Source organism: Streptomyces pacificus (genome assembly GCF_011766325.1).
Classification (GTDB): domain Bacteria; phylum Actinomycetota; class Actinomycetes; order Streptomycetales; family Streptomycetaceae; genus Streptomyces; species Streptomyces pacificus.
In genome coordinates this window covers 1-57,465 of sequence record NZ_BLLG01000015.1, presented here as the reverse complement: position 1 = coordinate 57,465, position 57,465 = coordinate 1, and the positions used below count along the sequence as shown (strand labels likewise).

Annotated in this window: 46 protein-coding genes and 1 pseudogene (1 of these 47 only partly in view); 22 read left to right on the top strand and 25 right to left on the bottom strand. The window is 73.6% G+C overall.

Annotated features, from left to right (window positions below; genetic code table 11):
* From SCWH03_RS21415 to SCWH03_RS21390, 6 genes are all read right to left on the bottom strand, one after another.
* On the bottom strand, positions 1-1,442 hold the 5' portion of the coding sequence (locus tag SCWH03_RS21415; RefSeq protein ID WP_173265923.1) for an aldehyde dehydrogenase family protein. 115 nt of this gene lie to the left of the window's left edge; the window shows 1,442 of its 1,557 coding nt (coding positions 1-1,442); it begins with the start codon at positions 1,440-1,442; its stop codon lies off the left edge, out of view.
* A gap of 42 nt (positions 1,443-1,484) precedes the next feature.
* The gene (locus SCWH03_RS21410) at positions 1,485-2,312 is read right to left on the bottom strand and encodes a 4'-phosphopantetheinyl transferase family protein (protein WP_173265922.1); all 828 of its coding nucleotides are present in this window, start codon (positions 2,310-2,312) and stop codon (positions 1,485-1,487) included.
* A 5-nt stretch (positions 2,313-2,317) separates the two neighbouring features.
* Complete coding sequence (locus SCWH03_RS21405) at positions 2,318-3,523, bottom strand: cytochrome P450 (protein ID WP_173265921.1); 1,206 nt, start codon at positions 3,521-3,523, stop codon at positions 2,318-2,320.
* Positions 3,520-4,962 (bottom strand): hypothetical protein, encoded by a 1,443-nt coding sequence (locus SCWH03_RS21400; RefSeq protein ID WP_173265920.1) that lies wholly within the window; start codon positions 4,960-4,962, stop codon positions 3,520-3,522. The genes SCWH03_RS21405 and SCWH03_RS21400 overlap by 4 nt, the downstream gene beginning before the upstream one ends.
* Positions 4,959-5,312 (bottom strand): hypothetical protein, encoded by a 354-nt coding sequence (locus SCWH03_RS21395; RefSeq protein WP_173265919.1) that lies wholly within the window; start codon positions 5,310-5,312, stop codon positions 4,959-4,961. Before SCWH03_RS21395 ends, SCWH03_RS21400 begins: the two co-directional genes overlap by 4 nt.
* A 140-nt stretch (positions 5,313-5,452) precedes the next feature.
* Positions 5,453-6,793: an alkaline phosphatase family protein gene (locus tag SCWH03_RS21390; RefSeq protein ID WP_173265918.1), complete on the bottom strand. Its 1,341-nt coding sequence runs from the start codon at positions 6,791-6,793 to the stop codon at positions 5,453-5,455.
* Positions 6,794-7,518: 725 nt separating this feature from the next.
* On the opposite strand from SCWH03_RS21390, the gene SCWH03_RS21385 reads away from it, so the two are divergent.
* From SCWH03_RS21385 to SCWH03_RS21355, 7 genes are all read left to right on the top strand, one after another.
* Positions 7,519-9,159 carry a carbamoyltransferase family protein gene (locus SCWH03_RS21385; protein WP_173265917.1) on the top strand — a complete coding sequence of 547 codons (1,641 nt, stop codon included), beginning with the start codon at positions 7,519-7,521 and terminating at the stop codon, positions 9,157-9,159.
* Between the two features lie 17 nt (positions 9,160-9,176).
* Positions 9,177-10,841 (top strand): FAD-dependent oxidoreductase, encoded by a 1,665-nt coding sequence (locus SCWH03_RS21380; RefSeq protein WP_173265916.1) that lies wholly within the window; start codon positions 9,177-9,179, stop codon positions 10,839-10,841.
* Positions 10,838-11,401 carry an adenylyl-sulfate kinase gene (gene cysC / locus SCWH03_RS21375; RefSeq protein ID WP_173265915.1) on the top strand — a complete coding sequence of 188 codons (564 nt, stop codon included), beginning with the start codon at positions 10,838-10,840 and terminating at the stop codon, positions 11,399-11,401. The genes SCWH03_RS21380 and cysC overlap by 4 nt, the downstream gene beginning before the upstream one ends.
* Positions 11,398-12,285 (top strand): sulfate adenylyltransferase subunit CysD, encoded by an 888-nt coding sequence (gene cysD / locus SCWH03_RS21370; RefSeq protein WP_173265914.1) that lies wholly within the window; start codon positions 11,398-11,400, stop codon positions 12,283-12,285. The genes cysC and cysD overlap by 4 nt, the downstream gene beginning before the upstream one ends.
* A gap of 8 nt (positions 12,286-12,293) precedes the next feature.
* Positions 12,294-13,694: a sulfate adenylyltransferase subunit 1 gene (locus SCWH03_RS21365; protein WP_371872742.1), complete on the top strand. Its 1,401-nt coding sequence runs from the start codon at positions 12,294-12,296 to the stop codon at positions 13,692-13,694.
* The gene (locus tag SCWH03_RS21360) at positions 13,691-15,121 is read left to right on the top strand and encodes an FAD-binding oxidoreductase (RefSeq protein WP_173265913.1); all 1,431 of its coding nucleotides are present in this window, start codon (positions 13,691-13,693) and stop codon (positions 15,119-15,121) included. Before SCWH03_RS21365 ends, SCWH03_RS21360 begins: the two co-directional genes overlap by 4 nt.
* 189 nt (positions 15,122-15,310) lie before the next feature.
* Positions 15,311-16,339, top strand: coding sequence for a methyltransferase (locus tag SCWH03_RS21355; protein WP_173265912.1), 1,029 nt, complete (start codon positions 15,311-15,313; stop codon positions 16,337-16,339).
* 56 nt (positions 16,340-16,395) lie between these two features.
* Here SCWH03_RS21355 and SCWH03_RS21350 read toward each other — a convergent pair whose 3' ends face one another.
* From SCWH03_RS21350 to SCWH03_RS21340, 3 genes are all read right to left on the bottom strand, one after another.
* On the bottom strand, positions 16,396-17,445 hold the full coding sequence (locus SCWH03_RS21350) for an aldo/keto reductase (RefSeq protein ID WP_173265911.1): 1,050 nt from the start codon (positions 17,443-17,445) through the stop codon (positions 16,396-16,398).
* A 47-nt stretch (positions 17,446-17,492) separates the two neighbouring features.
* Entirely contained in the window at positions 17,493-18,539 is a 1,047-nt protein-coding gene (locus SCWH03_RS21345; protein ID WP_173265910.1) for a 3-dehydroquinate synthase family protein, read from the bottom strand.
* Positions 18,540-18,603: 64 nt separating this feature from the next.
* Positions 18,604-19,356, bottom strand: coding sequence for a siderophore-interacting protein (locus SCWH03_RS21340; protein WP_173265909.1), 753 nt, complete (start codon positions 19,354-19,356; stop codon positions 18,604-18,606).
* A gap of 178 nt (positions 19,357-19,534) precedes the next feature.
* Here SCWH03_RS21340 and SCWH03_RS21335 point away from each other — a divergent pair, with 178 nt between their 5' ends.
* Entirely contained in the window at positions 19,535-20,344 is an 810-nt protein-coding gene (locus tag SCWH03_RS21335; RefSeq protein WP_173265908.1) for a shikimate dehydrogenase family protein, read from the top strand.
* Positions 20,345-20,453: 109 nt separating this feature from the next.
* Here the strand turns inward: SCWH03_RS21335 and SCWH03_RS21330 are convergent.
* Positions 20,454-20,744: pseudogene (locus SCWH03_RS21330) on the bottom strand (histidine phosphatase family protein); the annotation flags it as partial.
* A gap of 371 nt (positions 20,745-21,115) precedes the next feature.
* Between SCWH03_RS21330 and SCWH03_RS21325 the strand changes: the two are divergent.
* Entirely contained in the window at positions 21,116-21,724 is a 609-nt protein-coding gene (locus tag SCWH03_RS21325; RefSeq protein WP_173265907.1) for a hypothetical protein, read from the top strand.
* A gap of 133 nt (positions 21,725-21,857) precedes the next feature.
* On the opposite strand, the gene SCWH03_RS21320 is transcribed toward SCWH03_RS21325, so the two are convergent.
* A complete protein-coding gene (locus SCWH03_RS21320) occupies positions 21,858-22,688 on the bottom strand; it encodes a TIGR03619 family F420-dependent LLM class oxidoreductase (protein WP_173265906.1) in 831 nt (276 codons plus the stop codon).
* A 164-nt stretch (positions 22,689-22,852) separates the two neighbouring features.
* On the opposite strand from SCWH03_RS21320, the gene SCWH03_RS21315 reads away from it, so the two are divergent.
* Positions 22,853-24,337, top strand: coding sequence for a CehA/McbA family metallohydrolase (locus tag SCWH03_RS21315; protein WP_371872738.1), 1,485 nt, complete (start codon positions 22,853-22,855; stop codon positions 24,335-24,337).
* Positions 24,338-24,676: 339 nt separating this feature from the next.
* Here SCWH03_RS21315 and SCWH03_RS21310 read toward each other — a convergent pair whose 3' ends face one another.
* Positions 24,677-25,528 (bottom strand): SDR family NAD(P)-dependent oxidoreductase, encoded by an 852-nt coding sequence (locus SCWH03_RS21310; protein WP_173265905.1) that lies wholly within the window; start codon positions 25,526-25,528, stop codon positions 24,677-24,679.
* A gap of 109 nt (positions 25,529-25,637) precedes the next feature.
* Here SCWH03_RS21310 and SCWH03_RS21305 point away from each other — a divergent pair, with 109 nt between their 5' ends.
* On the top strand, positions 25,638-26,099 hold the full coding sequence (locus SCWH03_RS21305; RefSeq protein ID WP_173265904.1) for a MarR family winged helix-turn-helix transcriptional regulator: 462 nt from the start codon (positions 25,638-25,640) through the stop codon (positions 26,097-26,099).
* A 376-nt stretch (positions 26,100-26,475) separates the two neighbouring features.
* Positions 26,476-27,489 (top strand): alpha/beta fold hydrolase, encoded by a 1,014-nt coding sequence (locus tag SCWH03_RS21300; RefSeq protein WP_173265903.1) that lies wholly within the window; start codon positions 26,476-26,478, stop codon positions 27,487-27,489.
* A gap of 312 nt (positions 27,490-27,801) precedes the next feature.
* Here the strand turns inward: SCWH03_RS21300 and SCWH03_RS21295 are convergent, their stop codons facing one another.
* From SCWH03_RS21295 to SCWH03_RS21270, 6 genes are all read right to left on the bottom strand, one after another.
* The gene (locus SCWH03_RS21295) at positions 27,802-29,247 is read right to left on the bottom strand and encodes an aldehyde dehydrogenase family protein (RefSeq protein ID WP_173265982.1); all 1,446 of its coding nucleotides are present in this window, start codon (positions 29,245-29,247) and stop codon (positions 27,802-27,804) included.
* 113 nt (positions 29,248-29,360) lie between these two features.
* Positions 29,361-31,100 (bottom strand): N-acyl-D-amino-acid deacylase family protein, encoded by a 1,740-nt coding sequence (locus SCWH03_RS21290; protein WP_173265902.1) that lies wholly within the window; start codon positions 31,098-31,100, stop codon positions 29,361-29,363.
* A 610-nt stretch (positions 31,101-31,710) separates the two neighbouring features.
* Positions 31,711-32,829 carry an LLM class flavin-dependent oxidoreductase gene (locus SCWH03_RS21285; protein ID WP_173265901.1) on the bottom strand — a complete coding sequence of 373 codons (1,119 nt, stop codon included), beginning with the start codon at positions 32,827-32,829 and terminating at the stop codon, positions 31,711-31,713.
* A 114-nt stretch (positions 32,830-32,943) separates the two neighbouring features.
* Positions 32,944-33,696 carry an SDR family NAD(P)-dependent oxidoreductase gene (locus SCWH03_RS21280; RefSeq protein WP_173265900.1) on the bottom strand — a complete coding sequence of 251 codons (753 nt, stop codon included), beginning with the start codon at positions 33,694-33,696 and terminating at the stop codon, positions 32,944-32,946.
* A gap of 2 nt (positions 33,697-33,698) precedes the next feature.
* Positions 33,699-34,628, bottom strand: coding sequence for an LLM class F420-dependent oxidoreductase (locus SCWH03_RS21275; protein ID WP_173265899.1), 930 nt, complete (start codon positions 34,626-34,628; stop codon positions 33,699-33,701).
* 424 nt (positions 34,629-35,052) lie between these two features.
* Positions 35,053-36,273: an amidohydrolase family protein gene (locus tag SCWH03_RS21270; protein ID WP_173265898.1), complete on the bottom strand. Its 1,221-nt coding sequence runs from the start codon at positions 36,271-36,273 to the stop codon at positions 35,053-35,055.
* Between the two features lie 199 nt (positions 36,274-36,472).
* Here SCWH03_RS21270 and afsR point away from each other — a divergent pair, with 199 nt between their 5' ends.
* Positions 36,473-39,436 carry an SARP-family global regulator AfsR gene (gene afsR / locus SCWH03_RS21265; RefSeq protein ID WP_173265897.1) on the top strand — a complete coding sequence of 988 codons (2,964 nt, stop codon included), beginning with the start codon at positions 36,473-36,475 and terminating at the stop codon, positions 39,434-39,436.
* 245 nt (positions 39,437-39,681) lie between these two features.
* Positions 39,682-39,852, top strand: a complete 171-nt coding sequence (locus tag SCWH03_RS21260; protein ID WP_173265896.1) for a sigma-like protein — start codon at positions 39,682-39,684, stop codon at positions 39,850-39,852.
* Between the two features lie 62 nt (positions 39,853-39,914).
* Here the strand turns inward: SCWH03_RS21260 and SCWH03_RS21255 are convergent, their stop codons facing one another.
* Complete coding sequence (locus tag SCWH03_RS21255) at positions 39,915-41,492, bottom strand: FadD3 family acyl-CoA ligase (RefSeq protein WP_173265895.1); 1,578 nt, start codon at positions 41,490-41,492, stop codon at positions 39,915-39,917.
* A gap of 125 nt (positions 41,493-41,617) precedes the next feature.
* Between SCWH03_RS21255 and SCWH03_RS21250 the strand changes: the two genes are divergently transcribed.
* The 4 genes from SCWH03_RS21250 to SCWH03_RS21235 all read left to right on the top strand — a co-directional run bounded on the left by SCWH03_RS21250 (position 41,618) and on the right by SCWH03_RS21235 (position 44,940).
* Entirely contained in the window at positions 41,618-42,766 is a 1,149-nt protein-coding gene (locus tag SCWH03_RS21250) for a lipid-transfer protein (RefSeq protein WP_173265894.1), read from the top strand.
* An 8-nt stretch (positions 42,767-42,774) separates the two neighbouring features.
* Positions 42,775-43,221, top strand: coding sequence for a Zn-ribbon domain-containing OB-fold protein (locus tag SCWH03_RS21245; protein WP_173265893.1), 447 nt, complete (start codon positions 42,775-42,777; stop codon positions 43,219-43,221).
* Complete coding sequence (locus SCWH03_RS21240; RefSeq protein WP_173265892.1) at positions 43,221-44,000, top strand: enoyl-CoA hydratase/isomerase family protein; 780 nt, start codon at positions 43,221-43,223, stop codon at positions 43,998-44,000. Before SCWH03_RS21245 ends, SCWH03_RS21240 begins: the two co-directional genes overlap by 1 nt.
* Before the next feature lie 244 nt (positions 44,001-44,244).
* Positions 44,245-44,940, top strand: a complete 696-nt coding sequence (locus tag SCWH03_RS21235) for a hypothetical protein (RefSeq protein WP_173265891.1) — start codon at positions 44,245-44,247, stop codon at positions 44,938-44,940.
* 299 nt (positions 44,941-45,239) lie between these two features.
* Here the strand turns inward: SCWH03_RS21235 and afsK are convergent, their stop codons facing one another.
* Together afsK and kbpA are read right to left on the bottom strand one after the other, a co-directional pair.
* On the bottom strand, positions 45,240-47,627 hold the full coding sequence (gene afsK / locus SCWH03_RS21230; protein ID WP_173265890.1) for a protein serine/threonine kinase AfsK: 2,388 nt from the start codon (positions 47,625-47,627) through the stop codon (positions 45,240-45,242).
* Between the two features lie 523 nt (positions 47,628-48,150).
* Positions 48,151-48,969: an AfsK-binding protein KbpA gene (gene kbpA, locus SCWH03_RS21225; RefSeq protein WP_173265889.1), complete on the bottom strand. Its 819-nt coding sequence runs from the start codon at positions 48,967-48,969 to the stop codon at positions 48,151-48,153.
* A gap of 501 nt (positions 48,970-49,470) precedes the next feature.
* Between kbpA and SCWH03_RS21220 the strand changes: the two genes are divergently transcribed.
* Positions 49,471-50,118 carry a TetR/AcrR family transcriptional regulator gene (locus SCWH03_RS21220; protein ID WP_173265888.1) on the top strand — a complete coding sequence of 216 codons (648 nt, stop codon included), beginning with the start codon at positions 49,471-49,473 and terminating at the stop codon, positions 50,116-50,118.
* Positions 50,119-50,484: 366 nt separating this feature from the next.
* Here SCWH03_RS21220 and SCWH03_RS21215 read toward each other — a convergent pair whose 3' ends face one another.
* Together SCWH03_RS21215 and SCWH03_RS21210 are read right to left on the bottom strand one after the other, a co-directional pair.
* Positions 50,485-50,973 carry a nitroreductase/quinone reductase family protein gene (locus SCWH03_RS21215; protein WP_173265887.1) on the bottom strand — a complete coding sequence of 163 codons (489 nt, stop codon included), beginning with the start codon at positions 50,971-50,973 and terminating at the stop codon, positions 50,485-50,487.
* Positions 50,973-52,400, bottom strand: coding sequence for an acyl-CoA dehydrogenase family protein (locus SCWH03_RS21210; protein ID WP_173265886.1), 1,428 nt, complete (start codon positions 52,398-52,400; stop codon positions 50,973-50,975). Before SCWH03_RS21210 ends, SCWH03_RS21215 begins: the two co-directional genes overlap by 1 nt.
* Before the next feature lie 171 nt (positions 52,401-52,571).
* Between SCWH03_RS21210 and SCWH03_RS21205 the strand changes: the two genes are divergently transcribed.
* From SCWH03_RS21205 to SCWH03_RS21195, 3 genes are all read left to right on the top strand, one after another.
* A complete protein-coding gene (locus SCWH03_RS21205; protein ID WP_173265885.1) occupies positions 52,572-53,747 on the top strand; it encodes a thiolase C-terminal domain-containing protein in 1,176 nt (391 codons plus the stop codon).
* A 298-nt stretch (positions 53,748-54,045) separates the two neighbouring features.
* Complete coding sequence (locus SCWH03_RS21200) at positions 54,046-54,474, top strand: pyridoxamine 5'-phosphate oxidase family protein (RefSeq protein WP_173265884.1); 429 nt, start codon at positions 54,046-54,048, stop codon at positions 54,472-54,474.
* Between the two features lie 10 nt (positions 54,475-54,484).
* A complete protein-coding gene (locus SCWH03_RS21195) occupies positions 54,485-55,174 on the top strand; it encodes a pyridoxine/pyridoxamine 5'-phosphate oxidase (RefSeq protein WP_173265883.1) in 690 nt (229 codons plus the stop codon).
* A gap of 244 nt (positions 55,175-55,418) precedes the next feature.
* Here SCWH03_RS21195 and SCWH03_RS21190 read toward each other — a convergent pair whose 3' ends face one another.
* A complete protein-coding gene (locus SCWH03_RS21190) occupies positions 55,419-56,294 on the bottom strand; it encodes an ETX/MTX2 family pore-forming toxin (RefSeq protein ID WP_173265882.1) in 876 nt (291 codons plus the stop codon).
* A 670-nt stretch (positions 56,295-56,964) separates the two neighbouring features.
* Positions 56,965-57,393 carry an MSCRAMM family protein gene (locus SCWH03_RS21185; RefSeq protein ID WP_173265881.1) on the bottom strand — a complete coding sequence of 143 codons (429 nt, stop codon included), beginning with the start codon at positions 57,391-57,393 and terminating at the stop codon, positions 56,965-56,967.
* Between the last annotated feature and the right edge of the window lie 72 nt (positions 57,394-57,465).

Sequence of the window (57,465 nt, the reverse complement as noted above, 5' to 3'; positions counted from 1 at the left end):
CGCCGGTAGGCGTCGAGTTCGTTGGTCACCCGGTCCCAGGCGGTCCCGGCCGGGCCGCTCACCTGCGGCGGATGATCGAGGTCGACCAGCCGGTAGTCGTTGACCCATACCCGTTCGGCGTGCAGGGCCTCGGCCACCGTACGCGCGTGCTCGGCGTCCGCCGACCAGACGCCGGCGCTCAGCCCGTACCGGGAGGCGTTGGCGACCCGGACGGCGTCGGCGTCGTCGGTGACTCGCAGGACGGACAGCACGGGGCCGAAGATCTCCTCCTGAGCCACGGTGTCCCCGGGCGACACGTCCGCGAGCACCGTCGGCAGGAAGTAGGCGCCCGGGTCCAGGCCGCCGGGCAGCTCCCCGGGCTCGGGCATCCGGCCGCCGCACACCAGCCGCGCGCCCTGAGCGAGACCGCGCTCGGTGAAGTGCCGGGCGGTGCGGGCCTGGTTGCGGGAGACCAGGGGGCCCAGGTCGGTGTCCGGGTCCAGCGGGTTGCCGAGCCGCAGGGCGCCGGCCCGCTCCCGTACCCGGTCGAGGAACTCGTCGTACACGGCGGTGTGCACCACCGCCCGGGAACCGGCCATGCAGACCTGCCCGTTGTGCAGAAAGATGCTCCAGGCCACGCCGTCGGCGGCCCGGTCGAGGTCGGCATCGCCGAGGACCACGTTCGGCGACTTGCCGCCGAGGTCCAGCCGGGTGCTCACCCCGGCTGCCGCGGCGCCGCTGCGCACGCTCTCCCCCACGGCGTCGGAGCCGGTGAACGCCACCAGGTCGACCCCGGGAGCGCGTACCAGGCTGTCCCCTGCGGTGCCGCCCGGGCCGGTGACGACGTTGACGACGCCGGGGGGCAGCCCGCACTCGTGCATCACCCGGACCAGTTCCAGCGCCGTGAGCGAGGTGAACGACGCCGGTTTGACCACGCAGGTGTTGCCCGCCGCGATGGCCGGAGCGATGCGCCAGGCCGCCAGCAGGAGCGGCAGGTTCCAGGGAACGATCGCGGCGACCACGCCGCGGGGATGCCAGCGCAGATAGTGCGCCGACCGGTCCTCGGCGGTGCCGGGCCTGCTGAGCCGCGCGGGCAGCCGCTCGGCCCACCAGGCGCTCCAGGCGAACGCGGCGCGCGCTCCCGGCACGTCGGCACCGAGGGCCTTGCGCAGGGTGGTGCCGTTGTCACGGGCCTCCAGCTCGGCGAGGCGGCCGGACTCCTCGGTGATCCGCTCGGCGACCCGGCGCAGCACCCCGGCCCGTTCGCCGGGCGCCATCCGGGGCCACGGGCCCTGGTCGAAGGCGCGGCGGGCCGCCGCCACCGCCGTCTCGACGTCCGCGGGGCCGCACCGTGGCACGTCGGCGAGGTGGCGGCGTGCGGCCGGCTCGAACGTGCGATAGGTGGCTCCGTCCCGGGCCGGGGCCGGACCGCCGTCCACATACCTGGGGAATTGCTCTGCCATCTGCCTCCTCCTCGTCGGAACTGGGCCCCTTGTCCGGGCCGGTCAGGGCGCGTTCAGGGTGCAGCGCCGGCCCCCTCCGCCGGTCGGATCCCCCTCCAGCAGCTCGGCGACGCTTTTTTGACGAATCGTCACATATGGGGGGCGGGCCTCCCGGGGGAGGGCGACCGCGGCGCGGTAGGGGGCGGCCGCACACGCCAGGTCCCGCACCCGCCACAGCCGGCCCCCCGGGCCCTGCACGGTCGCCGGGCCGGGGACGGCCAGGTGGACCGGGGTCCGCAGGCCCTCCCGCAGCCGGCCGCCCCAGACCTTCACACACGCCTCCTTGCGCACCCACAGCCTGAAGAACCGGTCCCAGGCCTCATGGCCGGACCGGGCCGCGACGGCGGCGGCCTCGTCGGCGGGGAAGTAGCGGGCGGCGATCCGCGCGGCGGCGACCTGCCGTACCCGTTCGACGTCGATGCCGACCGGTCCGCCCCAGGTCACTGCCAGCAGGGTCAACCCCGCCGTGTGCGAGAGGCTGAAGGCCAGGCCCGAGCCCTGCCCCGCACCGGCCACCTCGGGCTTGCCGTTGTCCCGCCGGGTGAACCGCAGCTCCGCGGGGGCCTCGCCGGTGAGGGCGCCCAGGCACCGGCGCAGCACGGCCCGACTGAGGGCGAACGCGTCCTGGTCCGTCCGGTACCTGAGCCGGGCCATCCGCTCCCGGTCGGCCGCGGGCAGCAGAAGGCGCGCGGCGCGCACCACCCGGTCGGGGGCCCGGGTGGAGACGCACCACAGCAGCACGGGCGCGGACGCGAGCACGGACTCGGGCACGGACTCGGGCACGGGCACAGACGCGGACTCGGGCACGGGCACAGACGCGGGCACGGGCACGGGGTTCACGGTGCCGTGTCGAGCCGTACCGGGAGTGCCGCCACCCCGAGCGGCAGCAGCCGGGAGGTGTGCGCCACGTCACCGGGCGGGACCGCGAGTCCGATACGGGGATACGCGGCGAGCAACGCGGCGATTCCGGCGGTGTGCTGGACGAGCACCAGGTCGGTGGCGGGACAGCGATGGGGTCCGGCCCCGAAGGAGAGCGCGGGTGTCCCGGGCCGCTCGATGTCGAGTTCGCCGGGCCGGTCGAGTACGCGCGGGTCCCGGCAGGCGGCCGAGATCAGGGGCAGCACGGCGGCGCCGGCCGGGATGCGCACCCCGGAGAGCACCACGTCCTCGGTGGCCGTCCGCAGCAGACCGTCGTTGCTGGACGGGTAGAACCGCAGCAGCTCGGCCACGGCTCCCGGGATCAGCTCCGGCAGCCGCACCAGCCTGTCCCGGACACCGGGGTCGGCCAGCACACCGTAAAGATGCCGGGCAAGCAGGTCGCGGACTCCGACGAAGCCGGAGATGACCAGCCCGTGGAGCAGGACGACCCGCTCCTCGTCGGTCAGTCTCCCGCCCTCGGCCCAGGGCTCGTCCCGCCCCAGCAGGACTCCCGCGACATCGTCGCCCTCGCGCGAGCGGCGCTCGTCGAGGAGGCCGGTGAAGGCCTTCGCCAGCCGGGTCCGGCAGGCCTCCTGCTCCGGTCCTGCGGCATCGGGCGTCAGCAGGGTCTCGACGTCGCCGGTGATCTCCCGCCACCGGTCGCCGTCGAACCCCAGCAGCTCGCAGATGACCCGGCCGGCGAACGGGGCGGTGTAGCAGCCCACCAGGTCGACGGGCTCCGCGGTCTGCCCGAGGGACGCGGCCAGGTGCCCGGCGATCTCCTCGATTCGGGCCCGCCACCGGGCCGTGCGCTCGGCGGAGAAGGCAGCGGCGACCGGGGTGCGGAAGGCGGTGTGCCGGGGCGGATCGAGGTCCACGATCCCCGTGCCCTGGCTCCGCCCGAAGCCGGTGCCCGGCAGGGCGGCGGCCCGAGCCCGGCTGAACACCGGGTCGGTCAGGACGGCCCGGACGTCGGCATCGCGGGTGACGAGCCAGATGGCACTGCCGTCGGCTAGCCGCACCGGGGAGACCGGTTCCTCGGCGAGCAGCCGTGCGTACCGCGGTGGAACGGTGCCGCCGGGACCCGCGGGATAGGGGAAGACCTCGTCCTCGGCCGTGCTCATCGGGCCGTCCCCAGCGGGTAGGCGGGCACGGCGCGCGGTACGGTCGGTTCCACGGGCGTGAAGGGGAAGTCCTGGGCCAGCACCTGGTTGTCCAGCTGGTGTTCCACCACGATGGTGCCTGCCCCGTAGTCCTCCGAGATCTGCTCGACGTCCTCCGCCGTGACCAGCCCGTCCGGCCGGCCCAGCAGCTCGGCCACGCCCTGGGCGGGCGCGAGCAGTTCGAGGGCGAAGCCGCGGGCCAGGTGCTGGCGCTGGGTGTGCGCGGCGACGATGAGGAAGTCCGGGTCGTTGTCGCAGATGAAGTGGCTGATGGCGCGGGCCTGGAGGAATCGGCGTGGACGCTCGGTGTAGCGGCGGCCGGAGACCAGCACCGGCCCCTGGGCGCCGTCGCGGCGGCCGAAGGCGACCAGTCCCCGGTCGACGTACTGCGTCTGCTCGGTGACGTAGCTGAGCAGCGCGTCGGTCTCGAACCGCTCGGTGTCCCCCACGCCCGCCCAGGAGCGGACCCGGCGGGCGAGTTCGTAGCCGAGGTGCCAGGCGTTGTCGAGGCGGCCCGGGGCGAAGAACGTCTCCCGGATGTCGGCGCACACCTCGCGGAGCTCGGCGACGGCGGGGTCGGCCGGCCGGCCGACCGGTGCGGTGCCCGCCACCTCACGAGCGCGTTCGAGCCAGGCGAGCTGGTCGGTGATGCGCTCGGGGCGGACGCCGTTGAGGAAGTCGAAGGCGTGCGACTCGGGCAGCTCCCGTACCACCCGCTGGATGACGTCGGCGTACGGTTCGGCCTCCGTGTAGGGGTCCAGGCCGAGCCGGGCCGCAGCGCGGCAGAAGGCGGCCTCGTCCTCGCCGGTGGCGCGCAGCGCGGTCCACTCCTCCTGGAGCGGGGTGTCGCTGATGCCCCACTCGGTCAGCCTGGCGACGACGGCGTCCACGAGGCCGCGCAGGGTCTCGGTGAGCGCCTCGGACCCGACGACGACGTTGCCGCGCGCGAGATAGCGGGGGCCGGGCCGGGTGTCGGGGCCGTCGTCCGGCATCCACACGATCCGGGTCTGCCGTCCCTCGGGGACGAACAGGACGTCCGGCCAGCGGAATCCGTCGCAGGCTGCGCGCATGATGTGCCGCCGTGACCGCTGCCACCAGGAGCCGCGCTGGTCGCCTACGCCGTTCTTGTAGGCGAAGCGGAGCTGGGATATCTGGGTGCCGGGGCGGGCGTCGGCCACCAGCGACCACCAGTTGAAGGCGATCCACTCGGCGAGCGGGTACAGCGAACCGGTCGTGTACGGCCGTACCGTGCCGGTGGCCGGGTCCTCCACGGTGGTCAGCGGGGTGTGGGTGCCGATGCTCATCTCGACGTCGGCCCAGGTCACGGTCCGTTCGTCCCGGACATCCGCGGGGGGGTCCCCCCATTTCCAGACGAGCGAGAACTCGGGCGGTGTGCTCATACGAGTCCCTCCGGCCATTCGCTCGGGTGCAGGGTGTAGCCGGTGTAGCGGCCGGGATCCGTGCCGGCCAGCCGGAACTCCTGGACGATGTCGCTGGTGCGGTGCCAGGCGTAACGCGGGAACTCGCGCTCCCAGGGCCCTGAGAGCGCCCCCTCGGCGAGCGCGGCGCGCAGCAGCTCCTCCGGGGTCCGGTCGGTCGGCACGGCCCGGGGGAGGGTGTCGGCCGAGTGCGGTTCCCACGCGGCGTACGTCGCCTTGCGGGCCAGCGCGTCCCGGTCGATGCCGGCCGGCGGCTCGGTCACGGTCCGGCGCCGTTCGCGCCGCCGTACGGGTGGGCGTATGTCCCGCATGCGCGGACCTCCAGGGGAAGGGGAAGGGGGAGAAGGGGAACGGGAAGGCGGGAGCGGCAGATAGCGGGGGAAGGAACGGCAAGGAACGGCAAGGGACTGCAAGGGGGACCACACGGATGGGGCGGCGGCGGCCCCGGCGTTCAGGCGGGGGCGCCCAGCGGGCGGCCCGGCCAGTCGGCCGGGACCGGGCGGCCGTGGAGGGTGGCAAGGGTGGCCGGGATGTCGACCGGGGCGGCGGGGGTGCCGTCGGTGTGCGCCGGGGCGAAGCCGGGGCCGAGGCCGGCCCAGTAGGACTCTCTGCGGTGCCAGCCGCTCTGCCAGGTCCGGTGGACGTGGCCGGCCCACTGCGGGTCGCCGAGCGGGAGGTAGCGCCAGTCGGCGGGCTCCAGGATCAGGTCGGGCGCCCCCGCGGTCGCCGTCCCGGGGTAGACGTCCTCGCGGGTCCGGACGTCGGCGAAGTACGGGCGCCCGGTGCGGGGGTTGACCGTGTCCAGCAGCAGGGCGCGCACCTCGCCGGCGACCTTCTCGTACTCGGCCCGGCCGACCGTGCCGCTCTTGTACCGGTCGCGGACGTTGATGTTGATTCCGTGGGTGCCCTGGACGGCCTCGAAGGCGCGGGTGCCCGACCAGTCGATGCGGCCTTCCGCTCCGGTGGCGAGGAGACCGGCCTCGGCCAGGTGGTCGTTGATCGAGCAGTAGGCGCGCAGCGGTCCGAAGCCGATCTCGGAGAAGGCCATCACGTCGGTGTGGTCGTCGGCGACGGCGAGGGCGTCCTGGATCACCTGGTCGCAGGTGCGGTAGGCGGCGAACACCGCGCTCTCATGGTCGTGTTCCGGGCCGTGGTCCAGTTCCTGCCAGTAGATGTGCGAGGTGCGGTCGATGCTGGTCAGATTGACGATGACGATGTCGGACTCGGGCAGCAGCGCGAGGGCGGCCCTGCCCCGCTGGCGGTCGGCCTCCAGCAGACGGGGCAGGAGGTGCTCGCGCGGCTGGCCGGTCCAGAAGACGGAGACGTCGTGCACGGGCCGGATGCCCTGTCTCGCCAGTCGGCGCTGCAGGTCGCGCGGGTGGCAGGCGTGCAGGGTGGCGTGCATCGGATAGCTGATCAGCGCCCCCTCCATCGGCTCGACCGGGTGGGTGCCGAACACCCCGATGCCGGCGAACCGGAGCCCGGCGAACGTCCGGTGCTGCCAGAGCAGGGGGTGCCGGCGGTCCTTGGAGCCGAGGACCTGCGGGGAGTACTCGGGGTCGTGGCAGGTCCAGTACGAGAAGAAGCCGTGGTCGGCTGCCCGCCTGCCGGTGAGCACGCTGAGCAGGCCGGGCGGTTCGTAGGGGGTGCCCTCGGCGGAGAGAGGACCGTGCCCGCCCTCGCGGCGCAACCGGGCGAAGCCGGGGAGGGCGCCCGCCTCGCACCAGCGGTCCAGCAGGGCGGGAGCTGCCCCCTCCGTGATGATCACTATCGTTCGGTGCTGCTTCGTCACCCGGTACTCCCTCGTCAAGCCGTGCAGGGGATCGCACTTGCAGAGTGGGAACGGTGGTGCACTGCGCTTCGGGCGCCTGGAGCCGCATCACAGCCGGCGCTCGCCACGCCACGACGCCCGCCACGGCCGCCCGGCGCATCGCCGCGCCGTGTCCGCGCCGCGCCCCTCCCGGACGAGGAGACCTGCCTGACGCGGCACCGGCAGAGGAGGAGTGGCGTGCCACACGTCCAGATGCCATGCCGACAGCACTGCACGGTACATGCAGATCCGTGCGGCGTATGCCCCAGGGATGATGATGGCCGAAAGGAACGCACCCCATCGCGGGTACGGGGCGGTGACCGGGCGGCGGGAGCACCGGTGCGGCCTTCGCACCGACCGCTGGTGAGGGTATTTGAGTCAACTACGGAGGGCGGTGCGGACGAGTCCTTGACAGTGCTCGCCACAGCTTGACTACAGTGCGGCTGTCCGTTCGGCTTCCCGTTCTCCCTCTCGCCGCCGTTCCCACGGGGCTTTTCTCCCGCCGTCCCCAGGCCGTCTGCACGTCGCTCACGTCACTGCGCGTCCTCGGCGGGTCCGGTGCGCGCGTCGCTCACCGGCCGCACGTCGGCCCTCCTCTGCGCCAGGCCGGCCCGTTCGACCCATCCGGCATCCACGGCGGTTCCCCGGCCCGGGCGCCGGGCGTCGTCTGTCCCGATCGATGTCCCTCACCCGGAAAGGACCATGAGATGACCGTGTTGGGCCTAGGTGGATCCGGGCACGACTGGGCCTCCTGCGCCACCGACGGCAGCCGGATCGTCGCGGTGGACGAGGAACGGCTCGTGCGCAGCAAGTACGGCCTGGGTGCGGATCTGCTGGCGGGCGCGAGCCGGCAGGCGTGCCTGGGACAGCTGGGCACCACCGCGGTCGAGGTGGAGCACGTGGTCGCCTGCGAGTTGGTGCCCCGGCCCTTCTACCACTCCTTCCGGCGGCGGGCGACGGTGATCAACCATCATCTCGCGCACGCCTACAGCGCGTTCGGCGCATCCGGCATGGCGCGGGCCGCGGTGCTGGTGTGCGACAACTCCGGCAGTCTCACCGCCGGCGACAAGCAGGGGTCCGCCGCCCGGGAGGCGGAGACCATCAGCTCCTTCGTCGCCGACGAGCAGGGCATACGGCTGCTCGACCGGGTCAGCGGGGCGCATGCGGTGGACGTCGGCTCGGAGACCGCCTACTACCAGCCCGGTGAGACCGACAACTCGCTCGGCCATCTGTATCGCGCCGCGAGCCTCGCCATCGGGCTCGCCTACACCGGGCCGAAAACCCGTTTCCCGGTCAGCGAGGACGGCAAGACCATGGGCCTCGCGCCGTACGGCGACGAGCGGTTCGTGGACGACCTGGCGGACCTGGTCACCCTGCTGCCCGGGGGCGGTGTCGCCATCTCCGCCGGCAAGGCCTCCCATCTGCTGGGACGGCTGGCCGACGGGGCCGACTTCGACACCCGGGCGGCCATCGCCCGCGCCACCCAGGAAGTGCTGGAGAGCGCCCTGGTGCACTGCGCCCGCGCGCTGCACGAGCGGACCGGGCTGACCGACCTGTGCATCGCGGGCGGTGTCGGCCTCAACAGCGTCGCCAACGGCCGCATCCTTGCGCAGACCCCGTTCGAGCGGCTCTTCGTGGTGCCCGCCGCCGGGGACAACGGCATCAGCCTCGGCTGCGCCTACTACGGGCTGCACGAGCTCCAGGGCGTGCCGATGGCGGAGCTGCCCGCCCTGCAGAACGCCTACCTGGGTCCCCGGTACCCGCGCTCCCGGGCCCGTGCGGCCGTCGCCGCCTCGGGGCTGCCCGCCCGCACCCCCGAGGACCTGCCGGGGGAGGTGGCCGCGCTGCTGGCCGAGGGCCGGATCGTGGGCTGGTGGGACGGGCGCAGCGAGTTCGGTCCGCGGGCGCTCGGGCACCGCAGCATCCTCGCCGCCCCGTTCCCGGCGTCCGTGCGCGACCACCTGAACGAGAACGTCAAGTTCCGGGAGTGGTTCCGACCGTACGCGCCGATCACCCGCGCCGAGCGCAGCGACGAGTACTTCGACCTCGGGCAGCCCTCGCCGTACATGCTGATCGTCACGAAGGTCACCCGTCCCGATGCCATCCCGGCGGCGGCCCATGTGGACGGCACGGCACGGCACCAGACTCTGGAGGAGGCACAGAACCCGGCGGTGTACCGGCTGCTGGGCGAGTTCGACCGGCTGACCGGCTGCCCGGTACTGCTCAACACCTCGTTCAACGTGGCGGGTCAGCCCATCGTGGAGACCCCGGAGGAGGCCGTCGAGGCCTTCGCCGCCATGAACCTGGACCATCTCGTCGTCGGCGATCAGCTGGTGAGCAAGGCCTGAGCGGAGGAGCTGCGGCCATGACCGTACTGGTCGTCGGGGGCGGGCCGTCGGGGCTGGCGACCGCGCTCTTCCTGGCCCGCGCCGGGGTCGCGGTGCGGCTCGTGGAGCGCAGGCCAGGCACCTCCACCCTGCCGCGGGCCACCCATGTCACCCGCCGAACGATGGAGTTGCTGCGCGAGGCCGGGCTTCAGGAGGCGATGGCCAAGGCCGGGTTCGAGGTGGTCGCCGGCAGCGATCCGCGCGCGCTCACCGATCCGGACCGGGTGCTGCCCCGCACGGTGGTCGGCGTCTCCTCGCTGTCCGCTCTCGACGGCGCCGAGGTGCTGGAGACCGGGGAGGAGGAACTCGCCGTACCGGGGCCGTGCCCGCCGTTCTGGTGCGGGCAGCACCGCACGGAACCGCTGCTGCGCGAGGCCGCCGCACGGGCGGGCGCGGACATCCGGTTCGGTGAGGCGCTGACCGGGCTGTCGGTGCGCGACGACGGTGTCGTGGCGCGGACACGGGCCGGGGACGGCCGTACGAGGACCGTGACCGCACGGTATCTGATCGCCGCGGACGGGGCGCACGGGTGGATACCCGAGGCCGCCGGGATCGCCCGTGACGGCCTGGGGACGATCGCGCGCCGCACCAGCATCCTGTTCCGGGCCGACCTCACCCCGCTGCTGAAGGGCCGCCGGTTCTTCATGAGCATGATCGAGAACCCGGGGTTCTCGGGCGCGGTCATGGAACTGGACACCGACCACCGGTGGGCGGCCGCCGTGGAGAGCGAGGCCGTCGGCGGCCCCGCCGGGGAACCCGACCCCGGGCGCTGCCTCGAACTGGTGCGAGCCGCGCTCGGAACCGGCGGCATCCCGGTGGAGCTGACGGCGACCTTCCACTGGCAGGCCCGGCACCGGGTCGCGGAGCGCTATCGCGAGGGACCCGTCTTCCTCGTCGGTGACGCCGCCCATCTGCATCCGCCCGCCGGCGGCTACGGCTCCAACGCGGGCATCCAGGACGCGCACAACCTGGCCTGGAAACTCGCCGCGGTGCTGCACGGCTGGGCCGGCCCCGCGCTGCTCGACAGCTACGACGCCGAACGCCGCCCGATCGGCATCGCGACCGCCGAGCAGGCCCTGCTGCTCGACGGCATCCCGGCCGAGCGGCTCGGCGCCGAGGTGTCCGATCCGCGCACCATCGCCATGGGCTACCGCTACCGCTCCGCCGCGGTGATCGGCGGCCCGGCAGGACCGGGCGCTCCCTTTCCCGACACCTTCGAGCTGTCCGGCGCGCCGGGTACCCGGCTGCCGCACATACCGCTCCCGCCCGGGCCGGACGGCCGGTCCGGGCAGGGCTCCACCCTCGATCTGTGTGCGCCGGGCGCCGCCGGCCACCGGCTCCTCCTGCTCGGCTGCGACGACGGATGGCGGCGGACCGCGGCCGAGGTCGCCGGGGAGCTGGCGGTCCCGCTCACCGCCAGGATCCTGCACCCCCCGGTGCCGCTGGCCCGGACCTGCGGCACCGGCCCGGGCGGCGCCCTGCTGGTGCGGCCGGACGGCTTCGTGGCCTGGCGCTGCACCGCCGCCGCGCTCCCGACCGGGGCCCGGCGGCACCAGGTGCTGGCCGCGTCCGTGCGGAGGATCCTCCGCACGGACGCGGCCGGCACCGGCACCCATCCCCTGACGTTGCGGAGTGGCCGATGACACGCCCAAGCCCCCACTGCACCTGCCGGCCCGGCGCGACCGTGTGGCTCACCGGGCTGCCGAGTGCCGGCAAGTCGACCCTTGCCAGGGAGCTGGCCCGCCGGCTGACGCCTCAGGGCCGCAGGGTGGAGGTCCTCGACGGCGACGAGAACCGGGCCCTGCTCACCGCCGACCTGGGCTTCAGCCGTGAGGACCGATGTGCCAACGTCGCACGCATCGGCCTGATCGCCGAGGTCCTGGCCCGCAACGGCGTCCTCGCCCTGGTCCCGGTGATCGCCCCCTACGCCGATGCCCGGGAGGCCGTCCGCAAGCGCCATGAGCGGTCCGGCACCCCCTATCTGGAGATCCATGTCGCCACCCCGGTCCAGGTGTGCGCCGAGCGGGATGTGAAGGGGCTGTACGCGCGCCAGGCGGCGGGCGACCTGGTGGGGCTGACCGGCGTCGACGACCCGTACGAGGCGCCGTGCCCGCCCGACCTCGCCGTCCCGGCCCACCGGCAGTGCCCGGAGGAGTCGGCCGCCCTGCTGCTCGGCTTTCTGCAGGAGCGGGGGCTCGCGTGAACCACACGGCCCAACTGGAGTCGGAGTCCGTCCACATCATCCGGGAGGCGGCCGGCGAGTGCCCGCGGGCGGTGCTGCTGTTCTCCGGCGGCAAGGACTCCGCCGTCGTCCTGCATCTCGCGCTGAAGGCCTTCGCCCCCGCGCCGCTGCCGTTTCCCCTCCTGCACGTGGACACCGGGCACAACTTCCCCGAGGTGATCTCCTACCGCGACCGGACCGTGGCCCGGTACGGGCTGCGGCTGCACGTGGCCTCGGTGCAGGAGCGCATCGACAGCGGCGAGCTGGCGGAACGCCCGGACGGCAGCCGCAACGCCCTGCAGAGCCCGGTCCTGCTGCGCGCCATCGAGGCCCACCGCTTCGACGCGGTGTTCGGCGGCGCCCGGCGCGACGAGGAGAAGTCCCGGGCGAAGGAACGGGTGTTCAGCCTCCGCGACGAGTGGGGCGTCTGGGATCCCCGGAGGCAGCGCCCCGAGCTGTGGGAGCTGTACAACAGCCGGCACGCCCCGGGCGAGCACGTCCGGGTGTTCCCGCTGTCCAACTGGACGGAGCTCGATGTCTGGCAGTACATCGGCGACGAGCGCATCGCGCTGCCGGACATCTACTTCGCCCACCGCCGGGAGGTCTTCCGGCGCGACGGGATGTGGCTCACCGCGGGCGACTGGGGCGGGCCCCATCCCGGCGAGCGCGTGGAGAAGCGGCAGGTGCGCTACCGCACGGTCGGCGACATGTCGTGCACCGGAGCCGTGGAGTCGGCGGCGACCAGGGTGGCGGAGGTCATCCGGGAGATCGCCGCCTCCCCCCTGACCGAGCGCGGCGCATCCCGCGCCGACGACAAGGTCTCCGAGGCCGCCATGGAGGACCGCAAACGGGAGGGGTACTTCTAGCCGTGCCGATCACGACGCCGCCCACCGGCGCGGAGCCTTGCCCCGGTCAGACCACACTGCTGCGGTTCGCCCTCGCCGGCAGCGTGGACGACGGCAAGTCCACCCTCGCCGGGCGCCTGCTGTACGACTCCGCGAACGTCCTCGCCGACCAGCTGACGGCGATCGGCAGGCCTGCCGGTGCCACCGGCCCGGACCTGTCGCTGCTGACCGACGGGCTGAGGGCCGAGCGGGAGCAGGGCATCACCATCGACGTGGCGCACCGCTACTTCGCCACCCCCCGGCGCCGGTTCGCCATGGCCGACACCCCGGGGCATGTGCAGTACACCCGCAACACGGTCACCGGGGCGTCCACCGCCGACCTCATGGTGATCCTCGTCGACGTCCGCAACGGCGTCGTGGAGCAGACCCGCCGGCATGCCGCCGTGGCCGCGCTGCTACGGGTCCCGCACGTCGTCCTCGCCGTCAACAAGATGGACCTCGTGGACTACGGGCGGCGGGAGTTCACCGCGGTCTCGGCGGAGTTCACCGGCCTGGCGCGCGGGCTGGGCATCCCGGAGACGACCGCGATCCCGCTGTCGGCGCTCCTCGGCGACCAGGTCGTCACCCCCTCCGCGCGACTCTCCTGGTACGGCGGCCCCTCCTTGCTGCACCATCTGGAGACCGTGCCGCCGGCCGGCGAACCGGCGGGGGCGGGCGCCCGGTTCCCGGTCCAGTACGTCATCCGGCCGCGCACCGCCGCACACCCCGACTACCGGGGCTTCGCGGGCCGGATCGCCGCCGGCACGTTCCGCGTCGGCGACCGGGTGACCGTCCTGCCGTCCGGGTCCGCCACCACCATCAGCGGTATCGACGCCCTCGGCCTACCGGTGGACCGTGCCTCGGCTCCGCAGTCGGTCACCCTGCTGCTCGCCGACAGCGTCGACGTGGCGCGCGGCGACCTGATCGTGCCCGCGGGCCAGGAGCCGCCGCTCACCCGCACCGTCGAGGCCACCGTCTGCCATCTGCACGAACGCCCGCTGCGCCGGGGCGACCGGGTCCTGGTCAAGCACACCACGAGAACGGTGCGCGCCCTGGTCGCCGACATCCCCGCACGGCTCGGCCCGAGCCTGCTCGGCGAGGAGCCGGCCCCGGACCGGCTCGGTGCGGGCGGCCTCGGGCGCGTGGTGCTGCACACGGCCGAACCCCTCGCTCCGGACGCCTACCGGGACTCCCGGCGCACTGGCTCGTTACTGCTCATCGACCCCGACGACGGCAGTACGCTCGCCGCCTGCATGGCGGGCCCCGGGCCGGTGTACCGCACAGGCGCCGCCGGCACCCGCACAGCGCCGAACGACAAGAACAACAAGAACAACAAGAACGACAAGAACGACAAGAACGACAAGAACGACAAGGATGAGGATAGCCAGTGAGCGAGTGGAACCCGGCGAGTGGAACGGCCCCGGCCCCGCCCCCGGAAAGCGTCCGGCGACTCGGCGAGGACGTCAAGGGCCCCGTGTTCCTGCCGGACGAGCCCGGCTTCGCCGAGCACATCAGCGGCTTCGACCGGGCCGTCGAGCACCGGCCCGCGCTGGTCGTGGCCGTGGCGGACGCCGAGGACGTGGTGACCTCGGTCCGCTTCGCCCGCGACCACGCCATGGGCGTCGCCGTCCAGGCCACCGGGCACGGCGCCTGCCTGCCCGCCGACGACCACGCGGTTTTCCTGTCCACGCGTGCCATGAACGGGATCCGGGTGGACCCGGAGCGGCGCACCGCGCGACTGGAGGCCGGTGCGCTGTGGCAGGACGTCATCCCCCTCACCGCCGAGCACGGCCTCGCCCCGCTGAACGGCTCCGCCCCCTTCGTCGGTGCCGTCTCCTATGTGCTGGGCGGCGGCATCGGCGTCCTCTCCCGGCGCTACGGCTACGCGGCCGACCACGTCCGGCGCATCGAGGTGGTCACCGCCGACGGCGAACTCCGCTTCGCCGACCGGGAAGAGAACCCGGACCTGTTCTGGGCGCTGCGCGGCGGCAAGGGCAACTTCGGTGTGGTGACCGCGCTCGAGGTCGGGCTGGTGGAGGTCGCCCGGCTGTACGCCGGCGGTCTGTGGTACCCGGCCGAGTCGGTGCGGGACGCACTGCACCTGTACCGCACCTGGGTCGCCGGGATGCCGGAGGAGATGGCCTCGTCCTTCTTCATGCTGGACTGGCCGGACGTCGACGGCGTACCCGAGGAGCTGCGCGGACGCTTCGCCCTGCACCTGCGGCTGAGCTACCTCGGCGACCCCGCGGAGGGCGAGCGGCTGGTCCGGCCGCTGCGGGAGGTGGCGCCGATCCTGCTCGACACCGTCACCGACATTCCCTACACACAGGTCGGCACCATCCACAACGACCCCCCGGTCGCCGGCTCGTACCACATCAACAACTTCCAGCTCGGCACCCTGGACGAGGACACGGTCGAGACGATCCTGGGGCTGGTGGGACCCGGCACGAAGAGCGCGGTCAGCCTGGAGGTCCGCCACCTCGGCGGCGCCCTGGCCCGCCCGCCGCAGGTGCCCAACGCGGTCGCGCACTTCCCCGAGGCGCGGTTCCAGGTGTACTCGGCGGGAGTCCTCGGCATCGGCGAGGACGAGGCGGTGTACGAGGGCCACGACCGGGTCGTGGCGGCGTTTGCGCCGTGGGCCACCGGTACCCGCATGCTCAACTTCATGGCGGGCGTCGCCCACACCTCCCCCCCGTACGTGCGCGAGGCGTACGAGCCCGAGGCGTACGAGCGCCTGGTGGACCTGAAGACGGTCTGGGACGCGGGCAACATGTTCCGCTACAACCACAACATCCCACCGCGGGCGGCCGTTCAGTAGTGCCGCGTCAGGGGAGGTCCGCCTCGACGCGACGCCCGGCGCGGGGCACCGCGGTGCCCCGCGCCGCTCCGGGCACCGCTCGCTGGCGGACGAGCCCCGCCTGGCGCGGCACCAGGCCCTCACCGCCCGGCGCCACCGCGCGCCCCACTCTGCCGGCCGATCCCCCGACGAGCGATTGCGGAGATTCCCATGACTGAGCACGTCAAGACTCTGGACCAGGGCGTCAACCGGCAGATGGTGGAGCTGCTGCAAGGGGCCTGGCGGGCGCGGGCCGTCCACGTCGCCGCCGAACTGGGCATCCCCGACCTGCTGGCCGAGGGCGACCGGACCGTGGCCGACCTGGCCGAGCGCACCGGCACGCACGCACCGACCCTGGGCCGGCTGCTGCGCGTGCTGAGCACGTTCGGGGTGTTCCTGCGGCTGCCGGACGGGGAGACCTACGCCCAGACGCCGCTGTCGGCGGTGCTGATGGCCGAACCGGGCAGCCCGGAGTCGACCGACGCCCGGTTCATGGCGGCGAACTGGCACTGGGCCGCGTGGGGCGACCTGCTGCACACGGTGCGCACCGGCGAGTCGTCCTTCGAGAAGGCGAACGGGATCTCCTTCTGGGAGCTGACCAAGAGCGACCCGGACGCCAAGCGCCGGTTCAACGCGGCGATGAGCACCGTCTCTGAGGCGGAGAGCGCCGGAATAGCCCGCGCCTACGACTTCCCGGACGCGGGGCACGTGGTCGACGTCGCCGGCGGGCTCGGCAGTCTGCTGGCCGCGATCCTCACCGAGCATCGCACGGTCCGCGGCACGGTCCTGGAGCGGCCGGAGATCGTGCCGCTGGCCGAGGAACTCCTCGCGAAGGCGGGCGTCGACGGGCGGTACGAGACGGTCGCCGGGGACTTCTTCGAGGAGATACCGGCGGGCGCGGACCTGTACACGATCAAGCGCGCGCTGCACGACTGGGACGACGACACCATCGTGCGCATCCTGGCCCGGATCCGGACGTCCATGCGCCCCGGCGTACCGCTGCTGATCATGGAGAGCATGGTGGACGGGAACTCCGACCAGGAGGCACTGTTCCGGGGGCTGCTGCTGACGGTGCTGGTCGGCGGCCAGGACCGGCCCGAGTCGGACTACCGGCGACTGGCCGAGCGGGCGGGCCTCAGGGTGCGGCGGAGCATCCCGGTCGGCGGTGACCTGCGGATCCTGGAGACGGTCCGGGCCTGAGCGCCCGGGTGGGGGAGCCCCGCGCCCGTCCCCGCGACCCTGCGGGGCTTGCCCGTTCAGCGGCGGGCCGTCCCCCGTGCGCCCCGGACCGGCCCCGGCCGCCGGCGGCGCGCCGGGTCGGCGAGCAGCCGGCGGACGGCGTGGTTGTCGGCGGGGTTGAGGTCGCTGCCGGGCGGCACGATCCCGTCGATCCGGTCGAGGATCCCGTCGTCCAGGACTCTCCCGGCACCGGCCAGCAGGTCGGTGAGCTGGTCCGCGGTCCGGGGCCCGATGATCACTGAGGTCACGGCCGGGTGCGCCTGGACGAAGCCCAGGGCGAGATGGGTGAGCGGCATCCCGGCCTCGGCCGCAAGTTCCCGCAGCCGGCTCACCGCCCGCGCCTTGGCCGCGTTCGCCGGCACGGTGAGGTCGAACCGCTGCGGTTCCAGGACCGTACGGCCCTTCCCCGGCGTGGCGTCGCGCGCGGAGAGCCAGCCCGCGCTCAGCGGACCCCAGGCGAGGACGCCCATGCCGTGCCGCTGCGCGGTCGGCAGCACGTGCATCTCCACACTCCGGCTGAGGAGGGAGTACGCGGGCTGCTCGGAGCGGAAGTGCACGTGTCCACGGCGCTCGGCGGTCCAGCGGGCCTCGACCAGCTGGTCGGCGGGGAAGTTGGAGGTGCCGATCGCCCGGACCTTGCCCGCCCGCACCAGGTCCGACAGCGCGGAGAGCGTCTCGTCGATGTCGGTGTCGGGATCCACTCCGTGGACCTGGTAGAGGTCGATGCGGTCGGTGCCGAGCCGGCGCAGGCTGTCCTCGACGGCCCGCATGATCCAACGGCGGGAGTTTCCCCGGTGGTTCGGGTCCCGGCCCATGGGGCCGTGGAACTTGGTGGCGAGCACCACGTCGTCGCGCCGGCCCCTGAGCGCTTCTCCGACGATCTCCTCGGTGCCGCCCTCACCGTAGATGTCGGCGGTGTCGACCAGGTTGATCCCGGCATCGAGGGCCATGCCGATGACCGTGTGCGCCGCCCGCCGGTCGGGGCTGCCCCAGGAACCGAACATCATGGTGCCCAGGGCCAGTTCGCTCACCGACATCCCGGTTCCACCGAGGATGCGTCGCTCCATGCGTCCTTCGCCTCCGGTCGTCCCGACTGCTGATCAGGTCCTGCTCGCTACAGCCGCCCGGTTCGGGGCATGCCGGCGAGTGTGCGGGCCACCTCGGCCTCCGGTACGTCCTGCACCAGTTCCGCACCGCCCGGCCCGTCGAGCACGAACCCCAGGCCGCGCGTCGCCTTCTTGTCGAGCCGCATCAGCGGGATCAGGGCCGCGTCGTCGACATCGGCAGGCAGCGCGCCGGGCAGCCCGTAGGAGCGTACGACCTCCTCGTGCTCCGCGACCCGGTCGGGCCCGATCCGCCCGAGGGTACCGGCGAGGCGTCCCGCGAACACGGTACCGATCGCCACGCACTCACCGTGCCGCAACGCGTAGCCGGTGGCGCGTTCCAGGGCATGGCCCAGTGTGTGGCCGTAGTTGAGCGTGTGCCGCAGGCCCTCGTCGCGTTCGTCCGCGGCCACCACGGAGGCCTTCAGCCGTACGCTCGCGGCGATCTGCTCGGCGACCGGCAGCCCGCGCAGTTCGCCGGCGCCGATGAAGTGGCAGCGGGCGATCTCGCCGTAGCCGTTGCGCCACTCGCGCTCCGGCAGGGTCCGCAGATAGCCGGTGTCACAGAGCACCGCGGCGGGTTGCCAGTAGGCGCCGACGAGGTTCTTGCCCTGGGCGAGGTTCACCGCCGTCTTGCCGCCGACGCTCGCGTCGACCTGGGCGAGCAGGGTGGTGGGCATATGGATCACGGGAACGCCTCGGTGGTACAGGGCGGCCGCGAGGCCCACCGTGTCGGTGGTGGTCCCGCCGCCGCAGGAGACCACGACATCGGTGCGGGTGAGCCCGAAGTCGGCGAACGCGCCGCACAGCCGCTCCACCGCGGCCGGTGTCTTGTTCTCCTCGCCGTCGGGCAGCGGCAGCCGCAGGGCCGGAACGCCCGGATCGGGCGCCTCGACGGGAGGCGGGGCGGTGACGACGGCGGCCCGGCGCGCCCCGAGGTCCCGGACGATCCCGGCCAGCAGGGTGCGGGCTCCGGGGCCGATATGCACGGCGTAGGAGCGCGCCCCCAGTGACACGTCGATGCGCCGCACCTCAGCTGCATGCCGTGTACGCGTCATGTGCTCTTTATAGCGCGCGCCGTCCGCCCCGCGCGAGAGCGCCTCCAGGCACCGCCGACCCTGCTCACAGGATGCCGGTCCGGCCCGCGGCCCAGTGGACCTGGGTCTTCACCGCGTAGCGCGGCCAGGCCCGCTCACCGCACAGATGGCGCACCACGGCCCGGCAGGTCGCCGCCTCACCCGCGACATAGGCGATGCCCGGCTCGGGCGGCAACTGCAACCGCCGCACGGCCGCCAGCAGCACCCTCGACCCCACGGGGGAGGCGCGGCCCCGGTGCACCCAGGGAAGGCGGTGCGGACCGTGCGGAGCTGAGAACTCACCGTCCGGCCCGGCCGTCTCCAGCACGCCGCAGACCGCCGCCTCTGCGGGCAGCGCGGCCAGCATGGCCAGCAGCGGCACGGCGCCGGTCTCCTCGCCGATGAAGACGTGGTAGCGAGCCCGGGGCTCCAGCGTGATCCGATTGCGCGGCACACCCACCCGGGTCCGATCCCCCATCACCGCGGACCCCGCCCACCGGCTGCCCGGACCCCCCGGCCGGTGCAGCGCGATCCGCAGCGCCAGGGTGGCGCGCGACGGACTGTGCGTCCACACCGAGTACGTGCGCAGACGCGGCGCTCCGTCCCCGTCCGGCACCTCAAGCGGCAGGTGCGCGCCCGGTCTGCCGCGCAGGACCGCGAGCGCGGGCCCCGTGAGGACCAGCTCCCGCATACCCGGGGTGACGTCGCGCACCGCGGCGACCCTCACCTCCAGCATCCGGGCGTCAGGGAACCGCCGGCCCTGCCCCGCGCCGCGCCGCGGCACGTCAGAGACACCCACCCGCTCCGCCTCCTCGGCCTCCTCGGCCAGTCGGACCTCCGCCGCCGTTCAGTATGCCCGGGCACGGGGCCCCGCGCGCCCGGGCACCGGGCCCCGTTGATCCCCTGGCGGCTCACGGTTAGGGTTCCCGGGATTCGGGACGCACCGGGGCCTGGCCAAGGATGTCGGAGGGTTCGGTATGACATCGGAACAGCGGCTCATCACCGGAAGTACCAGGTTGTTCGCCGTGATCGGCGATCCGGTCGAGCAGGTGCAGGCACCCTCGATGATGAACGCGCTGTTCGCCCGGCACGGCATCGACGCCGTACTGGTGCCGGCGCACGCCACACCAGCACGACTCGCCACCGTGGTCCGGGGGCTGCAGAGCACCGGAAACGTCGACGGGCTCCTTGTCACCGTGCCGCACAAGAGAGCCGCCCTGGACCTGGCCGACGTGGTGGCTCCCGCGGCGGCGCTCAGCAACGGCGCGAACGCGATGCGCCGTGCCCCGGACGGCCGGTGGGAGGCCGGCAACTTCGATGGCGAGGGCTTCGTGCGGGGGTTGCGCGCGGCCGGACACGAACCGGCGGGCAGGCACGTCTGGCTCGTCGGCGCGGGCGGGGCGGGGAGCGCCATCGCCGTCTCCCTGCTGTCGGCCGGTGCCGAACTCACGATCACCGACCTCGACGGGCACCGGGCGCACACGCTCACCGAACGGCTCTCACCGCATTTCCGGGGCCGCCTGCACCGTGCCGCAGGCCCCGTGGCGGCGGATCTGGCGGTGAACGCCACTCCCCTGGGCATGCGCCCCGAGGATCCGCTGCCCTTCGATCCCGCGCTCCTTCCCCGCAGCACGGTGGTGGTCGACATCGTCATGAAGCCCCGGCGCACCGCACTGCTGCGCACAGCGGAGAGGCACGGCCTCCTGGTGCACTACGGCGCCGCGATGCTGGCGCACCAACTCGAGCTGTACCTGGACTTCTTCGGCCTCGGGGGACCGCGCGCCTGACCGGAGCACCGGGATACCGCGCCAGGACTCCCGGCACCGGGGGTCCTGGCCACCACCTGCCCGCCGTCGGCGGGCAGGGGCGGCGCTCCGCCGGTCTCGTCTGCGGGCGTCAGACGCGGAGCTCCGGCGGGAAGCCGGTCCAGCGGAGTTCGGCGGGGAGGTGGCCGGTGTCGTTGAAGAGCAGAACCCCCGGGGGGCGGCCGGGTGCGTAGCGGATGACGGTCAGGGCCGCGTTGGCGTGGTTGATGCCCAGCCACCGCCACTTCGGCGCTTCGAGGGCGGCCCGGACGAGCCAGCCGACCAGGAAGTTGTGGGTGACGACGAGTTCGTGGCGCGGTTGGTCTCCGGCGACGGGTCCGGTGAACTCCTCAAGTGCCGCCGCCGCGAGCCCGGGGCCCGGCGCTTGCCTTCGAGTCGTCGGCCTGGTCGTCGTTCATTGCTGCCGTCCAACACGACGGTTTCCGCATCGTGTGACCTTGCCCCGCCTCTGATTGACCGGCCCCCGCCACCGGACGGCGGGGGGCGTCGTCATGAGGCCGCACGCGCGCTTGCCTGTCGCCTTCCGGCGCTAGTGGCGAGGGGTAGCCAAGACGGATTGGCGACGTCGCAGCGCGGATCGATCGGATGCTCGACACGACACGTCGGCGAGGAAGTGGATGCTCGCCCCCTCGCACCTTCTCGCACGGATCGATCCAGGTACGGCTACTCATGCGGCGCGCCCTACCGGCGCCTACGGTCACCAGCATGTTCCAGAGCCGACCAGGTAGAGCCGTGGCCTCCGAAAAGTCCGTCCCGTCCGCCGTCACGGGGATCGCGGCGGTGGTGATCCTGCTGGCCGTCGCCGCGGTGGCGGGGAACTTCGCATGGAATGCCGCAGGGAACGGTGCACCGTATCCCTCGGCCGACCCCGACGCGGTCGCGCAACGGCTCACGGCTCGCTCCGACGAGGTGTACGACGGCTTCGCCCTGCAGGAGAAGCACGCCGCGGGCCCGGGCAGAGTCGTCACCGGCGCCTGCTACTCCCGCGGGCTGAGGGGCATCGCCCATATCGACGAGGCACGGAGCGACGTCCGGAGCTTCGGGCTCGACTGGAGCGTGCCCGACGTCCCCGAAGCCACCGCCCGCGAGGCGCAGCAGCGCGTACGCGGGCAACTGGTCCGGCAGGGGTGGAGGCTCACCCACGAAGGCGACCGTGCCGTCACGGGCTACCGCCAGCTGGGCTTTCGATTCGAGGACCCGGCCGACGGCTACCAGGTCGACGTGCGGTGGAACGAATCGACGACGACGCTGTTCGTCAGCGTCTACGCCCCCTGTGCGCAGGTTCCCACCGGGTTCGTGGAGCACGGGTGGCCCGAGGCCGACTGGCGCCCGACAGCGTGACCCGCCGGGCCGGGAGCGGCCCCGCCCGCTTCCGAGGACGGGGCAGCGGTGCGCCGCGCGGCCGCATCCGAGGGGCCGAGCGGCTCGGTTCCCCGGCCTGATCGCTTTGCCGGCGCCGGGTGGGGCGCACGGGTCACAGGTACTTCCCGTACTCGTCGAGCACCCGCAGCACCTCCTCCTCCCCCGCCGACGGGAGTTGGAGGACGGCCTCCTCGCAGCCCAGTTCGGCGTAGCGGGCGAGCTTGCCCTCCGAGGGGAGGACGGCATACGGGACGATCCGGAGGGCGCCCGGGTCGCGGCCCGCCCGCTGCCAGGTGGCACGCAGGACGGGGACGGACTCGGTGAGGCCCCGGCCGCCGATCGGCAGCCAGCCGTCGGCATAGTCGGCGATGTGGGAGAACAGCCGCGGGCCGGCCGCGCCGCCGACGAGGGTGCGGGGCGCGGGGCCGCTCGCCGGCTTCGGGTGGGCGTAGGAGGCGCGGACGGATCCGAAGTCACCGTCGTACGCGGTGGGTTCGGCGGCCCACAGGGCGCGCATCAGATGCATGCGGTCGCGGACGAGGTCGCGCCGGGTCGACCACTGCACGCCGTGGTCCGCCGCCTCCTCCCTGTTCCAGCCGAAGCCGACGCCGAGGGTGAACCGGCCGCCGCTGAGGTGGTCGAGGGTGGCGATCTGCTTGGCGAGGGCGATGGGGTCGTGCTGGGCGACCAGCGTGATGCCGGTGCCGAGACCGAGGACGGTGGTGACCGCCGCGGCCTGCGCGAGGGCGGCGAACGGGTCGAGCGTGCGGCCGTACTCGGGCGGCAGGTCGCCGCCCGCCGGATACGGGGAGGTCCGCTCGGCCGGGATATGGGTGTGCTCGGGCAGGTAGAGCCCCGCGAAGCCGCGTTCCTCCAGTTCCCGCGCCAGCCGTACCGGGGTGATCGTCTCGTCCGTCAGGAAGATCGTGGTCGAGATCCGCACAGCGGCTCCTCCGCCTCGTCGGCCGTGGGGTGCTTGGCGGGGACACGCTACGCGCTGCGGCGCGGGTTTCCGAGAGGGCGGGCGGACGTGGGGGCGGCGGTCGGGCGCGGGAGTTCGGCAGGGGCGACGAGGACGACGCGGACCTCAGCAGGCGCCGGCTGTTCGTGACGGGAGCCGCCGCCGCGCTTACGTTGGGCGGTGTGAGCTTCGCCGAGCCAGCGGACGCAGCGGACGCAGCGGACGGGCACACCACCCGGGTCGTGCGCGGCATCCTGCCGCCCGGCTCCCCCGACTTCGTGTATCTGCCGGTCGAGGTGCCGCGCGGGGTGGCCGAGATCCGGGTGTCGTACACCTACGGCAGGCCGCAGGTCCCGGCCGGAACGCAGGGGAACGCCCTCGACATCGGGATCTTCGACGAGCGGGGCACCGCGCTCGGCGGCGAGGGCTTCCGCGGCTGGTCGGGCGGGGCGCGCGGCGAGTTCTTCATCCGGGGCGACGAGGCGACGCCCGGCTACCTCCCCGGGCCGGTCCGGGCGGGCACCTGGCACATCGTGCTCGGCCCGTACACGATCGCGCCGCAGGGCCTCGCGTACACCGTGGCCGTCACGCTCGTCCGCGGCAGGCCCGCGCCGACGCCGGAGCCGGTGTATCCGCCGGAGCGGGCGCAGGGCCGGGGCCGTGCCTGGTACCGGGGCGACTGCCATCTGCACTCCTGGTACTCGGACGGGCGCCGCACCCCCGGTGAGATCGCGGCGCTCGCCCGCGCCGCCGGGCTGGACTTCGTCAACAGCAGCGAGCACAACACACACGCGGCGCACGGGGCGTGGGCGGACGCCGCCGGTGACGACCTGCTGGTACTCCTCGGCGAGGAGGTCACCACCCGCAACGGCCATGTGGTGGCGGTCGGCACCGACCCGGGGACGTTCGTCGACTGGCGCTACCGGGCCCGGGACAACCGTTTCGGCCGCTACGCCCGGGCGATCCGCCGGGCCGGGGGCCTCGTCGTGCCCGCCCATCCGCACGCTACCTGCATCGGCTGCGGCTGGAGGTTCGGCTTCGTCGACGCGGACGCGGTGGAGGTGTGGAACGGGCCCTACACCCCGGACGACGAGGTGTCCCTGGCGGACTGGGACAGCACCCTGGCCGCCTCCGTCCGCTCGGGCGGCCGCTGGATTCCCGCTCTGGGCAGCAGCGACGCGCACCGGGATCCGGACGCGGTGGGCACCCCGCAGACGGTGGTACTCGCCGACGACCTGACGCGCGAGGCGGTCCTGGACGGGCTGCGCGCGGGCCGCTCCTACGTGGCGGAGTCGTCCGCCGTGTCGCTGTCGTTCGCCGCGTACGGGGGCCGGGGCAGGCGTGCCGGCATCGGCGAGCGGCTCCGGGTCGGCCAGGGCACCCCGGTGACGGTCCGGCTGGAGGTCGCCGGCGCCCCGGGGCGAACCGTCCGGATCGTCACCGACCAGGGGGTGCTGCACACCGCGGCGCTCCCGGCTGAGGGCAGGGGCACGGTGGAGTGGCGTACGACGGCGGCGCACGCGGCGTACGTCCGCGCGGAGGTGCGGCACCCGGCGGCCGTACCGGTGCCGGGCCTCCCCGGGCCGCTGGCGGCGTTCACCAACCCGGTGTTCCTGGGGCACCCGGCGTAGGCCGGCCGGGTGCCGCCGGGTACTGCGGGCGCCGCCGGGCGCCGTCGCATGGGTGGTCCCGGGCGGTTCCGGGCCTCAGGAGCCCCTCTTGTGCAGGACCCGAGCGGCCGGGCCCGAGCCGCCGGCCTGTCGGCCCCGGGGCCTCAGCCGCCGGCGAACGGCCCCTGCCCCGGCCCCGCCCCGGCCCCGAACAGCGGCCCCGAACAGCGGGCCCGGGCCGGGGTGCGGGCGGGAGTCCGGGCTGGAGTCCGGGCACAGGCGGGGTCCGGACCGCCGCGGCTGCCGGATCAGATCCGCAGACGGCGGCGGTGGCCGATCCCACCCGCCCCGGGCACCGGCTCAGGCGACCCAGGTGCGCGTCGTCCCCACTACCGCGGAGCCGTCCAGGTCCTTCAGCTTCATACCGGTGAAGTCGCGCGCCCACTCGGACGTCTGGATCCGGAACGGTGCGTCATCCGCCGTCAGCGCCTCCAGTACGGCCGCGGCCGCCTCGTCCTGGGTCTGGGCGCCGTTCATGAACTGGGCGACCGTGCGGTTGACATAGGCGTCGAGGGCCGGGGCGTACGGGCCCGCCGCCGCCATCTCCGCTTCCAGGTCGAGCCCGACGTTGTTGACGAACTCGGTTGCCACGGCCCCCGGTTCCACGACCGACACGCCCACGCCGACGGAGGCGGCCACCGGCGCCAGGCTCTCCATGTAGCCCTCGACGGCGAACTTGGCCGCGCAGTAGGCCTCGTTGAAGGGCTGGCCGACGACCCCGCCGACACTGGTGACGGTGATCAGGCGCCCCCCGGTCGCGCGCAGATGGGGAAGGGCGGCCTTGGAGACGTTGAGGACGCCGAAGAAGTTGACCTCCATGACCTTGCGGACATCGGCGACGGTGCCGTTCTCCAAGGTTCCCAGGTGCCCCGCCCCCGCGTTGTTGATCACTGCGTCGAGCCGTCCGTGGTCGGCGACCACTCCGTCGACCGCGGCGGCGACGGAGGCCTCGTCGACGACGTCGAGCTGCCGGATGTCGAGTTCGACCCCGGCCTCACCGGCGGCCTTGCGCAGGGCGTCGGCGCGCCGCGGGTCGCGGAGGGTCGCGACGGTGTGCCAGCCGGCCCGGGCGGCGGCGACCGCGGCGGCGAGGCCGATGCCGGAGGAGGTGCCGGTGATCAGGACGACCTTGGTGGTGGCGGTGGAGGGCATGAGGGGTTCCTTCGGGTCGGGAACGGGGAGTCACACAGGAGCAATGCTTGTGTGTGCACACACCTTAAACATTGTGTGCACACGCACGCAAGTCGGTATGATCGAAGGCATGGCGACCAGGAAGCTCCCCCCGGCGGAGATGTCCGAGGCCGATCACGCCTTCTACGGCCTGGTCTGGGCCGGGACCGTACTCACCGAACGCGTCGACCGCGCGCTGACCAAGGCCCACGACCTGCCCGTCTCCTGGTTCGAGGTGATGCTCTGGCTCGCCAGCAGCGACGGGCCCGTCTCCGCCTCCGTACTGGGCAACAGCACCATGCTCAGCCGCAGCCAGGTCTCCCGCGTGCTGGACGCGCTGCAGGCCCGCGGACTGGTCTCGCGCACCCCGTCGGCCAGGGACGCCCGATCCGTCGAGGTCGCGCTCACCGCTGAGGGGCGCACGGTGTTCGAGGAAGCGGACGCGACCCGGCGCGCCTGCCTGGCCCCGGTCTTCACCGACGTCCTGGAGCAGGAGGACATGGCGGCGCTGAGCGCGGTCTGGCGCAAGCTCAAGGCCCACAAGGACGCCTGATCGGGACGACGCCCGCCGCGGGCGCGCGGCCCCGCGATTCGGGGGCCCCGCGATTCGGGGGCCCGGCGACCCGGCGACCGGCGACTCTGCGATTCGGCGGCCCGGAGATCCAGGGCATTCAGGAAATCCAGGGCGGCCGGGGCGGCCGGAAGTCCGGGGTGCGACGGCCCGGCACCTCCCGGGAGTCACCCGGCCGTCCGGCGCTACGTGCGAGGAGCGCGGCCGAGGGGTATGCCTGAGTGTGACCGACGACGTGACGCGTGTGACCGACGACGTCACGCGTGTTGCCGATGTCTTCGCGCGTACCACCGATGTTCTTCCGCACGGGCCACCGTCCGGCACCCCGCCGGAGCCCGGCGACACACCAGGAGGCAGGATGCCGCAGTCCGCCAGCTCTTCCGCCGCTTCCGGAACGACACCGCGGCACCGCATGGTGGACACCCCGGGCGGGCGCATCCACCTGGTGGAACAGGGCGCCGGGCCGCTGGTCCTGATGGTTCACGGGTTCCCCGAGTCCTGGTACTCCTGGCGGCACCAGCTCCCGGTGATCGCCGCGGCCGGCTACCACGCGGTCGCGATCGACGTCCGGGGCTATGGGCGGTCGTCCAAACCCGCCGCGCGGGAGGCGTACGGGATGCTCGGGCACGTCGCCGACAACGTCGCGGTGGTGAAGGCCCTCGGCGCGGAGTCGGCGGTGGTGGTGGGGCACGACTGGGGCTCCCCCATCGCCGCGAACACCGCCCTGCTGCGCCCGGATCTCTTCACCGCCGTGGCACTGCTCAGCGTGCCCTACTCCCCCCGGGGCGCGGCCCGCCCCACCGACTCCCTCGCGGGGAGCGGCGGGGAAGACGAGTTCTACATCCACTACTTCCAGCAGCCAGGCAGGGCGGAGGCCGAGATCGAGCCGGACGTCAGGTCCTGGCTGGCGGGGTTCTACGCCGGGGCCTCGGGCGACGCGGAGCCGTCCGCCGAGGGCCCCCGCTCCTTCGTCTCGCCGGGGGGAAAGCTCTCCGACCGGTTCCCCCGCGGCCCGCTGCCCTCCTGGCTGAGCGAGGAGGACCTGGACTTCTACGCGGGCGAGTTCGAGCGCGGCGGGATGACCGGGCCGCTCAACCGCTACCGCAACATGGACCGGGACTGGGCGGATCTCGCGGCCTGGGACGGAGCCCCGATCACCCAGCCGTCCCTGTTCATCGGCGGGGAGCACGACGGGCCCACCGTGTGGATGGCGGACGCCATCAAGGCCTACCCGGCCACGCTTCCCCGCCTGGTGTCCTGCCACATCCTGGAGGGCTGCGGCCACTGGGTGCAGCAGGAACGGCCGGAGGAGGTCGGCAGGCTGCTGGTCGACTGGCTGCGGGCACTTCCGGGCGGGCCCGGGCGGCCCTGACCCCGCGCCCGAACGGTCACGGGCTGCCTGCCACCTGCCACCTGCTCCGAGCGGCCCCACCGCCGGCCCCGGACGCCCCCGCCCCCGCCACAGCTCCGGCCTCGGCTGCGGGTCCGGGTCCGGGTCCGGCCGGCGGCCCGGGACCGGCCCCCTTCCGGCTGCCCCGGCTTCCTACTTCCGACTGCCGGCTGCCGACTGCCGGCTGCCGGCCGAACGGCCCGACCCCGCTGCCGGGCCGTTCGCGTGGGCCGCGCAACCGTCAGTCCCGAACCACCGGTGACGGGGTGCCGGGCGACAAGGCAGCCCGCCCGCTCACCCGCCCGGCCACACGATCGCCTGCAACTCGCTGTACGCGTGCAGCGCGTAGGAGCCCACGTCCCGCCCCACCCCGCTCTTCTTGAAGCCGCCGAACGGCGCCTCCATGTTCCGGCCGACCGTGTTGACGCCGACCCCGCCGGCCCGCAGCCGCCGCGCCACCCGGAACGCCCGGGCCACATCACCCGACCAGACGTAGTCGATCAGCCCGTAGTCGCTGTCGTTGGCCAGCTCCACCCCCTCCGCCTCGTCGTCGAACGGCACCACGACCACCACGGGGCCGAAGATCTCCTCCCGGACGACGCGCATACCGCTGCCGCAGTCCGCGAGGAGCGCCGGGGCGACGTAGAAGCCGCGCGCCGCGTCGGGCCGCTCCCCGCCGATCACCAGGCGCGCGCCCTCCTTCCTCCCCAGTTCGATGTACGACTCGACGCGTTCCCGGTGGGCGGCGGAGATCACCGGCCCGACCGCGGTGTCCCGGTCCGCCGGGTCCCCGACCTTCAGCCGGCCCGCGAACGCGGCGAGCCGCTCGACCAGCCGGTCGTAGACGCCGCGCTGGGCAAGCACCCGGGTCGGCGCGGTGCAGATCTGGCCGCTGTAGAAGGCGAACGTCGTACCGATGCCCAGCACCGCGGAGTCGAGGTCGGCGTCGTCGAAGACCAGCGCGGCTCCCTTGCCGCCCAGCTCCATCAGCTGCCGTTTGACGCTCCGCCCGCACACCTCGCCGATGCGCTGGCCGACGGCCGTGGAACCGGTGAAGCTGACCATGTCGACATCGGGCGAGTCCACGGCCGCCTCCCCCACCTCCGCACGGGAACCGCCCACCACGTTGACGACCCCCGGTGGGGCGCCGGCCTCCGCGAGAGCCTCCGCCATCCGGTACACCGAGAGCGGGTCCTGCGGGGCGGGCTTCACCACGACCGTGTTGCCCATCGCCAGGGCCGGGGCGACCTTGCCCGCCGGGTTCGCCCAGGGGTTGTTGTACGAGGTGATGCAGGTGACCACCCCCACCGGGCGGCGTGCTGCGAGCGCGCCGAAGACGCCCGCCCGCCCCGTCGGCCCGGCAGCCTCGACGACCTGCGGCGGCAGACCCCGCTCGACCGGCTCCAGCGCGCCCCTCGCGTATCTGCGGAACCGGGACACCCCGACCCCGACCTGCATGGCACGCGCCGTGCCCGTGGTGGCGCCGGTCTCGGCCCGGGCGAGCTCCGCGTACGCCTCGAACTCGCGCCGGATCACGTCGGCGGCCCGGTCCAGGACAGCCGCCCGCTCCTCGGGGGCGGTGCGCGACCACGCCTCGAAGGCGTCCCGAGCCTCCGCGGCCGCCTCGTACACCTGGTCCCGGCTCGCCTCGGGGGCGAGGCCGACGACCTCCTCACTGGCCGGGTTCACCACCTCGTAGTGGCCGCGGTCCGGCTCGACCCACTCGCCGCCGATGAACAGCCGCTGCGCGGGAAGCCGCCGGGACGCGGCGGACCGCGGGTGTGCGGCGGGCGGCGGGTGTGCGGGGGATCGCGGCGGATTTCCGGACCGCTGCGGCGCGGCGGGCCCTTGCGTCACTTCGTGCTCACCGTCCCGGTGTCGCGGCCCGAGCGCAGCACCCGGCCCGGTACGGCGCCGGTCACCCGGTCCTCGCGGATGACCTCGACCCCGTTGACCCGCACGGACACCACGCCCTCCGCGCGGGAGTCGAGGCGGGGGCTCCCGCCGGGCAGGTCGTGGACCAGGGTCGCCGGCCCCGCGTCGATCCGCTCCGGGTCGAAGAGGACCAGGTCCGCGTGGTGGCCCTCGGCGACCCGGCCCCGCCCGCGCAGCCCGAACAGCCGCGCCGGTTCGTCGGTCAGCATCCGCACCGCCTCCTCAAGGTCCGCCAGCTTCCGGCCGCGCAGGCAGTCGCCGAGGAACCGCGTGGTGTACGGCGCCCCGCACATCCGGTCCAGGTGCGCGCCCGCATCGGAGCCGCCGAGCAGGACGTCCTCGTGCCGCCAGGTCTCCGCCCGCAGCGCCCAGCTGGCCGGGTCGTTGTCGCCGGGCATCGGCCACAGGACGGTGCGCAGGGAGTCGTTGGCGCAGATCTCCACCAGGCACCGGAAGGCGTCCTGGCCGCGCTCCGCGGCGATGTCGCGCACGACACGTCCGGTGAGTCCGTCGTTCGCCGCCGAGTAGGTGTCGCCGATGACGTACCGGTCGAAGTCGGCGAGCCTGCGGAAGACGCCCGCCTCCCGGGACCGGGCGCGGCGCAGCATCCCGGCGCGGACGTCCGGGTCGCGGAGCCTCGCGATCCGCTCCGGGAGGGGAAGGCCCAGGATCTCGCCCCAGCCGGGGATGAGGTTGAGGGCGCAGAAGGTGCCCAGGGACATGTTCATCGGCGTGAGGATGGGCATGGTGAGGGCGACGACCCTGCCACCGGCCCGGCGGGCCCGTTCGCTCGGCACGAGCTGGCGGGGGACCCGATCGGGGACGGCCGCGTCGACGGTGAGCACGTTCCAGTTGAGCGGCCGGCCCGCGGCGGCGCTCATCTCGACGAGCAGGTCGATCTCCGCCTCGGCGAACCGGTCGAGGCAGCCGGCGACGATGGCCTCCAGCTGGGTTCCCTCGTGCTCGCCGACGGCACGGGCGAGCGCGAGGAGTTCGGCGGGCTCCGCGTGCCGGGAGGCCACCGGGGCGCCGTCGCCGTCGGTGTGGGTGGACGACTGGGTGGTGGACAGTCCCCAGGCACCGGCGTCCATGGCGTCCCGCAGGAGCGCGGTCATCCGGCGGAGCTGCTCCCCGGTGGGCCGACCGCCCGTCGCGGACGGGCCCATGGCATGGCGGCGCAGGGCGCAGTGGCCCACCATGAAGCCGGCGTTGACGGCGATCCGGCCTTCGAGCGCGTCCAGGTACTCCCCGAAGGTGCGCCAGTCCCACGGCGCCCCCTCTTCGAGTGCGACCAGGGACATGCCCTCGACCTTCGACATCATCCGCCGCGTGTAGTCGGCGTCCTCGGGACGGTCGGGGCTCAGCGGCGCGAGGGTGAACCCGCAGTTGCCTCCGACGACCGTGGTCACGCCGTGGTTCAGCGACGGGGTGGCATACGGGTCCCAGAACAGCTGGGCGTCGTAGTGCGTGTGCGGGTCGACGAAGCCGGGGGCCAGGACCAGCCCGGCCGCGTTCTCGGTGGTCCGGGCCTCCTCGGTGACGGTGCCGGGGCCGGCGATCACGGCGACACGGCCGTCGCGAATGCCGACGTCGGCGCTTCGGGCGGGGGCGCCGGTGCCGTCGACGAGGGTCGCGCGCGTGATGAGGTGGTCGAGCATGGTCGTCCCTTTCGCGTGCGGGGCGCCGGGGTTGCGCCGGATGGAAGGGCGGACGGAGGCGGGGCGAGGGCGCAGAGGGGAAGGGCGCAGAGGGAGGAAAGCGGATCGGGGACGGGGAGGACCGGAGACGGGGAGAACCGGAGACGGGGAGGAGGAGCGGTATGGAGTCCGGTGTGGCCCGGTCGGGGGTGTGGCGGCCGGCCGCGGCCGTGCGACCCTCCGACCGGGCCGGATGCGGGAGGCGGCCCGGGATGCCACCGCCCGCGGCCCTTTGGTACGCGGAACCGCACCTCTCCTCAGGGCGGACTCGACCCGCCGCCGGAAGCGGAACGCGCACCCCCGGTCGCGGTCCGACCGTCCGGCCCCCGTCCGGCGGGGTCCCGCCCGTGCGGGAAGTGCCGGGAAGCCGGGCGGGATGAGCGGGCGGCGCCCGACTCGTACCCGGCACGGGACCCGGAGTGTGGCGCGTGGCGTGAGGAGGCGGAAAGCGGCGGGAAGAGGCGGGGAGCGGCGGCCCGGAGAGAGCCGGATCGGCCCAGCATCGGCCCCGGGCCGGAAACCCCGGCCGGCCACCCGGCGGGGAGAACGCCGCCCGGGCCTCAGACCCCTCTCACGCGGCCTCGCGGAAGCGCGTCGTGCGGTGGACCGGATCCGTGTCGATCTTCGGGATGACGTGTTCGCCGACCAGCCGGATGGTCCGGAGGGTGTCCTCCTTGGAGATCCCGATCGGCAGCCCGAAGGAGAGCTGGTCCGCGCCCGCCTGCTCCCACCGCTTGCACTGCGCCAGCACCTCGTCGGGGTCCCCGCAGATCAGCAGTTCCTCCTGGATGAGGAGTTCGATGAGCTCCTCGTCGTACTCCGGCAGGGTCTCGGGCCAGACCGGGAAGCCCTCGGGCCGCGGGAAGGTGTCGTGGTAGCGGAAGACCAGGGACTGCAGGTAGTGCAGACCGCCGGCCGCCGCGGTGCGCACCGCCTCCGCGTGGGTCGGGGCGCAGACGGCGGTGGACGTCACCATCACGTTGTCGTTGACGTAGTCGCCGATGGGGTCGGCCTCGCGGATCGCGGTCTTGTACTGCTCGAGCACCCACTCCATGTCGGAGACCTTCTGGACGCTGAAGCCCAGCACGCCGAGTCCCTTGCGGGCCGCCATGGCGTAGGAGGGCGGGGATCCGGCGGCGTACCACATGGGCGGATGGGACTTCCCGTAGGGCTTGGGCAGGACCTTGCGCGGGGGCAGGGACCAGTGCTTCCCCTGGAAGCCCTGGTACTCCTCCTGCAGCCACATCTTGGGGAACTCGGCGATGGTCTCCTCCCAGATCTCCCTGGTGTGGTTCATGTCGGTGATGCCCGGGAGGAAGCCGAGGATCTCGTGCGAGCCGGCGCCGCGCCCGGAGCCGAACTCATGCCGTCCCTCGCTGAGATGGTCGAGCATGGCGACCTTCTCGGCGACCTTGACAGGGTGGTTGACCTGCGCCAGCGGGTTGAAGATGCCCGCGCCGAGGTGGATCCGCTCGGTGGCGTGGGCCAGATAGCCGAGGAAGACGTCGTTGGCGGAGAGGTGCGAGTACTCCTCGAGGAAGTGGTGCTCCGAGGCCCAGGCGTACTTGAAGCCCGACCGGTCGGCCTCGATGACGTACTCGGTCTCCTCCATGAGCGCCCGGTGCTCGGCGAGCGGGTCGGTCTCCGCGCGCCTGCCGACGTATCCCTGAACAAAGAGCCCGAATTCCACGGGGCCTCACCGTCCCGTCCTGCCTATTCCTGACGCACCGTCAGATCTGTTGGGACCGACTGTTCCACCGCCCGTCCCGGGCGTCAAGGGAGGCGACGGTGACCCGACTGACCGTCAGAACGGCTGGACGCCGGCCAACCAGCCTCCGTCCACGACGAAGGGCTGGCCGGTGATGTACGAGGAGTCGTCGCAGGACAGGAAGAGCGCCAGCCGCGCCACCTCCTCCGGCCGCCCGATCCGCCCGAGCGGCACAAGCCGCCGGTACAGCCGGTCCATCGCCTCCGGCTCCGCACCGTCCGGGTTGCTCATCGGGGTGTCCACCGCGCCCGGGCACACCGCGTTGACCCGGATCCGCTGCGCGGCGAGCTCGAGGGCGGCCACCCGGGTCAGGCCCAGGACGGCGTGCTTGGTCGCCGTGTACGCGCCCACCTGCGGCATGCCCGTGAGCGCCGTGTACGAGGCGGTGTTGACGATCGTGCCGCCACCGGCGGCCGCGATCTCGGGAGCGACGGTCCTGATCCCCAGGAACACGCCGACCTGGTTGACGCGGATGATCTCGTGGAACTCCTCCAGGGGCGTGCGGAGCAGCTCGTTGAAGCACAGCACGCCCGCGTTGTTGACCAGGCCGTCGACCCGGCCGAAGGCGTCCCCGGCGAACGCGACGGCCGCGGCCCACCCGTCCTCGTCGCCGACGTCGAGATGGACGTACCGGCCCCCGACATCCTCGGCGACCTCCGCACCCCGCTCGTCGAGGACGTCCGCGAGGACGACCCGGGCCCCTTCGGCGGCGAAGAGCCGCGCCACCGCCTCGCCCTGCCCCCGTGCCGCGCCCGTGACCATGACGACGCGCCCGTCCAGCTTCCCCATGCCTACTCCCCGGATCCGAGTCGCGGAGCCACCTCGGCGGCGAACGCCGCCATCTGGTCGACGAGTTCGGCGCGGCTCCGGCTGCGGAACCGCACCTGGATCTGGTCCACTCCCATGGCGCCGTACTCGCGCAGCGACTCGGCGAGCACCTCGGGCCCGCCGGCCAGGGTGCGCCGGCCGGTGTCCCAGCCGGGGCGCCCGACGTACAGGGGTTCGGTGATCGCGCCCACCACGAGGGGATCCTCGACGCCGGCCTCCTCGCGCAGCGTCCGCAACCGGGCGATCTGCCCGGGCAGACGGCCGCGCGGATCACCCTGCGGGAGCCAGCCGTCCCCCTTGAGGGCGGCCCGGCGCACGGCGGCAGGCGAGGAGCCGCCGACCCACACCGGCACCCGGGCCTGGACGGGCCGCGGTCTCTGCCCGAGCCCCTCGAAGGCGAACCGCCTCCCGGCGAAACTCGGGAACTCCTCCGGCCCGAGCGCCGCCCTGAGCGCGTCGATCGTCTCGTCGAGCAGGGCGCCCCGCCCCTCGAAGTCGGCGCCCACCGCCTCGAACTCCTCGCGCACATGCCCCGCGCCGACCCCGAGGACGAGCCGCCCGCCGGACAGGTGGTCGAGGGTCGCGTACTGCTTGGCGGTGAGCAGCGGGTGGCGCAGCCCGACGACGGCGACATGGCTGAGCAGCCTCACCCGCCCGGTCGCGGCGGCCAGGAAGGAGAGCGTGGCGACGGGGTCGTACCAGACGGTCGACATCGCCCCGGCGAGGCGCCGGGGGATGGCGACATGGTCGCAGACGGCGAGGTAGTCGAAGCCGGCCCGGTCGGCGGTACGGGCGATCGCGAGCAGGTCGTCCGGGCCCGCGGCCGCCTCCCAGCACTCGGCGAAGACGGTGCTCTGCGACTGGACCGGGAGCTGCATCCCGTACACCACCATGTTTCGGTCCCTTCACCACAGCCATCTCGCGGGTCATCGCGTACGGAGGGGGGTCCCGTGGTGCCGGCCGGGGCACAGCGGCCGGCGGTCACGGCGGCGCGATGGCCACCGGGCCACCGGGGCACCGGGGCACCGGGGCACCGGGCCAAGGCGCCGCGCCACGGACCCGGGTCGGGCCCCCGGGCCCCTGGACCACTGGACCACTGGACCACTGGGCCACTGGGCCACTGGGCCACTGGAACGGAGTTCGGGGCGGGCCGACCCGGCGCCCCCGACCGTGCCGACCGCCACCCGACCGGCGCGCCGCCGGGCCGCCGGGCAGGCAGGCCGCCGGGCAGGCAGGCGGGCAGGCAGGCGGGCAGGCAGGCAGGCAGACCGACAGGCCGCCGGGCCGACAGGCAGGCAGGCAGGCCGCCGGGCCGGCTCACGGCCCGGCCCAGAGCCCGTCCGCCGTCAGCCCGAGCAGCTCGATCGCGTTACCGCGCACGATCCGCTCCACCACGTCGGCCGGCAGATGCCCCATCTGCGCCTCGCCCACCTCGCGCGATCTGGGCCAGGTGGAGTCCGAGTGCGGGTAGTCCGTCTCGTACAGGACGTTCCTGACTCCGATCGCGTCCAGGTTCCGCAGGCCGAAGGCGTCGTCGAAGAAGCAGCCGTGGACGTGGTCGGCGAAGAGCTCCGACGGCGGCCGCCGCACCTTGTCCGCGACGCCGCCCCAGCCGCGGTTCTCCTCCCACACCACGTCCGCGCGCTCCAGGATGTAGGGGATCCAGCCGATCTGGCCCTCGGCGTACATCACCCGGAGATTCGGAAAGCGTTCGAACTTGCCGCTCATCAGCCAGTCGACCATGGAGAAGCAGCAGTTGGCGAAGGTGATGGCGGAGCCGACGGCCGGCGGGGCGTCCGCGGACGTCGACGGCATCCTGGAGGAGGAGCCGATGTGCATCGCCACGACCGTGCCGGTCTCGTCGCACGCCGCCAGGAAGGGGTCCCACTCGTCGGTGTGGACGGAGGGCAGGCCGAGGTGCGGGGGTATCTCCGAGAACGCCACCGCCCGGACCCCGCGGGCCGCGTTCCGCCGCACCTCGGCGGCGGCGAGGTCCGCGTCCCACAGCGGGATCAGGGTGAGCGGGATCAGCCGGCCCCGCGCCTCGGGTCCGCACCACTCCTCCACCATCCAGTCGTTGTAGGCGCGTACGCAAAGCAGCCCGAGCTCGCGGTCCTTCGCCTCGGTGAACGTCTGCCCGCAGAAGCGCGGGAAGGTGGGGAAGCACAGGGCGGACTGGACGTGGTTGACGTCCATGTCCGCCAGCCTGTCCGCCACGCGGTACGAGCCGGGCCGCATCTGCTCGTAGGTGATGACCTCCAGCCTGATCTCGTCGCGGTCGCAGCCGACGGCGGTGTCGAGCCGGGTCAGCGGACGGTGCAGGTCCCCGTACACCCACCAGTCCCCGATCGGCCCCTCCTCGCCCGGCGCGCCCATGACCGGGGCGAACCTGCCGCCGAGGAACGTCATCTCCCTCAGCGGCGCGCGGACGACACGGGGACCGCTGCCGCGGTACCTCGACGGGAGCCGGTCCCGCCAGACGCCGGGGGGCTCGACCGTGTGGTCGTCCACCGAGATGATCTCCGGGAAGTTCTCCATGCTCCTCACGGTAACGCTGATCTGACGTGTCGTCAGCTACATGTCCGGCACTGGCGCCCCGGATCCCGCGCGGAGACTCCCCCCCTTGCTGACGACCCGGGCCCCCACAGGGCAGACTGTCCGGGCAGACTGTCCGGGACGGACCCGCGACACGAGCACGAGGACTTCGGGACGAAGGCGGTACCGGCAGGGGGTAGCGATGCACCGCGAGGACGAACCCTCCGCACAGCCACACCTTCCGGGGGCGCCCGCCTGGGACCCGGCCGGCGGCGACGGGCACCTGCGCTTCAGCGTGCTCGGCCCCGTCCGCGCCTGGCACCGCGGGCAGGCCCTGCCCTCCGGCTCGCCCCAGCAGCGCGCCCTCCTCGCCGCCCTCCTCCTCCGCGAGGGCCGCACCGCCACCTCCGCCGAACTCATCGACGCGATCTGGGGCGAGGACCCGCCCTCCCAGGCCCTCGCCGCCGTGCGGACCTACGCCTCACGCCTGCGCAAGATCCTCGAACCCGGCGTCCTGGTCAGCGAGTCCGGCGGCTACGCCGTCCGCGTCCCCGCCGAAGCCCTCGACCTCCGAGCCGCCAGGGAGCTCGCCGCCGAGGCCGACAAGGCACGCGCCGGCGGCGACCGGCGGCAGGCCCGCACCCTCGTCGGCACCTGCCTCGGCCTCTGGGACGGCGAACCCCTCGCCTCCGTGCCCGGCCCCTACGCCGAGACCGAGCGCGCCCGCCTGGAGGAATGGCGCCTCCAGCTCCTCGAGACCCGGCTCGAACTCGACCTCGACCTCGGCCGCCACGCCGACGCCGTCTCCGAACTCACCGCCCTCACCGCCGCGCACCCCCTGCGCGAGCGCCTGCGCGAACTCCTCATGCTCGCCCTCTACCGCAGCGGCCGCCAGGCCGAGGCGCTCGCCGTCTACGCCGACACCCGGCGGCTCCTCGCCGACGAACTCGGCGTCGACCCCCGCCCCGAACTGTCCACCCTCCAGCAGCGCATCCTCCGCGCCGACACCGAACTCGCCCGCCCCGCCGAACAGAGCGCACCCACCGCGCCCCAGCCCGCCCGGCCGGCCCAGCTCCCCGCCACCGTCCCCGACTTCACCGGCCGCGCCTCCTTCGTCCGCGAACTCGGCCGGCGCCTCGCCTCCTCCGGGGGCGCCGTGATGGCCGTCTCCGCCCTCGCCGGCATCGGCGGCGTCGGCAAGACCACCCTCGCCGTCCACGTCGCGCACCAGGCCAAGCCCCACTTCCCCGACGGCCAGCTCTACGTCGACCTCCAGGGCGCCGGTGCCCGCTCCACCGAACCCGAGACCGTCCTCGGCGCCTTCCTCCGCGCCCTCGGCACCGCCGACACCGCCGTCCCCGACACCCTCGACGAACGCGCCGCCCTCTTCCGCTCCCTCCTCGACGGCCGCCGCGTCCTCGTCCTCCTCGACAACGCCCGCGACGCCGCCCAGATCCGCCCCCTGCTGCCCGGAACCGCGGGCTGCGCCGCCCTGATCACCAGCCGGGTCCGCATGGTCGACCTCGCCGGCGCCCACCTCGTCGACCTCGACGTCATGTCACCCGACGAAGCGCTCCAGCTGTTCACCCGCATCGCCGGCGGCGAACGGGTCACCGCGGAGCGTGAAGCCGCCCTCGACGTCGTCGCGGCCTGCGGCTTCCTGCCCCTCGCCATCCGCATCGCGGCCTCCCGCCTCACCGCACGCCGCACCTGGACCGTCTCCGTCCTCGCCGCCAAACTCGCCGACGAACGCCGGCGCCTCGACGAACTCCAGGCCGGCGACCTCGCCGTCAAGGCCACCTTCGAACTCGGCTACGGCCAGCTCGAAGCCGCCCAGGCCCGCGCCTTCCGCCTGCTCGGCCTCGCCGACGGCCCCGACATCTCCCTCAGCGCTGCCGCGGCCGCCCTCGGACTCCCCGAACACGCCGCCGAGGACCTCCTCGAAGCGCTCGTCGACACCTCACTCCTCGAATCCGCCGCCCCCGGCCGCTACCGCTTCCACGACCTCGTCCGCCTCTACGCGCGCGCCTGCGCCGAACGCGACGAGAAGCTCCCCGCGGAGCGCGAGGCCGCCCTGTCCCGGCTGCTGGACTTCTACCTCGCCACCACCGCCCGCGTGTTCGCCCTGGAGCGGCCCGGCGACCGCCTCGTCGAGCACCTCGCCCCCACCGCCTACGAGGGCCTGGCCTTCACCGACCGGCACGAGGCCCTCGACTGGCTCTACCGCGAGGCCAACAGCCTGCTCGCCTGTGCCCGCCAGTCCTTCGTCGGCACCCGGCTGCGCCGGGCCGTGGACCTGCTGTGGGCCGCCAAGGACCTCGCCGAGTCCGGCGCCAACAGCAGACAGTACGAGTCCACCGCCCTCGCCGCCCGCGAAGCCGCCCGCGCCTCGGGCGACGCCCTCGCGGAAGGACGTGCGAGGACTGCCCTGACCAGCGTCCACCTCGTGGCGGGACGCTACGCCGAGGCCGACGACGAGGCGGTCGCCGCGCGCGCACTGGCGCTGTCGGCGGGTGACGGTGCACCCGTGCACTGGGCGGACAACGACCGCGGCATCATCGCCATCGTCCAGGAACGCTACGAACAGGCCGAGGAACACCTCCTCAAGGCAGCCGACGGCTTCCGTGCCGACGCCAACCTCGTCGGCGCCGCCAGCGCCCTGTGCAACCTCTCCCGCGTCCATCTCCTCCTCGGCCGCACCGCCGGCGCCATCGACCTCGCCCAGCAGGGCATCGCCATCTACGACGGCATGGGCATCACCGTCCGCCTCGCGAACGGCCGCTACGCCCTCGGCGTCGCCCTCACCCACGCGGGACGCCACCCGGAAGCCCTGGAGCAGTTCCGCGCAGCCCTCGGCATGTTCGCCGGCGACCGCCAGCGCCTGTGGGAGGGCACCACCCACTTCCGCATGGCCGAGGCACAGCTCAAGGCCCGCAAACCGGCCGTCGCCGCCCAGCACGCCGAGCAGGCCCTCGCGAGCGGCTGCATCGGCGGGGAGCGGATGCGCGGCAACGTCCTCACCCTCCTCGGCCGCGCCCTGGACACCCTCGGCCAGACCGACCGCGCACGCGCCTGCTGGCGGGAAGCCCTCTCGGTCTACGAGCAGCTCGGCGTGCCCGACGCGGACCAGGTACGCAAGCTGCTGACGCCCCTCGCCGCCGCCTGACGGCCCGCGCCCGGCGTCCGGCGCGCTCTCCCCCGCCGCCCCACGGCCCCCCGACCCGCGCGTTCAGCGTTTGTTTATGCCGGCCCGGCATGCTCGTACCGATCGGCCCGTCGCATCGGGGGCAGACGGGTCACGGGGGACTCACCACTAGGGTGAGCGGTCCCGGCACGCCCGTTCGGCGACCCACGGGGGAGCCGCCGAGCGGGCGCCACCGACCGGATCCAGGACACTTCGGGGAGCATTCGATGAGCGAAGCAGAGAACAACGACGAGACCGTCACCACGAGGGACAACCACGTGCCCGCCCCGCCCAAGGGCGTTTTCCTCACCACGGCGGACAACCACGTGCCCGCCCCGCCGAAGGGCGTCCTCCTCACCACGACGGACAACCACGTGCCGGCCCCGCCCAGGCCCTGAGACGGCACGACCGGGCACGGCCGCGGCGGCGCGGAGGGGGAGCCGCCGCGGCCGCGGTGCGTTCAGCGGGTGTGCGCCCCGACGCGCGCCCGCGCCCGCAGTTCCGTCTTCAGCACCTTCCCGCTCGCGTTCCGGGGCAGCTCGGCCACGAACTCCACCGACCGCGGCACCTTGTAGTTCGCCATCTCCCGGCGCGACCAGGCGATCAGCCCGTCCGCGGTGAGCGTGGAACCCGGCCGGCGCACCGCGTAGGCCTTGCCCACCTCGCCCAGCCGCCCGTCCGGCACACCGACCACCGCCACGTCCGCGACGTCCGGATGCAGGCCCAGGAGCTGCTCGATCTCCGCCGGATACGCGTTGAACCCGCCGACGACGAACATGTCCTTGATCCGGTCGGTGATCCGCAGGTTCCCCGCCGCGTCGAGGACTCCCACATCGCCCGTGTGCAGCCAGCCCTCCGCGTCGACCGCCTCCGCAGTCGCCGCCGGGTCCTCGAAGTAGCCGCGCATCACGTTGTGGCCGCGCACCAGGACCTCCCCGGGCTCCCCCGGCGCGGCAAGCACCCGCACCTCGGTGCCCTCGATGGCCCGCCCCGACGTCGCCGCTATCGTGGCCGGATCGTCGCCGCTGCGGCACATCGTCACGATGCCGGACGCCTCCGACAGCCCGTAGGCCGTGAGCACCGTACCGATGCCCAGCTCCTGCCGCAGCCGCTCGACCAGGCGCAGCGGCACCACGGCCGCGCCCGTCACCACCAGCCGCAGCGCCGACAGGTCGTACGCGTCCCGGGCCGGGTGGTCGAGCAGGGCCTGGTGGAGCGTCGGCGGGCCCGGGAGTACGGAGATCCGCTCGGAGGCGATGTGCGCGAGCACCGTGTCCGCGTCGAACACCGGCTGCGGCACCATCGTCGCGCCCCTCATCAGAGAGGCGACGACGCCCGCCTTGTAGCCGAAGGTGTGGAAGAACGGGTTCACGATCAGATAGCGGTCGCCCGCGCGGAGGCCGGCCAGTTCGGCCCAGATCTCGTAGCAGCGCAGTGTCTGCGCATGGGTGATCACCGCGCCCTTCGGCGTGCCCGTGGTACCCGAGGTGAAGACGATGTCCGACGGGGCCGACGGCTCCACCGCGTCCGCCCGGGCACGCACCCGGGACACCGGCACCGCGTCCCCGCCCGCCAGGAAGTCCTGCCACGTCCGGTACTCGTCCGGCGCGGCGTCAGCGAGCACCACGACCTGCTCCAGATGCGGGAGTCCGGCCTCGGCACGCCGCAGCGACGCGACATAGGAGGTGCCGAGGAATGTGCCGGTGACGAACAGCAGCCGCGCCCGGGAGCGGGCCAGGACATAGCCGGCCTCCGCGCCCTTGAAGCGGGTGTTGAGGGGCACGAGCACCGCGCCGGCCGACACCGCGCCCAGGGCCGCGACGATCCACTCGAGCGTGTTCGGCGCCCAGACGGCCACCCGGTCTCCCTGCCGGACGCCCGCGGCGATGCACGCGGCGGCCGCGCGCTCGACCCGTTCGCCCAGCTCGGCGTAGCTCACCCGGGTACGGCCCTCGACCACGGCCTCCCGCCCGCCGTGGCGTTCCGCTGCGCTCCGCACCAGCCCCGGGATGGAGCCCCACTCCAGATCGCCGCGCATAGTCCGGCCCTCCCGCCGTCGACCGCCCCGCACCCCGAAGCCCGGGGCCCGGGGCCCGGGGCCCGAAGTCCAAAGCCCGGCACCCGTAGCTGACTAACCGTCAGATTAGCGGTAAGCTCCCCCGCATGGCGACCCTGAAGGACGCGACCGCGATAGCCGGCATCGGACAGACCGCCTTCGCGAAACACCTCCCCGAGTCCGAGAAGACCCTGGCCTGCCGGGCCATCCTCGCCGCACTCGACGACGCCGGCCTGAGCCCCGCCGAGGTCGACGCCTTCGCCTCCTACACCATGGAGGAGACCGACGAGGTCGAGATCGCCAAATCGATCGGCGCGGGAGACGCCACCTTCTTCAGCAGGGCCGGCTACGGCGGCGGCGGCTCCTGCGCGACCGTCGCCCATCTCGCCGCGGCCATCGCCACCGGGCAGGCGAGCGTCGGCGTCGCCTGGCGCTCCCGCAAACGCGGCTCGGGGCCGCGCCCCTGGAAGAACACCACGGCACAGCTGCCCACCCCGGGACAGTGGACCCGGCCGTTCGGGCTGCTGCGCCCCGCCGACGAGATAGGCATGCTCACCCGGCGCTATATGCACGAGTACGGCGCCACCCGCGACCACCTCTTCGCCGTCGCCCTCGCCTGCCGCAACCGCGCCAACCAGAACCCGGCGGCGGTCATGTACGACCGTCCGCTGACCCGCGAGACATATATGACGTCCCGCTGGATCAGCGAGCCCCTCTGCCTCTACGACAACTGCCTGGAGACGGACGGGGCGCTGGCCTGCGTCGTCGTCGGCGCCGCGCGCGCCCGCGACTGCCGCCACCGCCCGGTCTACGTCCACTCCGTCGCCCAGGGACTGCCCGCCCAGCACCACGGCATGGTCAACTACTGGAACGACGACCCGCTCGCCGGCCCCGCCTGGACCGCGGCCCGGCACCTGTGGAAGACCGCCGACCTCGGGCCGCAGGACGTCGACGTCGCCCAGATCTACGACGCGTTCACCCCGCTTGTGCCGCTCTCCCTGGAGGGCTACGGCTTCTGCGGGCGCGGTGAGGGCGGGCCGTTCACCGAGGCAGGCGCACTGGAGATCGGCGGCCGGCTGCCGCTCAACACCGGCGGCGGCGGACTCAGCGAGGCGTACGTCCACGGCTTCAACCTGATCAACGAGGGCGTGAAGCAGTTGCGCGGTGCCTCGACGGCGCAGGTGCCGGGCGCGTCGACATGCCTGGTGACGGCGGGCGAGGGCGTCCCGACCTCCGCATTGCTCCTGAGGAGTTGAGCCGGGCGATGACGAACTCCGCGGCCGACTTGCTGGCACCTGTCATCGACGAGGACGGCGCACCCTTCTGGGAGTACGCCGCCCAAGGGCAGCTTCGCGTCCAGGCCTGCGCCTCCTGCGGCGAGCTGCGCTTCCCGCCCCGCCCCTGCTGTCCCCACTGCCAGTCCTTCCGCAGCACCTGGCGGCGCATGAGCGGCCGGGGACGGATCTGGTCGTATGTCATGCCCCACCCTCCGCTGCTCCCCGGCTACGCCGAGCAGGCCCCCTACAACGCCGTCGTCGTCGAGCTCGCGGACGCCCCGCACATCCGGCTGGTCGGCAACGTCGTGGCCGCCGCGGACGCCCCGCTGAACTCGGTCGCCCCGGAGCGGCTGGGCATCGGGGCGCCGGTGCGGGTCGCGTTCACGGAGGCGGGCGGCGGAGTGACCGTGCCCCGCTGGCTGCTGGGGCACTGATGCCGGGGTCCGGCGTGCGGGCCGAGCGGGACGAGGAGACCGGGGTCGCCGTCGTCACCCTCGACCGGCCCGCCCGCCACAATGCGATCGACCTCGCCATGGCCCGAGAACTGGCCGCTGTCTGGCGGGAGTTCCGGTTCGACGACACCATCCGCGCGGTGGTGGTCGCAGGCGCCGGGGGAAAGGCGTTCTGCACCGGGTTCGACCGCTCCGCCGTCGTGCCCCAGCCCGCGTCGCCCTACTCGGTGGACGATCCGCTGCTGCGGATCGGCCCGAAGGCGAACGACCTGTGGAAGCCGGTGATCGCGGCGGTCCGCGGGCTGGCCTGCGGGGGCGCGTTCTATCTGCTCGGCGAGGCGGAGTTCCTGATCGCGGCCGAGGACGCGGTCTTCTTCGATCCGCACACCACCTACGGCATGGTCAGCGCGTACGAGTCGGTGTACCTGGCGATGCGGATGCCGTTCGGGGAAGTGGCGCGGACGGCGCTGATGGGCTCGGCTGAGCGGCTCTCGGCCCGCAGGGCCCATGAAACCGGGCTGGTCAGCGAGGTGACCGCGCCAGGCGACGAGGTGCCGGCAGCGGTGCGCTGCGCGGAGGTCATCGCCTCCTATCCGACGGAGGCGGTACAGGGCACGGTCCGTGCGGTGTGGTCGGCGAAGGAGGCCGTCCGTGCGGTGGCGCTGGCGCAGGCGCCGCATCTGGTGGCGCTGGGGAACCTGCCCCCGGAGCGGCAGGCGGAACTGTTCGCCGCGCGCCGGCCGGGCTTCCGGCTGCGCTGAGGTCCGCGGGCGCGAGGGCCCCGCAAGGGGCCCGGTCCGCAGGCGGGCGGGGAGCGGGGCTGCGCGGCGGGGTGCGGCCACGGGTGAGTAAGCGGCAGCCGGTCCGCCGTATGAAGGGCGAGGGTCCCCGCGGCGGCCGGTTCCCGGGGCGTCCCGCCTCTTCGGGGCGCCGGGCGGGGGCGGTTCAGGGGTCGCGGTCGGGGTACCACGGGCGTAGCGTCGTGCTGCGGAGAGGAGTCCGGCCATGGTCCGCAACGTCATCGGGGCCGCCCTGGCTCTCGCCGGAGCGGCGGCCGCCGTGTACAGCCCGTTCCGTGTCTGGTACGACGGCCGGCAGGGCGTCGGCTACCGGATCCAGGACCTGTTCGGCGGGATCACCGAAGCCCGGCCGGAGGCCGTGTCGTCGATCGTGCTGCCGTACGCGTTCGCCGCGCTGGTCGCGCTGTTCGGGGTGATGCTGCGGTCGCGGTTGCTGGTGGCGACGGCCGGTCTGGTGGTCATGGGTTTCACCGTCCTGTGGCTGGTGCGCCAGGGACAGGCGGCGGGCTATCTGGCGGTGGGGGGCGGCCTGCCGGGACCGGGTGAGGGCGTCGCGGCGGCATTGGGCGGCGGTGTCCTGCTGCTGCTTGCGGCGGTGGTGATGCGGGGGCGGGCACCGAGGACCGCGGGGTTCGGGGAGCCGGGCGGCGGCGGCCCGCCGGACGGCGCGGCCTGGTACCCGCCGGACGGCGCGGCCTGGTACCCGCCCGAGCGGCCGGCCGGCAGTCCGCCGGTGGACGGCGATCCGTACGCGTGGGCGCCGGAGCTGGACGACACGCAGCGGCTGCCGACCCTCCAGCCTCCCCAGGCGTACGGGTCGGCCCCGCGCCGGCCCCGGCCCGATCCGTACGGTGCCGGCCCGGGGCAGGATCCGTTCCGGGACGAACGGCGCGGCCCGTAGGCCTTCCCGGTCGCGTCCGTCCCGACCGGGCCGCCCCAGGACGCTCCGGGCGTTCGCAGGCATCCGGCCCGGCCCTGCGCCCGGTCGTTCCACGCGTTCCGGGGTTCCGGCGCTCCGGACGTTCCACGCGTTGCGGGTGCACCCGGCTCCCCGGCGGCCCGGCGTACCCGCGTTCCCCACGTCCCGGTTGCGCCCGGGCCCCCACCGCCCCGGTGTTCCGGAGTTCCGGAGTTCCGGACGTTCCGGAGTTCCGGGCCTGCCCCGTCCCCCGGCGGTCCCGGCCAGGGCCGCCGGGCGGGTCAGCGGGAGCCGGATCTGCGTCCGGTGGCGGTTCCCTTGGCGGCGTCGAGCGCGTAGACGCAGCGGTCCTTGGAGCAGGCGTAGACGACGCCGTTGCGTGCCACCGGTGAGCCGGTGATCTCGCCTCCGGTGGCGAGTTTCCAGCGGAGCTGTCCACCGGCGGCATCAAGGGTGTAGAGCACGTGGTCGGCGGAGCCGAAGTGGATCCGGCCGTCGGCGACGACGGGACTGCCGGTCACCTCCCCACCGGCGGCGAACCGCCATTTGGGGGTGCCGGTGACGGCGTCGAGGGTGTAGAGCGCGTTGCCGCTGCCGACGTGGATGCTGCCGTCGGCGACGAGGACCGGTTCGGCGGACTGGCGGGCCTCGGTGGCGATGCGCCAGCGGTCCTTCCCGGTGGCGGCGTCGAGGGCGTAGACGGTGCCGAGGTAGTCGGCGAGGTAGATCCCGCCGCCGGTGACGGCGGGGCCGGGGGCGAAGACGGGCGGGGCGAGGAACACCGCCGGGGCTTCGAAGTGCCAGCGCACCTGGCCGGTGACGGTGTCGGCGCACAGGACCCGGGTGCCGGCGGCGAGGTAGGTGCAGCCGTCCGGGGCCTGGGTGACACGTGCGGGTGCACCGCCGCAGGAGGCTGCGTCGCCGACGGGGTAGGACCAGCGTTCGCCGCCTGTGTGTGCGTCGAGTGCCTGGAGGCGGCCGTCGCGGCGGACGTAGACGGTGTCGTCGTACAGCGCGGGTCCGGCCTCGGGGGTCTCGAAGTCGGTCTGGGCCCCGGTGATCTCCCAGAGCTTCCGGCCGCCGACGGCTTCCCAGCCCTGTACGCCGCCGCCGCGGGTGGCGGTGACGACGGTGCCGCGGGCTGCCTGGAGGGAGTAGACCCAGGCGTCGGTCGGGGTGCGCCAGCGTTCGCCCCCGTTGCCGGCGTCGAGGGTGTAGAGGGTGGGGCCGTCGGAGGCGTGGATGCGTCCGTCGGCGACGCTCATGGCCCAGGCGACATCGCGGGTCTTGAACTGGCGGCGGCCGCTGGCGACGTCGAGGGCGTGGATCTCGAAGGAGGTGACGTAGACGAGGTCGCCGTCGACGACGGGGGTGCCCCAGACGTCGTTGGACATGCGGAAGCGCCAGGGGCGCCAGCGGGCGGGTCCGCTGTCCGGGGGCGCGGCCGGTGCGGGTACCGGCGGAGCCGTGGTCGTGGCGCGGGGTGCGGCCGCGCCGCCGGGCGGGCGGACCCAGTCGGTGGCCGGTCCGGCTTCGGCGGCGGGGCGGGCGGGGGCCGCGGCGCGGGGGCCGGGCCCGATGGGGACTCCGGTACCGGGCAGCCGCACGGGTCGGGGGCCGGGGTCCGGCGGGGCGTGCTGGGGGCTCAGGGGTCCGGCGGCGCGGGGGTCGGGTCCGCCGGGGTGCCGTCCGGCGACGGGGGCGTGACCTGGTCTGGGGGGCGCGGGGGGCGTGTGGGGGCGGGGCCTGCCGGGGGGTGCGCCGGTGCCGGGGAGCCGTCCGCCGCGGCGTCCTTCGATGAGGGAGACGGCGCGGCCGGGCAGCCAGGCGGACGCGGTTCCGCTGTCGTCTTGGCCGGAGGCGAACAGGTGGGGGGCGAGTTGCGCCTGGAGGTCCTCGGGGCGGGGCCTGAGGGTCGCGTCGGGCTGCATGCACGACTCGATGAGGGGCAGCAGTTCATCGGGCAGCCCGGCCAGGTCGGGGCCTTCGCGCAGCAGCATGAAGACGGTCTCCACGGGGTTGGCGCCGTGGAAGGGTGCGTGTCCGGTGGCAGCGAAGACCAGGGTGGAGCCGAGGGAGAAGACGTCGCTGGCGCCGGTGACGCTGCGGGAGTCGCGGGCTTGTTCCGGCGACATGTAGGCAGGGGTGCCGACGGCGACGTTGGTCATGGTCAGGCGGGTGTTGGAGACCCCTGAGGCGATACCGAAGTCGATCACACGGGGGCCGTCTTCGACGACGAGGACGTTGGACGGCTTGAGGTCGCGGTGGACCAGTCCCGCACCGTGGATGGACTGGAGGGCCTCCGCGATACCGGCTGCCAGCCAGCGAACCGCCTGGTCGGGGAGGGGCCCGCACTCGTTCACTATTTCCTCGAGCGAGGGGGCGGGCACGTAGGCGGTGGCGAGCCAGGGCACGGCGGCGCGCGGGTCGGCGTCCACGACGGCCGCGGTGTAGAAGCCGGAGACCGCCCGCGCCGCTTCCACCTCGCGGGTGAAGCGGACGCGAAACAACTGGTCCTCGGCGAGCTCGGTGCGCACCGTCTTGATCGCCACCCGCCGGCCCGACGCCGACCGTGCGAGATAGACCAGCCCCATGCCGCCGGCTCCGAGCCGTCCCAGCACCTCGAAGGGGCCGATCCGCCTCGGGTCGTGCTGCGTCAGCTGCTCCACTTCGCCTGCCACCTCCCCGTAGGGGCCATGTGGGTACGGCCCCGTCGCCACCTGATTGTTCCTGCCGGAGGGCGCGGTTGCGAACCCGGGGCGGTATCGGGGTGTCTCGGGCCATTTTGCCCGTCCGCCGAGGGCGGCGGACGGATTCGGCCGGTTCGGTAGGCGAGGGCGGCCGGGCGGCAGCGACGGCGACCGGCACGCCTGCGGGCCCGGGTCCGCCGAGGTCTTCCGGCCACGCCGAAGACCGGGCGGGCAGCCGGGCAGTCCGGGGACGGACCGGGCGGCAGGGCGGCAGGGCGGCAGGGCCGCGGTACGCGGCGCCGATGCCGGACGCGGGCCGCTACCGCCGACCGGCACACCCCAGGACCGGGGCCGGGAGCCTGCACCGCCAGAAGACGAGCCGGGCGGCAGGGCGGACCGACTGGAGGGCGGACCGGGCGGCCGGGCGGCGGTACGCGGCGCCGATGCCGGACGCGGGCCGCTACCGCCGGCCGCTGCCGGATGGCCCCGCAGGGCGTCCCGGTCACCGCCCGGGGGTGTGTGCGGGGGACCGGCCGGGTCCGGGTGCGGCCAGGACGGCGAAGGCTGCGCCCTGGTCGTCGGCGAGGACGGCCATACGTCCGTGGGGGGTGTCGAACGGCGGTGCGGTGACGCGGCCGCCGAGCCGGGTGGCGTGCTCGGCGGAGGCGTCGGTGTCGGTGACGGCGAAGTAGACGAGGAAGTGGCCTGGCATCTCCACGGGGAACGCGTCGGTGATGACGCTGCGGCCGACGACGGCGGTGTCCTCGCCGGGTTCGGTCCCCGCGGGTGACCACAGCAGGTAGTCGACGGCGCCATCGGGCAGCTCGGTGCCCTGGAACCCGAATACCCGCCGGTAGAAGAGATCGACGGCGCCCTTGTCCCGGGTGTAGACCTCGGTCCAGCAGAACGAGCCGGGTGCGCCGCTGAGCGCGAAGCCGTCGCGTTCGCCCTTCTGCCAGAGCCCGAACACGGCGCCTGTGGGGTCGGCGGCGAGGACGGCGGTGCCGAGGCCGTCGACGGGCATGGGGGTGGTGATCATCCGGCCGCCGGCGTCCCCGATCCTCCGGGCGGTGGCGGCGGCGTCACCGGTGGCGAGGTAGACGCCCCAGGTGGTGGGCATCCGGCCGTCGCTCTTGGCGGCGAGCGCGGCGACGGGCTTTCCGTCGCACAGGGCGTCGGTGTAGTGCGGATAGGGGCCGTGATCTGCGGCTTTCCGGCCGTAGGTCCAGCCGAACAGTTCGGCGTAGAAGCGCTTGCCGGCTTCCAGGTCGGGCAGCTGGGCGTCCACCCAGCAGGGCGTGCCCTCGGTGAATGCGGCCATGGTCCGGCCCCTTCCTCGACGCGGGCCGCGCGGGACGGGCTCCGGGTGCGGATGCCCCGCGCTCCCGCGATTCCGCGATTCCGCGATCCCGGGACTCCGGGACTCCGGGCGAACCCGATGCTTCCCCGGGAGCCCCTGGAGCCACCCGAATACCAGCAATCCCCAGCATTCCCGGCAATCCCAGCAATCACGGCAATCACGAACCCCGGCTCCCGAGACCCGCGCAGCCCCGCAGCCCCGCAGCCGGAGCCCCCGGGAGGCCGCGGGAGGCCGCGGAGCCGGAACTGTCGGCGCGATCCCTCGGCACGGCATGGTGATGTCACCCACAGTCAATCGGACTGCGGCCGGCATCGCACGCAGAGGTGGGCCGTTCGTTGAGTTGTCCACCGAAATTATCCACAGGCTGTTGATAACACTATTGGCTCCCGGTGGACGGTGCGGAAGCACCCCATTTGCAGTCGGCCGAATCGCGCGCCGATCACCCCTCGGTAAGCTGACGGCATGACAGGACAAGTACGCACCGTCGACGGCCGCGTCGCCGGCCGTCGCGGACAGGCGACGCGGCAGAAGCTGCTCGACTGCCTCAGCGAGATGCTCAGCTCCTCGCCGTACCGGGACGTCAAGGTCATCGATGTGGCCCGGAGGGCGGGGACCTCACCCGCGACCTTCTACCAGTACTTCCCCGACGTCGAGGGCGCGGTCCTCGAGCTCGCGGAGGAAATGGCCACGGAGGGCGCGGCATTGACGGACCTGGTGGCGGGACGTTCCTGGGTCGGCAAGGCAGCCTGGCAGACCTCGGAGCAACTCGTCGAGGGATTCCTCGACTTCTGGCGCAGACACGATGCGATCCTCCGCGTGGTGGACCTGGGCGCCGCCGAGGGCGACAAGCGGTTCTACAAGATCCGCATGAAGATCCTGAACTCGGTCACCAACTCCCTCGCGGAAGCGGTGAAGGAGCTCCAGTCACGGGGCAGGGTCGACAAGGACGTCAGCCCCATGGCGGTGTCGGGTTCGCTGGTCGCGATGCTGGCGTCGGTCTCCTCGCATCAGAGGGGGTTCCAGACCTGGGGTGTCAAACAGGCGGAACTCAGGCCGAACCTGGCACTGTTGGTCCACCTCGGCATCACGGGCAGGAAACCGACGAAATAGCGCACACGGGCCGAAGGCGACGGACGCGCTCGCGCCACGTCCCCTCACGGACAAGCCCGTTCGCTCCCGCCGACGCACCACACGAACACCGCCGTCCCCGGTAACGCCCGGTGCCGGCACGGCCACCGCAGCCACCGCCGCGAACCCCACGTCCGGCCTGTCCGACGCCGGTCACACACAGCACCGGCACGACCACACGCCACGGCCCACCGCCGCATCCCGCGCGTCCGTCTCCGGTAGCCCCCTTCCGACTCCGGTAGCCCCCTTCCGACACGGCCACCGCCGCCAGACCGTGAACCACCACGCCCGGCACATCCGCAGCGCCCCCGCACACAGGGCGGGCACGCGGCCGGTCCCGTGCCCGTATCAGTCCGGGGCGCCGGGCCGCCGGGCCAGCCGGAACAGCCGGATCTCCCGCTCCACCCTCGCCTGGTACGTCGCGTAGGGAGGCCAGAACGCGAGCGCAGCCTCCCAGGCCGCCGCACGCTCCTCGCCGGTCAGCAGTTCCGCCTGTACCGGGATGTCCGCGCCCCGCCAGCTGATCTCCGCCTCCGGGTGGGCGAGCAGATTGCCCGTCCAGACAGGATGGCCGGGGCGGCCGAAGTTGGATCCGACCAGGATCCAGGTGCCGGTGGACCGCTCCGGTATGCACGCGAGCGGCGTACGGCGCGCGAGCCCCGTCCGCGCGCCGCGCGCGGTCAGCACAAGCCCCGGTAGCAGCCGCGCGCTGAGCAGCACTCTTCCCCGGGTCAGCCGGTGGACGGCACGGTCCACCGAAGGGACGACACGGGGGGCGATGCGCGCGAAGACGCGGGTGGAGGAGATCTTCTGGACCGCTGCGATCCCGGGGCGCATCAGGCTCCCTCCGCCTCTCGTGATCCGGGCACCGGCACCGCACCGGCGCCATGCCCGCTGCGGGTTCCGCCGGCGGGGACGGCCGGACCACCGGAGGCCCCGGGGACGGCGGAGGCCCCGGGGGCCGCGAGGCCGACGGGCGCGAGGCCGACGGGCGCGAGAGGCGCGAGAGGCGCGGCAGAGGCGGCGGGAGCGAACAGGCCGGCCGCCTCGGCCGCATGTGCGCGCAGCCGGTGGACGGGGCCGAAGAGCAGTTCGTCGGAGGCGGCCCGCTTGAAGTAAAGGTGGGCGTCGTGCTCCCAGGTGAAGCCGATGCCGCCGTGCAGCTGGATCGCCTCACCGGCGACCGCCCGCAGGGCCTGAAGGCACTGCGCGAGGGCGAGCCCGCCCTCGCGCGGGTCCCAGGCGGCGTAGTACGCGGCGGACCGGGCCGCCTGCACTTGCACATACAGGTCGGCGAGACGGTGCTTGACCGCCTGGAAGGAACCGATGGGCCGACCGAACTGCTCGCGTTCCCCCACCTGCGCCAGGGTGCGGTCCAGCGCGGCCGAGGCCGTCCCCGCGGCCTCGGCCGCGAGCAGCGCCGCGACGGTGCGGCCGGTGGCGGCGAGCACGGTGGGTACGTCCGCGCCGGGGTCGTCCCCGAGCAACTCGGCCGGGGTGCCGCGGAGCTGGACACGGCCCTGTGGCCGGGTGTCGTCGAGCACGGTCCACCGGGTGCGGCACACACCGGGGACCTCCCGGCCGCCGGCGTCCCCACCCCGGGCACCCCGGCCGCCGGCGTCCGCGCCTCGGGCCTGCCGGCAGCGGACGAGGAAGAGGAGGGTGCGGCCCCGGGTGAAACCCCCCGTGCGCGCGGCGACGAGGAGGAGCCCGGCGCTGTGCCCGTCCAGGACCTGCGTGGCCTCCCCGTGGAGGCGCCAGCGGCCGGTGCCGTCGGACCGGGCCTGGACGCCTCCGGCGCGGCCCCCGCCGGCCCAGGTGCCGTCGGGGTCGCCGCGGGTGAGGGCGAGGGCGGTGGCGAGGGCCGCACCGGGTACGCAGAGCGTGGCGGTGAGTGAACCGTCGGCGATACGGGGCAGAAGAGCCAAGCGCTGCCGTACGGTGCCGAGCGCGGCGATCAGAGGCGCGGCCAGCCCGGACGTGGCGAGGAGGGGGAGCGGCACCAGCGCGCGGCCGATCTCCTCGAAGGCGAGGGCGAGTTCCAGGGTGCCGCAGCCCGCGCCGCCGTACTCCTCGTCGAGCGCCAGTCCGGGCAGTCCCGGCCCCCCGGCCAGCCGTGCCCAGAGGGCGGGGTCGTATCCGGGCCCGGCGTCCGCGGTGGAGTCGCCGCCGCGTCCCGGCGGCCCCGCCGGCACCCCTTTCGACAGCATGCCTCGCAGGGTGCGGCGGATATCGGACTGCTCCGCGGTGAAGGCGGCGTCCATCGTGGCTCCCCTCCATCTCTGACGATCCGTCATATTAGGTGAGCAGACGACAGAAGCCCAGAGGGGTGGGGCGCCGGCGGCGGACTCCGGGACCGCCGCGACGGAAGGCGCCCGGGGCGGGCGCCACCGGCGCGGCCCACCGGTCACTGCATCTGATGTACCGTCAGATACATGCCCAGGAGCCAGCGCCACCCCCGCAAGGCCGCCGTCGTCGGCATATCCCTCGCGGACTGCGGCCGCGTCGACGGCCCCACTCCGTACACCCTGCACGCCCAGGCGGCCCGCCGCGCACTCGCCGACTCCGGCCTCGGCCGGGAGGTGGTCGACGGTGTGGCGTCGGCCGGGCTGGGCACCCTCGCCCCCGCCGAGGTCGCCGAGTACCTCGGGCTGCGGCCGCGCTGGGTGGACTCCACCTCCGTCGGCGGCTCCACCTGGGAGGTCATGGCCGGGCACGCCGCGGACGCCATCACGGCCGGCCACGCGAACGCGGTGCTCCTCGTCTACGGCTCGACGGCGCGCGCCGACATCCGCGCCGGCCGCCGCACGTCCGACCTGTCCTTCGGCACCCGGGGGCCGCTGCAGTTCGAAGTGCCGTACGGGCACACGCTGATCGCCAAGTACGCGATGGCGGCCCGGCGCCATATGCACGAGTACGGGACGACGGCGGAGCAGCTGGCCGAAGTCGCCGTACAGGCCCGGGCGAACGCCTCCCGCAACCCGGACGCGATGTTCCGCGACCCGATCACCGTGGACGACGTGCTGTCCGGGCCGGTCATCGCCGACCCGTTCACCAGGTTGCACTGCTGCGTGCGAAGCGACGGCGGCTGCGCGGTGCTGCTCGCGGCGGAGGAGTACGTACCGGACACCGCCAAGGCGCCGGTGTGGGTCCTCGGCAGCGGCGAGCACGTGTCCCATACGACCATGTCGGAGTGGGACGACTTCACGGTCTCCCCGGCCGCGGTGAGCGGGCGGCTGGCGTTCGAACGGGCGGGCGTGGAGCCGGGGGACGTCGACATCGCCGAGGTCTACGACGCCTTCACCTATATGACGCTGGTGACCCTGGAGGACCTGGGCTTCTGCGCGAAGGGGGAGGGCGGGGCGTTCGTTCAGAAGGGCCGGCTGCGGCTGGACGGGGCACTGCCCGTGAACACCGACGGCGGCGGGCTCTCCGCCTGCCATCCGGGCATGCGGGGCCTGTTCCTGCTGGTCGAGGCGGTACGCCAACTGCGCGGTGAGGCCGCGGGACACCAGGTGCGGCGGTCCGACGGCAGCGTCCCGGAACTGGCCGTGGCCTCGGGCACCGGAGGCTGGTTCTGTTCCTCGGGCACCGTGGTGCTGGGCCGCTGACCGGCCTGGGGAAGCGCGGCGGGGCCGCGGTCACGGACCCGTGCGTCCGGGGTTCGGCGGACCCGGTGAACCGGAGTACCGGGCTCCCGGGACCGGCTCCCCCGCGTGTCCGGCCCTCACGTGCCCGGCCCTCACGTGTCCGGCCCACGGGTGTCCGGCCCTCGCGCACCGGGTCCCCGCGCACCGGGTCCCCGCGCGTCCGGTTTCCGCGCGCCCGGGGCCGGGTGCGGCGGCGGCTGCGGCACAGTGGGAGGGCGCCCACTCCCGCAGACATTGCACGAGCCCACAAGGAGGCCCGGTGGCCCTCAGCCGCGAAGAGCGTGAGCAGTTCCTGGCAGAGCCCCATGTCGCGGCGATCGCGATCGACTCCGGTGAGGAGGACCGTGCGCCGCTGAGCGTGCCGATCTGGTACCGGTACGAGCCCGGCGGAGACGTCTGGATCCTGACCGGGCGCGACTCGCGCAAGCACCGGCTGATCGAGGCGGCGGGGCGGTTCTCGCTGATGGCCGACCGGCTGGAGCCCACGGTCCGCTACGTCCAGGTCGAGGGGCCCGTCACATCGACGGAGCCCGGCACCGAAGCGGCGCTGCGGGAACTCGCCGGGCGCTATCTGCCGCCGGACAAGGTAGACGGCTACGTCGAGTCCGCGCTGAGGGACCACGGCGAGTCGGTCGTACTCCGGATGCGGCCGCAGCGGTGGCTGTCGGCCGACCTGGGCGGGGTGTGATGATCGGGCCATGACGCACGAGTCCGGCGGAGACGCCACCGCAGAGCGATTCCGCGAGCTGCTCAGAACACTCAAGGTGTGGGACAGTGACCTGCCGTCCTTCGAGCCGGACAACGCCCCTGCCGGGCCGCTGACGCTGTTCCACCGCTGGTTCGTGGAGGCGGCCGCCGCCGGGCAGCCCGAGCCCCACACCATGACCCTCGCGACCGTGGACGGGGACTCCCGCCCCGACCTGAGGACGCTGATCCTGCACGGCGCGGACGCCCGCGGCTGGCACTTCGCCTCACACTCCACCAGCGCCAAGGGCCGCCAGCTCGCCGCCCGCCCGGAGGCCGCCCTCGGCTTCTACTGGCCGGTGCACGGACGGCAGGTGCGGGTGCGCGGCAGGGTCGTGCCGGGTACCCCCGAGGAGGCGTACGCCGATCTGCACGTCCGGTCCACCGGGGCACTGGCGGCGGCACTCGTCGGCCGGCAGAGCGAAGTCCTCGGCTCACAGGAGGAGTTGCGGCGGGCGAGCGCGGCCGCCTGGGAGCGGGCGGAGGCCCGGCCGGAGGTGACGGCGGAGACCTGGACGGTGTACGTGCTCGTCCCGTCCGAGGTCGAGTTCTTCCAGGGGGACGCCCGCCGCCGGCACATCCGGCTGCGCTACCGGAGAGAGCACGACGCGGACCCATGGGCACGGGAGCTGCTGTGGCCCTGAGCGCCACCCGTCCTCCGGTGCGCTGAAGCACGGGCGCCAAGACGGCGGGCACCGTTCGTCCGCCGCCCTGCGAAGTCGTCGACCTGAACGTTCGCGGGGGCGTGCTCCGGGCTGCCGGTAGGACATGGGCGCCGGTGTGCCGACGGGGCAGGGCCACCCGGAGCCGGGGAGCGCGACCGGCCCCGGTGCCCTGTTCCAGGGCACCGGGGCCGGTCCCCGGAAGCCGGAGCGGCTCAGCCGGTGCTCAGACCGCCGGAGCGGTCAGCGAGTAGGACTCCGCCGACGGTGCGCTCGCCGTGTCGGGGCTGGTGGACACCTGGACGTCGAAGTTGGCGCCGTAGGTGGCCCGGTAGGTCCCCGCGCCCTTGAAGCTCAGCGCCTTCTTCGACGAGTTCAGGGTGAAACCGCTGGGCAGCGCGGGAGCGGTCTTGCCGCCCCAGGTCTTGCCGGACTTCTGGATGCTGGCCAGCGTGTCGTACAGCGGCTGGTCGGAGGAGGCGCAGGAGCCCCCGCTGCACTGCCACTGCTCGAACGTGCCGCCGAGGTCGGTGGACAGGTCGACGTTGCCGGTGGCTATGGCCTGCTGGAGGCGCACGGTGACCGTGGCGGTGGAGTGCGCCGGGACCACGATGTTCTGCGAGGGCGCCGTGTAACTGACGCTCTGGGTCTGCGAGGTGCTCTTGGAGTCGCTGAAGCTCCAGGTCGTGGTGAGCTCGGTGCCCATGTGCACCGCCTTGCCCATGTCGACCTCGGCCGACACCTTGTTGGCGACGCTCACCCCCTTGGTGACCGTGTTCGTCACGGTGTCCGAGATGCTCTTGGTGAAGCTCTCACTGGTCATGGTGAGCGGGGCGTCGGTGGTGTTCTTCAGGGTCGACGTTCCCACGAACCACAGGTCGCCCAGGCTGACCGTGGGCTCCCCCACGACGGTCACCGTGGTGTTGGCGTTCGTGACCTTGTCCGTCTTGGCATAGGTGAGGATGCCCACCTGGTCCTTGATGACGTTTTCCAGGTTGGTGACCCCCAGGGTGTCCGCCTGTGCCGGAGTGGCCAGCAGGACGGACATCACCACCGCCGAGGCGGTCAGTGGGTAGGCGAGAGCCCGTATGCGACGCTTCATTCGGTTGCTTCCAATCAACTTGGGTGCTTCCCGCCCGCCCCGCGGATGTCTCGTGATCGGCTCACCGAAGGCCGCTCAACGGCCTTGCTTTCGCCGGTACTTCCGGAAACCCCATGGAGCACGCGGGCTCTCAACGAGGCAATGGGTGAATCCCCCCTTGAGAATTGATCGAAATACTAGCGAGAAACATACGGGGAAAAGTAAAGAGCCGGCATACCCCCCGTCATGTTCGCGCCTCGATTCCTTTACTCTCGCGATCCGGATTCTAGTGAATTCTCGGTGCATCACCCCGGGTGCAAATAGTTGACGGATGAAACAACAGCCCTTCTGCATCCTCGTTCTTCGCTGGTCGCCGATGGGCGGGGACGGTCCGGGCGAGTTCACCGATCCAGATGATCAGGATGGCGGGGATGATCGGGATGATCGGGATGATCGACCAAGGTGGACTGCGAAGGCGGGGTCGGCCGGTAGCCGGGACCCCGCCGGGTTGCCCGCCCCGCACCGCGGGCCGAGGGATCGACGGGCGGGTGCCGAGGCCCGGCAGTGCGAACGCGAAGTGCCTTCCTGCCGGGACGACGGAGGTCTCCGAGGATTCCCGTCATCCCGGCCCAGAAGGCACTTTCGCGTTCCCGTTCAATACCCGGGCGTCATGGCGAGAAGGACTCGCGGCCTAGATTCCGCCGTGACGGTCATCCTTGCCGTGAGGCTTCTCCTTGCCGTCGCCGTGCCCGTGCTTGCCCCGCTTGTTGGAGAGCTCGACCTCGACGGCGCTGTGCTCGGGGGTCAGCCGGTAGGGCCCCGTGACCGGGTGGGAGGGAAGCACGTACCCCTTGGGGACCGAGGTCTCCCGCAGGTAGTAGGTGCCGAGCGCGAGATCACCGAAGGCGCAGATACCGCGGTTGTCGGTGACACACGGGGAACCGACCCGGAGGTCCCGATCCTTCCCGCGCGTCTGCAGACCGGGGACGCCGTTCGTCTCACGCCAGAGCTGGAACTTCGCGCCCTTCAGGGGGCGACCGGTCTTCGCATCGGTCTTCACGACCTTGACCGTCCCCGTCACCCGCTCAGGAACATTCCGCGCCGTCACCGACACACCCACCCCGGCATTGTCCACCGTCAAAACCAACGGACCGAACACCGAAGGAACCGGCAACTCATAACCCGCAGGAGC

Coding starts and splice junctions, on each gene's coding strand:
- SCWH03_RS21405 (WP_173265921.1), bottom strand. CDS start 3,523: ATGAGCACGGCCGAGGACGAGGTCTTCCCCTATCCCGCGGGTCCCGGC.
- SCWH03_RS21400 (WP_173265920.1), bottom strand. CDS start 4,962: ATGAGCACACCGCCCGAGTTCTCGCTCGTCTGGAAATGGGGGGACCCC.
- SCWH03_RS21395 (WP_173265919.1), bottom strand. CDS start 5,312: ATGCGGGACATACGCCCACCCGTACGGCGGCGCGAACGGCGCCGGACC.
- SCWH03_RS21385 (WP_173265917.1), top strand. CDS start 7,519: ATGACCGTGTTGGGCCTAGGTGGATCCGGGCACGACTGGGCCTCCTGC.
- SCWH03_RS21380 (WP_173265916.1), top strand. CDS start 9,177: ATGACCGTACTGGTCGTCGGGGGCGGGCCGTCGGGGCTGGCGACCGCG.
- cysC (WP_173265915.1), top strand. CDS start 10,838: ATGACACGCCCAAGCCCCCACTGCACCTGCCGGCCCGGCGCGACCGTG.
- SCWH03_RS21355 (WP_173265912.1), top strand. CDS start 15,311: ATGACTGAGCACGTCAAGACTCTGGACCAGGGCGTCAACCGGCAGATG.
- SCWH03_RS21350 (WP_173265911.1), bottom strand. CDS start 17,445: ATGGAGCGACGCATCCTCGGTGGAACCGGGATGTCGGTGAGCGAACTG.
- SCWH03_RS21345 (WP_173265910.1), bottom strand. CDS start 18,539: ATGACGCGTACACGGCATGCAGCTGAGGTGCGGCGCATCGACGTGTCA.
- SCWH03_RS21335 (WP_173265908.1), top strand. CDS start 19,535: ATGACATCGGAACAGCGGCTCATCACCGGAAGTACCAGGTTGTTCGCC.
- SCWH03_RS21310 (WP_173265905.1), bottom strand. CDS start 25,528: ATGCCCTCCACCGCCACCACCAAGGTCGTCCTGATCACCGGCACCTCC.
- SCWH03_RS21305 (WP_173265904.1), top strand. CDS start 25,638: ATGGCGACCAGGAAGCTCCCCCCGGCGGAGATGTCCGAGGCCGATCAC.
- SCWH03_RS21300 (WP_173265903.1), top strand. CDS start 26,476: ATGCCGCAGTCCGCCAGCTCTTCCGCCGCTTCCGGAACGACACCGCGG.
- SCWH03_RS21290 (WP_173265902.1), bottom strand. CDS start 31,100: ATGCTCGACCACCTCATCACGCGCGCGACCCTCGTCGACGGCACCGGC.
- SCWH03_RS21280 (WP_173265900.1), bottom strand. CDS start 33,696: ATGGGGAAGCTGGACGGGCGCGTCGTCATGGTCACGGGCGCGGCACGG.
- SCWH03_RS21275 (WP_173265899.1), bottom strand. CDS start 34,628: ATGGTGGTGTACGGGATGCAGCTCCCGGTCCAGTCGCAGAGCACCGTC.
- SCWH03_RS21270 (WP_173265898.1), bottom strand. CDS start 36,273: ATGGAGAACTTCCCGGAGATCATCTCGGTGGACGACCACACGGTCGAG.
- afsR (WP_173265897.1), top strand. CDS start 36,473: ATGCACCGCGAGGACGAACCCTCCGCACAGCCACACCTTCCGGGGGCG.
- SCWH03_RS21260 (WP_173265896.1), top strand. CDS start 39,682: ATGAGCGAAGCAGAGAACAACGACGAGACCGTCACCACGAGGGACAAC.
- SCWH03_RS21255 (WP_173265895.1), bottom strand. CDS start 41,492: ATGCGCGGCGATCTGGAGTGGGGCTCCATCCCGGGGCTGGTGCGGAGC.
- SCWH03_RS21250 (WP_173265894.1), top strand. CDS start 41,618: ATGGCGACCCTGAAGGACGCGACCGCGATAGCCGGCATCGGACAGACC.
- SCWH03_RS21245 (WP_173265893.1), top strand. CDS start 42,775: ATGACGAACTCCGCGGCCGACTTGCTGGCACCTGTCATCGACGAGGAC.
- SCWH03_RS21240 (WP_173265892.1), top strand. CDS start 43,221: ATGCCGGGGTCCGGCGTGCGGGCCGAGCGGGACGAGGAGACCGGGGTC.
- SCWH03_RS21235 (WP_173265891.1), top strand. CDS start 44,245: ATGGTCCGCAACGTCATCGGGGCCGCCCTGGCTCTCGCCGGAGCGGCG.
- kbpA (WP_173265889.1), bottom strand. CDS start 48,969: ATGGCCGCATTCACCGAGGGCACGCCCTGCTGGGTGGACGCCCAGCTG.
- SCWH03_RS21220 (WP_173265888.1), top strand. CDS start 49,471: ATGACAGGACAAGTACGCACCGTCGACGGCCGCGTCGCCGGCCGTCGC.
- SCWH03_RS21215 (WP_173265887.1), bottom strand. CDS start 50,973: ATGCGCCCCGGGATCGCAGCGGTCCAGAAGATCTCCTCCACCCGCGTC.
- SCWH03_RS21210 (WP_173265886.1), bottom strand. CDS start 52,400: ATGGACGCCGCCTTCACCGCGGAGCAGTCCGATATCCGCCGCACCCTG.
- SCWH03_RS21205 (WP_173265885.1), top strand. CDS start 52,572: ATGCCCAGGAGCCAGCGCCACCCCCGCAAGGCCGCCGTCGTCGGCATA.
- SCWH03_RS21195 (WP_173265883.1), top strand. CDS start 54,485: ATGACGCACGAGTCCGGCGGAGACGCCACCGCAGAGCGATTCCGCGAG.
- SCWH03_RS21190 (WP_173265882.1), bottom strand. CDS start 56,294: ATGAAGCGTCGCATACGGGCTCTCGCCTACCCACTGACCGCCTCGGCG.